Source organism: Erythrobacter ramosus (assembly GCF_009828055.1).
GTDB lineage: Bacteria > Pseudomonadota > Alphaproteobacteria > Sphingomonadales > Sphingomonadaceae > Erythrobacter > Erythrobacter ramosus.
Map to the genome: position 1 here is coordinate 532,518 of NZ_WTYB01000001.1, position 56,071 is coordinate 588,588.

Sequence of the window (56,071 nt, forward strand, 5' to 3'; positions counted from 1 at the left end):
ATCAGCGCCTTGGCCGCTTCCAAATCATCGAACGGCGCATACTTGAACCCTTCGAGCAACGGCGCAAAGCCGTGGTGCATCTTGGTCTGGTTCGATGCCGAGATGGTCGCCATCGTCCGACCGTGGAAGGCATTGTGGAAAGTGATGATCTCGAACCGGCTGGCGTCCCCCGCCTCGCCCGCGTTCTGGTGATAGGCGCGCGCGGCCTTGATCGCGCATTCGACCGCCTCGGCGCCCGAATTGGTGAAGAACACCGTGTCGCCGAAGGTCGTGTCGACCAGCATCTGCGCCAATCGCTCACCCTGCGGGCTGCCATAGAGGTTCGACACGTGCATCAGCGTTGCCGCCTGTTGCTGGATAGCGCCGATCAGCCCTTCATGCGAATGGCCGAGCAGGTTCACCGCGATGCCGCTGGCGAAATCGAGATAGCGGGTGCCGTCCTCGTCGATGAGATGGCAGTGCTCGCCGCGCACCGGCCGGACACCGCAACGCGGATAGACGGGCATGAGCGGGGTAATCGACATGGGCTTTGTCCTGAATTGTGAGAATCGGGGGGACTTGAAACGCAAATGGCGGCCCTGAACCAGAGCCGCCATCTACAATCCGGTAATCTTCCGCTGACCCTGCGTCAAACCGCGGGGGGCGGTTTCGGCCGAGGTCAGCCTTCGATCGGTGCCAGATTGACGGCGGAGTGTTTTCCGCGTCGATCGACTTCGAGATCGAATTCGTAGCGTTCGCCTTCGTTCAAGGCCGACAGGCCCGAACGCTCGACCGCGCTGATATGGACGAAGGCATCGGGCTGTCCGTCATCACGGACGAGGAAGCCGAAGCCCTTCATCGCATTGAAGAACTTGACCGTGCCCTTGGCCCGCTCGCCCGTCAGCTCGCGAGTCGGAGCAGCGGGCTTGGCCGCCACTGCGATCACATCGCCGACAACCTGAAGATCCTGCGCCGACACCTTGCCGCCGCGATCCACGAGATTGTACTGGAGTTCCTGACCTTCAGCGAGACCTTCAAGACCAGCACGCTCAACGGCGCTGATGTGAACAAACACATCTTCGCCGCCGCCGTCTTGCTGGATGAAGCCAAAGCCCTTCTGTGTGTTGAAGAACTTCACAGTGCCCTTGCCGGTGCCAACGATCTGGGCAGGCATGCGCGGCGCGCCGCTGAACCCACCGCCGCCGCCGCCGCCGCCGCCAGGACCACGCGGGCCGCCGCTGAAGCCGCCACCGCCGCTGCGTGGGGCACCGCCACCACCGCCGCCGCCGCCGCCGTAGCGATCACCGCCGCCGCCGCCGCCAAACCGGTCGCCACCGCCACCGAAGCGATCCCCGCCGCCGCCGAATTCACGCGGAGGCGAGAAACCATCATTCCCACCGCCAAACGGATCGAAGCCATCTTCGCCGAAACCGTCGCGCTTATCGCGTCCGCGCCGGCGTCCCCTATCGTAACCCATAGATCAGTACGTACCTTAACCACACTGCCCGGCCTCAATCGCGCCGATGTCGTGGACAGTGAGCCGCACCGGAGCCAGACGCGCCGAGCTTGTGGTCCGGCGCGCACGTGTGAAACTCATAGCGCACAAAAGCTTGCTTTGCGAACGATTTTACCTGGGTGCCCGTCCGGCGTGCTACCGCCGCGCGGGGGTGCTTGTGCGCTGCATTCGCTTTGGGCATGAAAGGCGGCAACAACACTGGACTAGGCACTGGGGAAAGCAGGACTTATCATGAGCGATTTTCGCCAACTGACCGAAAATGTGTTGGTGAGCCCGCAACTTGCGCTGGAGGATATCGCGGCGGCGGCGGCGCTGGGCGTGGCCCTGATCGTCAATAATCGCCCCGATGGCGAGGAACCTTCGGCACCGCAAGGGGACGAGATCGCGGCGGCAGCAGCGGCGGCGGGAATGAATTACGTCGCCATCCCGGTCGGCCACGCCGGCTTCAGCGAACCGCAGGTCAACGCCATGATCGACGCACTAGAGCAGGCCGAGGGCCCGATTCTCGCCTATTGCCGTTCGGGCACCCGCTCGACCTTGTTGTGGGCGCTGGCCGCCGCCAAGCAGGGGGTCAAGCCGGATGACATCGCGCGCACCGCAGCGCGGGCGGGCTATGACGTCAGCCCGATTCGCGCGATGATCGACATGCTCGCCGCGCGCTGAGGCGCCCGACATGAACGTGCCGCCATTGCTGGTCCAGACCATGGGGTCGCTGGCCGCCATCCTTGCGCTGGCGGGTTTGGCGTGGTGGCTGAAGCTGGGCGGTTCGCCGAAGCTCGCCAGTGATGATGATGTGCGGCGCGCGGCTGGCGAAGTGGAGGACGGGTTCGATCCCATCGCCATCGCCCGCGACACTGAGGGCGGAGCGGCGATCGCCCGCGACGCGCAGGGGCGGATCATGGTAATCAAGCGGCACGGCAACCGCTTTGCCGGTCGGGTGCTCGATGCCGACGCAAATGCGACGCTCAACATTGATCTGGGCGAGGCTGTGCTGGTGGTGCGGACCGGTCAGACCTTGTTCGGCGATATCTACCTTGCGGTTGACGATCCGAAGGCTTGGGTCGCAACCATCAATGGGGTAAGCAGGCCGCAGGATGCCTGAATTCAACCCCACCCAATACGCCGTGCCGCTGTTCGTGGTGGCGGTGCTGGCCGAGATGATCTGGGCCAAACTGCGCGCGCCGGAAGCCTATGAGCCGAAGGACACGCTGGTCAGTCTGTCGTTTGGTCTGGGCTCGACCGTTGCAGGGGCGCTCTTGGGTGGCTTCGCCATCACCTTGATGCTGCTTGCCTATGATTGGCGGGTGGTGGATTTCGGACCGGAGTGGTGGACGGTATGGTGGGCGTGGCCGCTGTGCTTCGTGCTCGACGACCTAAAATATTATTGGGTCCACCGCGCCGGACACCGCATCCGCTGGATGTGGGCGTCCCATGTGAACCACCATTCGAGCCAGCATTACAACCTTTCCACCGCGCTGCGGCAGAGCTGGACCGGGGCCTTCACTTTCGGAGTGTTGTTCGGCATTCCCTTGGTGTTACTGGGCTTTCATCCCGTGATGATCGCGATCTGCGGCGGGTTTAATCTCATCTACCAGTTCTGGATCCACACCGAGGCGATCAAGCGGATGCCCGCGTGGTTTGAAGCGGTGATGAACACCCCCAGCCACCACCGCGTCCACCACGCCACCAACCCGCGCTATCTCGACACGAATTACGCGGGCGTGTTCATCATCTGGGACAAGCTGTTCGGCACCTTCACCCCCGAGGTCGATGACGAGCCGATCCGCTATGGCATCGTCAAGCAATTGGGCAGTTTCAATCTGTTGTGGTCGGTGTTCCACGAATGGATCGGGATGATCGCCGACATCTGGCATGCGCCATGGAAGCATAAGCTCAGCTATCTGCTGCGCGAGCCCGGCTGGAGCCATGATTGCAGCCGCGAAACCTCCGACATGATCCGGGCAAAGTGGCAGGTCCGCACAGGCATCGAGGTTGCGCCCGCTGCAACTTCAGTGGCGGATCGAAACCCGATTGCAGGCAGCCAAGAAGCTGCCTAATCTCCCGCGCCAAAGGGAGAGATCATGGAAAGTTTCGACTACATCGTCATCGGCGGTGGCAGTGCCGGTAGCGCTGTCGCAGGGCGGCTCGCAGTGGATGGCACGCGCCGGGTGTGCCTGCTGGAAGCGGGCGGGCGCAACGACAATGTCTGGATCAAGACACCGGGCTTCATGCCCTTCATCCCCGAAAAGTCGAATTACCGCTACGAAACCGTCCCGCAAAAAGGGCTGAACGGACGCACCGGATACCAGCCACGCGGACGCGGGCTCGGCGGCTCCTCGGCAATCAACGCGATGGTCTATATCCGCGGCAACCGCTGGGATTACGACAACTGGGCTGCGATGGGCTGCACCGGCTGGGCCTATGACGACGTGCTCCCCTACTTCAAGCGCGCCGAGGCGAACGAGCGCGGGGGCGACGATTTCCACGGCGCAGGCGGGCCCTTGTTCGTGTCCGATCAAACTGCGGCCAACCCCTCCTCCTACGCCTTTGTCGAAGCGGCCGCCGCGCTCCAGCTACGCACCAACGGCGATTTCAACGGCGAACGGCAGGAGGGCTTTGGCCTTTATCAGGTCACACAGCGCAAGGGCGAACGCTGGTCAGCGGCCCGCGCCTATGTCGAGCCGATCCGCGATGCCGGCAACTTCGCAGTGCGCACCGATACGCTGGTCGAGAAGCTGGTGATCGAGGGCGGGCGCGTGACCGGGGTGCAGATCCGTCGCGGGGGCCAGTCCGAAACCCTGCTCGCCCGGCGCGGTGTTGTGCTGAGCGCTGGCGCATTCAACTCTCCGCAAATCCTGATGCTGTCGGGGATCGGCCCGGCCGATCACCTAAAGGCGCACGGGATCGACGTGGTGCTGGATCGCCCGGCGGTCGGCGGCAACTTGCAGGATCATATCGACTACGTCTCCGGCTGGGAGACGGAGAGCGACATTCCGATCGGCAGCACACTCAAAGGCACGCTCAAGATGGCGGCGGCCATGGTCGAGCATCGCCGCAAGCGTACGGGCGTGATGACCACGCCCTATGCCGAGGCGGGCGGGTTCTGGAGCGTCATGCCGGATGCGCCTGCGCCCGACGTGCAGTGGCACTTTGTCCCTGCCGTGCTGGAGGATCATGGGCGTGAAAAGGTGAAGGCGCATGGCTTCTCGCTCCACGCCTGCGTGCTGCGGCCTGAAAGCCGGGGGACGGTGCGGCTGGGCAGTGGAGACGCGGCCGCTGCGCCGGTGATCGATCCCAACTTCCTCGCCGATGATCGCGACATGGCGGTGCTACGCGCCGGTGTGCGCCTGTCGCACCGCATTGCCGAAGCCCCGCCGATGCAGGCGTTCGGCCCCAAGGACCGCCACCCGGTCGACCTCCACGATGACGCCGCGCTGGACGCGTTGATCCGCAACCGCTCGGATTCGGTCTATCACCCCGTCGGCACCTGCCGGATGGGCAATGACCCGGACGCCGTGGTCGATCCGACGCTGAAGCTGAACGGGCTGGAGGGTCTGTGGGTGGCCGATGCGAGCATCATGCCCAAGCTCGTCAGCGGCAACACCAACGCGCCGAGCATTATGATCGGTGAGCGTTGCGCTGACTTCGTGATAGTGGCGGAAAGAGGGTAAAAACTGTTCGCACTAGGTGAACTTCTTATTGCCCATCCGGCCCTGATAGTGGATTGTTGAGTGGTGGGGCGACGTCGCCAAATCAGACGTATGAATAGTCTGTAGGCCTGGCAGCAGCGCGACGTGCCCCCGTTCAAACTAGGTTTGGACCCCAATCGAACCACGAGATGATGAGTCAGTCGGGGACTCCCGTCAACGGGCGTTTAAGCACTTAGTTGCCATGACGGGTCGGTTTCAGGCCCTTGTAAGACCTGCGTCACCATCGCGACGCGTGGGCCAAGCTTGAGTAGCGCAGCCCGCAAGCCCCAAATTGAATCTGTGAAGAAATATATGGTGATTGAGTCATTCGAATCACCGCAAGAGTCTTTTGCACGCCAACGGGCTCGCTTGTTGTGCAAAGAATCGAATCGCCAGTCTTCGCGTCAAATGAAAATCAAACAAAAAAAGGCCGGAGAGCTTGCGCTACTCCGGCCGTGTTCAGTTTGTTCGTTCGCAGGAGGAACATGGTGAGGCGGGGGGAGAGGAGAGGGAGAGAGAGGTCTCCCCCCGCCAAGCTTGGTGGGTGCGCGCTTAGTTGTAGGCGCGCTCCCCGTGTTCGGAGATGTCGAGGCCGTTGGTTTCGGCTTCGGCGTCGGGGCGCAGGCCCAGAGTGTACTTGAGGATCAGGAACAGCACGGCCGAAACTACGCCGGTCCACACGACCGTGGTGCCCACCGCCCAGCACTGGGTGATGACTTGGCCGACCATGTCGAACTCGCCAGCGACAGCCACCGGAGCGGTGTAGTCGATCCAGCCCTGACCGCCGAGCGCGGGGTCAGCGACAATGCCGGTGCCGATCGCGCCGACAATCCCGCCGACGGCATGGATGCCGAAGACATCGAGGCTATCGTCGTAGTTCAGCTTGTTCTTCACCGTGGTGACGAAGAAGTAGCAGATCACCGAAGCCACAGCGCCGAGGATGATCGCCGTGCCGGGGTGGGCAAAGCCTGCCGCCGGAGTGATCGCCACAAGGCCAGCCACCACACCCGAGACCGCGCCGAGCAGCGAGGGCTTCTTGTGGGTGATCTGTTCGATGATCGCCCAGGCCGCACCGGCTGCCGCCGTGGCAACGAAGGTGTTGATGAAGGCGAGGGCAGCGAAGGCGTTGGATTCGAGCGCCGAGCCAGCGTTGAACCCGAACCAGCCGATCCACAGCAGGCTGGCGCCGATCATGGTCATCACCAGGTTGTGCGGGGGCATGGGCTCCTTCTTGTAGCCGATGCGCGGGCCGATGATGAGGCAGCCGATCAGGCCTGCAATCCCGGCGTTGATGTGCACCACAGTGCCACCAGCGAAGTCGAGCGCGCCCCAGCCCCACAGCAGACCCATGTCAGTCGGCGCAGTGTGCAGGAAGTCCGGACCGGCCCAGTACCACACCATGTGTGCGATCGGGAAATAGGCGAGCGTCATCCAGGCGACCACGAAGATGATCAGCGATGTGAACTTCACACGTTCCGCAAAGGCACCGACGATCAGCGCCGGCGTGATGCAGGCGAAGGTCATCTGGAACATCACAAAGACGAGTTCGGGCAGGTAGACCCCGTTGGAGAAGGTCGCAGCAAGCGAGGTGACGCTGACGCCCTTGAGGAACGCCTTGTCGAGGCCGCCGAACAGCGCCGGGAAGGGCGAGCCGGTCGAGGTGAAGGCCATCGAATAGCCCCAGCCGAACCACACCAGCGCAGCCACGCAGACAATGGTGAGCACCTGCATCAGCACGCTCAGCATGTTCTTGGCGCGCACCAGGCCGCCATAGAACAGCGCGAGCGCAGGCACGCTCATCATCAATACGAGCGCGGTCGAGACCATCATCCAGGCGACATCGCCCTTGTTGACCATCTCGGCGGTGGGGGTGAAGACGGCAGGCGCGGCTTCGGCGGCGGCAGCGGCCGCATCGGCCACAGGTGCAGCAAAGGCCGGCGCGGAGAGCATAATGGCCCCGGTTGCCAGCGCCGCAGTTGTCGAGAGAATACGCTTCATTGCATGGCCCCTTTAAAGCGCGGTTTCGCCGGACTCGCCGGTGCGGATGCGGGTGGCGGAGGCGAGATCCAGAACGAAGATCTTGCCGTCGCCGATCGCGCCCGTGTTGGCGGTCTGCTGGATGGTTTCGACCACCTGCGCTGCGATTTCGTCGCTGGCAGCGATCTCGAGCTTCACCTTGGGAAGCATGTTGGTGGAGTATTCGGCACCGCGGTAGATTTCGGTCTGACCCTTTTGCCGACCGAAGCCCTTGACCTCGGTGACGGTCATCCCGGCAATGCCGATGCCGCTCAGCGCTTCACGAACAGTGTCGAGCTTGAACGGTTTGATAATGGCGATGATGAACTTCATCTGTGGCCCCTGTTGCACCGGATTGGTCCGGCCGCGGGATACACAGCAACAAGCGTGCCACATTTGTGTAACGGGGCTGACGCAACGGAATCAGCGCATTTCTTCGCACTTGCACAAGAATGTGTGCCCAACAATTAGGCAAGTGATTAACGATTGTGCAAGATTTGCGCTGAGGCGCGCCGCTACTTAGCTTTCGTCGCCCGCGATATAGCGGTCGGTCGCGCGGGTCGGCAGGCCGTCGATGCTGCGAGTGCGTTGCGCCATCTTGGCTTCCCACGCCTCAGGATCGGACTGGCGATGCGCCTTCTTCAGCGTATCGCGCTCGCTCTCCAGTGTCATGAACGGCACGCCCCAACCGCACGACGACTGTACGCTTTCGACCGCGATATCGAAGATCTGCCGCGTGCCGGGCATCAGAGTAAACTGCGCGGCCAGCCCCGCCCACTCGACATCCTGCGGCAACACCGCCCGTCCGCGTCCGTAAATGCGCATGATCAGTGCAGGCTGCTGGAAATTGCAGAACATCAGCGTGATCCGCCCCTGATCGGCCTGCTCGGCGGCAAGATGCGCGTGAGTCTCGTTACCCGAACCGCCGAGGTCAAGATAGGCGACGCGCGTGGGCGACAGCACGCGGAACGCATCATAGCCCTTGGGGCTGAGGTTGATCCGCCCCTCCGCCGCCGCGCTCGCAACAAAAAATACCGGCTGGGCGGCGATCATGGCGATGTGCTTCTCGTTCAATGCCTCGAAGAAATCCGCCATCGCTGCCTCCGTGTGCTCAGAGAAAATCGCGCAGGGTGGCGATGAAGCGGTCGAACTGGTCGTGGTGGAGCCAGTGGCCGGCCTTCTCGAACTCGATCACGCTGGCGGTTTTGAAGTGGGCGATGCGCCCGTCCTTCTCCGGGTTCGATGCCCAGCTATCCGCGCCATATAACAGCAGCGTCGGGCAAGTGATCGCGCCCCACAGTGCCTCGATGAATTCATCGCCGATGTCCTCGACCGGCCAGACGTTGAGGTGCGGGTCGAACTTCCAGCTATAGGTGCCATCCTCGTTGCGGTTGACGCCGTGGACGGTCAGATGGCGCGCCTGTTCCTCGGTGAGGTAGGCGTTCTCCTCGATCATCCGCGCAAAGGCGGCCTCGATGCTCTCGTATTTGCGTGGGCTACGCCCGGCAGCCTTGCGCTTCTTCTCGATAAATTCGGCAAGGCGTTCGGGGTAAGGCACCGCGCGCTGCTTGGCGCGCCCTTCGGGCGAGGGGCCGAGGCCTTCGATCGCGACCAGCTTGGTAACCATGTCAGGGAACGCGCCTGCATAGCGCAGCGAAACATTGCCGCCCATCGAATGCGCCACCATCCGCACCGGGCCAACGCCAAGCTGATGGATCAGCTGGGCAAGATCATAGACCATGTCGCCAGCGGAATAGACTCCGTCCGAGACCCAGTCGCTATCGCCATGGCCGCGGTGATCCATCGCGATGACGTGGTAATCCGCACTCAATGCCTCGGCGGTCCAATCCCACGACCGCGCATGATCGCGCCCGCCATGCACCAGCACCAGCGGCGGCTTACCACGCCCGCCCCAATCGAGGTAATTCAGGCGAAGGCGCTGGGAGATGAAGGTCTGCGAAGTCGGGCCGGCGGTGTGCATAAGCTTGCCATGCCGCGAACCTCGGCTTGCCGCAAGACTACCGTTCCTTCGTGGCCGAGAAGGTCAGCTGCGGGTTCTTTTCGACCTGATAGCTGACATCCCACGGGCTCTTGGCCATGAACACATAATCGCCGTCACGGTCACGGGCGAGGTTGGCGCGGTTAAAGCTAGCGAATTCCTCGAGCGTCTTCTCGTCGCCCTTGATCCAGCGCGCGGTGGCGAAGGGGGAGGGTTCAAGCACGGCTTCGACCTTGTATTCCGCCTCCAGCCGCGAAATCAGCACTTCGAGCTGAAGCTGCCCGACCACCCCGACGATGTGGGCCGAGCCTATGTCCGGATAGAACACCTGGATCACGCCTTCTTCGCTGAGGTCGTCGAGCGCCTTGCGCAGTTGCTTGGTCTTAGTTGGATCGCGCAACTGCACGCGGCGCAGGATTTCCGGCGCGAAGTTGGGCAGGCCGGTGAAGCGCACCTGATTGCGTTCGGACAGCGTATCGCCCACGCGCAAGGTGCCGTGATTGGGGATGCCGATAATGTCGCCCGCTTCCGCAGTGTCGGCGAGCTCGCGGTCTTGCGCGAAGAACAGGATCGGCGAATGCACCGCGATCGGCTTGCCGAGGCCGCTCGGTATCAACTTCATCCCGCGTTTGAAGGTGCCCGAGACCTGCCGCATGAAAGCGATGCGGTCGCGGTGGTTGGGGTCCATATTGGCCTGCACCTTGAAGATGAAGCCGGTCACTTCATCACGGTCCGGGCTGATCTGCTCCTCGCCCGCAGGCTGGGGCCGGGGCGGCGGGGCATAGCGGGAGATCGCGTCGATCAGTTCGATAACGCCGAAATTCTTGAGCGCCGATCCGAAATAGACCGGCGTCAGATCGCCGTGGCGAAAGGCTTCGAGGTCGAACTCAGGATAACCGCCGCGCGCCAGCTCGATCTCGTCGGCGAAGCGTTCGGGAATCGCGGCGGTGTCGCGCGTGCCAAGGTATTCGCGGCTCGGTCCTTCGGGGCGGCCGATTGTGCCGGTCGCGAAATCGAGCAGACCCTCAAACTCGCCGCCCATGCCGATCGGCCACATCTGCGGGCTGACGTCGAGCGCCAGCATGTCGGCGACCTCGTCCAACGTCTCGAACGGATCGCGGCCCTCGCGGTCGACCTTGTTGACGAAGGTGATGATGGGCACGCTCCGCAGGCGACATACTTCGAACAGCTTGCGGGTCTGCGGCTCGATCCCCTTGGCCGCGTCGATCACCATGACGGCGGAATCCACCGCCGTCAGCGTGCGATAGGTGTCCTCGCTGAAATCCTCGTGCCCCGGGGTGTCGAGCAGGTTGAAGACGATCCCGTCCTTCTGGAAGGTCATCACCGAGGACGTCACCGAGATGCCGCGTTGCTGCTCGATCTTCATCCAGTCCGACCGCGCCCGCCGCGCCTGCCCGCGCGCCTTGACCTCGCCCGCCAAATGGATCGCGCCGCCTTGCAGCAGCAGCTTCTCGGTGAGCGTGGTCTTCCCCGCGTCAGGGTGCGAGATGATCGCGAAGGTGCGGCGATTGGAGGTCATTGCGGGTCGCGTGCGACGCGGAAGCCCGCGAAGTCCTGGTTGACCGGCATCAGCTCGATCCGGTTGATGTTGAGATGCGGCGGCAGGGTCGCAATCCACAGGATCGTGTCGGCGATGTCCTGCCCGGTCATCGGGTTGACCCCGCGATAGAGATCGTCCGAGGCCTGCTGGCTGCCGGTGCGGACCACGGTGAATTCGGTTTCGACCATGCCAGGCTCGATGCTGGTGACGCGCACGCCGGTGCCGTGCAGGTCGGCGCGCAGGGCGAGCGTGAAGTGATTGGCGAAGGCCTTGGAACCGGCATAGACGTTGCCGCCGGGATAGAGATAGCTTCCCGCGACCGAGCCAATGGCAATGATCGCGCCGCGCCGTTCGATCAGCAGCGGCAGCAGCTTGCGCGTCAGCACCACCATCGCGGTGATGTTGGTATCGATCATCGTGTGCCAATCATCGAGATCGGCGTTCTGCGCGGGCGAGAGGCCTTTGGCGAGGCCCGCGTTGTTCACCAGCAGATCAACGTCGCTAAACCCCTCAGGTAGCGCGGCGAGCGCGCCATCAAGCGCGCCGGTGTCGCGGACGTCGAAGCAGGCGGCGTGAACCTTGTCCGCGCCCAGTTCTGCGACCAGCGCATCCAGCCGCTCCTGCCGCCGTCCGGTGGCGACGCAGCGCCAGCCGTTCGCCACCAGAGTGCGCACAGTGGCAAGTCCAATTCCGGCGGTGGCGCCGGTGACAAAGGCCGTTTTCATCCGCGTAGCTCCGCGCCAAGCTTGGCGGCAGCGGCCACGACCTTTTCGGTGATCGCCTTAAGGTCGGCGTCCTTGAAGCTGGTTTCGCCCGGCTGGAGCGTCACTTCGACCGCAATGGACTTGTGGCCTTCCGGCACGCCCTGCCCCGCGAAGACGTCGAAGACGCGCACACCGTTGATCGCGGTCTTGTCAGCACCCTGCACTGCGCGGACGAGATCGCCCGCTGCCAGCGTGGCCGGGACGAGGAATGCGAAGTCGCGGGTCACGGCTTGCAGCGCGGGCGGCGTGAAGCCGGGGCGAGCAAAGGCCGCGCCCTTCTTGGCGGGGATCGCGTCAAGGAACAGCTCAACCGCCGCAATCGGCCCGTCGACATCGAAGGCCTTCAAGGTCGCCGGATGCACCATGCCGAAGCGGGCCAGCACCGTCTTGGGGCCGAGGCGCAGGGTGGCCGACTGGCCGGGGTGGAACTGCGCCCCCGCCTCGCCCATCACCATCAGATTGCCGACCGGTGCGCCCGCCGCTTCGAGCAGCTGGAGCGCGAGCGCCTTGGCGTCAAAGGCGTCGAAGGGCTTGGCCTTGCCGCTCTGCCACCCGCGCGGGGTCTTCTCGCCCGCCAGCACGATGCCGAGCGTCGGCTTCTCGTCGCTGAGACCATTGCCGCTGCGGAAATAGCGCCGCCCGATCTCGAACAGGCGCGAACTGGCAGCACCGCGATCGGCGTTGCGCTTGGCCGCCATAAGCAGTCCCGGCAGCAGCGAGGGGCGCATCGCCTTCATGTCTTCGCTGATCGGATTGGCGAGCACCCAGAGCGGCTGGTCGGATGCGAAGTGCTCCGCGGCCCAGGTCGGGAGGAAGCTCCACGTCACCGCCTCGTTGAGCCCGCTCGCGGCAGCGGCACGGCGCAGACCGCGCTCGAGCTTCTGCTGCGGCGTGGCGGTCGGGCGGGCGACACCTTCCATGCGGGGGAGCGCGACGCTCGCGACCTTGTCGAGACCGTGGATGCGCACGACTTCCTCGACGAGGTCGGCGGGGCCTTCGATGTCGTTGCGGCGCAGCGGGCAGGTCACCTGCCAATCGCCGCTGACTGCGAAGCCGAGGCTTTCGAGGATGCGCTTCTGCTCGGCCTCGGGAACGTCCACACCGCCGAGGCGGGTGGTCAGGCCCGGATCGAAGGCGATGACCTTGGCGGTGCTCGGCGGCGAACCGGCGCGCACGACCTCACTGGGCGTACCGCCTGCCATTTCCACGATCAGCCCGGTCAGCAGATCGAGGCCAGCGTCCAGAAACTCCGGATCGACCCCGCGCTCGAAGCGGGTGCGGGCGTCGGAGGACAGGCCCAGCTTGCGCCCGGTCGCGCCGATGCGCGCAGGGTCGAAATAGGCGATTTCCAGCAGCACGTCGGCGGTGCTCTCGCTGACGCCCGAATGCTCGCCGCCCATGATTCCGGCGATGTCGTGGACCTGTACGTCGTCCGCGATCACGGTCATCTCGGCTTCGAGCGTATAAGTCTTCTCGTTGAGCGCCAACACATTCTCGCCATCCTTCGCGCGCCGCGCCACCACCGCGCCCGAGAGCGTGGCGAGGTCATAGGCGTGGGCCGGACGCCCGTAGCCGAGCATCAGGTAGTTGGTGAGATCGACCAGCAGCGAGATCGGCCGCTGGCCTGCGCTCTTGAGCCGCGCCTGAAGCCACTCGGGCGAGGGGCCGTTTGTCACGCCCTTCACCACGCGGCCATAGAACGCCGGGCAGCCTTCGGAATCGTCGGTGCGGATTTCGACCGGGCACGCGCCGCTCGCCGCGAAGGCGGGCATTGCGATCGGCTTCAGCGTCCCCAGCCCCTTAGCCGCCAGATCGCGAGCGATGCCGTATACGCCCATGCAATCCGGCCGGTTGGGAGTCACCGCCACCTCGATCACCGGATCGGCGCCGTGGTAGTCGGCGAAGCTCGTCCCCACCGGCGCATCATCGGGCAGTTCGATGATCCCGTCGTGATCCTCGCCCAGTTCCAGCTCGCGCACCGAGCACATCATGCCGTTGCTCTCGACGCCGCGGATGGCGCTCTTGCGCAGCACCATGCCGTTGGCGGGCACAACCGCGCCGGGTAGCCCCAGCACGCCCTTCATGCCCGCGCGGGCATTGGGCGCGCCGCACACGACCTGCAGCGGATCGCCCTCGCCCGTGTCGACGGTCAGCACTTGCAGCTTGTCGGCGTCGGGGTGACGCGCGGCGGTCAGCACGTGCGCGATGCGGAAACCGGCGAGCTTCTCGGCCGGGTCTTCCACGCCCTCGACCTCAAGGCCGATGGCATTCAGCGCATCGCAGATTTCCGCGACAGTGGCGGTGGTCTCGAGGTAATCCTTGAGCCAGGTCAGCGAGAACTTCATGCGCGTGCTCCCACGCCGGCAGACAGGGTCGGCTGGTCGAAGGGCGAGAAGCCGTAATGCGCCAGCCAGCGCGGGTCGCCATCAAAGAAGGCGCGCAGGTCGTTCATCCCGTATTTGAGCATCGCAATCCGGTCGATCCCGAGGCCGAAGGCGAAGCCCTGCCACTCTGCCGGATCAAGCCCGGCAAACGCCAGCACGCGGGCGTTGACCATCCCGCTGCCGCCGATTTCCATCCACGCATGGCCCGGCGCATCGCCGTGCCCGCCGACGACGCGACGGCCACCCTCGTTCGAATAGCCGACATCGACTTCGACGCTGGGTTCGGTGAAAGGGAAGTAGCTCGGGCGCAGGCGCAGGGTGATATCCTCACGCTCAAAGAACGCCTTGAAGAAGGTTTCCAGCGTCCATTTGAGGTGGCCGAGGTGGATGTCCTTGTCGATGACGAGGCCTTCGACCTGATGGAACATCGGCGTGTGCGTCGCGTCGCTGTCCGAGCGGTAGACGCGGCCGGGCGCGATGATGCGGATCGGCGCGCCCTGATCGAGCATCGAGCGGATCTGGACGGGCGAGGTGTGGGTACGCAGCAGCACGTCCTTCCCCTCGACGGTCTTGTCCGGGAAGTAGAACGTGTCGTGCATCGCCCGAGCGGGGTGCGTCTCATCCATGTTGAGCGCGGTGAAATTGTGCCAGTCGTCCTCGATCTCCGGCCCCGTCGCCACGGCGAAGCCCAAGTCGGCGAAGATCTCTGCCAGCTCGTCCATCACTTGGCTGACCGGGTGCACCGATCCCTTGGATGCTGCCTGGGCAGGCAGCGTCAGGTCGATCGTCTCGCGCGCCAGGGCCGCTTCCAGCTCGGCGGCTTCCAGCGCGGCTTTCTTGGCATCAAGCGCCTCAGCAATTGCTGCGCGGGCGGACTGGATCGCGGGCGCGGCGGCGGTGCGTTCTTCGGGGCTCATCCCGCCCAGCGTCTTCAAGGCAAGGCTCACCCAGCCCTTCTTGCCGAGCGTTTCGAGCCGCTGCGCTTCGAGCGCGTCGAGGGTGGCTGACGCCACAATCGCGGCCAGCGCAGCCTCTGTCTGGGATGGTATGTCGGTCATGGCCTCGGGTCATCTGCACGCAGGAAACTTGCCGCAGCCCGCTAGCGGCAAATCGCCCGTATTGCAAAGCGCCTGTCTGTTCATCGAGGTGCAGGACAATTTCGGCCCCACCGTTTGGGCCTCGGTCGAGGACCTGCGCTAAATCACCGCGGCGCAGGCGGGTCCAAGGTCTGCGCCGCACTGCCCCTCGCCCGCGCGCGCGCCTCCATGAACGAGGTCAGGATTGGGTGATCCAGCGCCGCATATTCGCTCGGGTTCATGGTCATGAATTCATGGAACTCGCGCGTGAATTGCGCCTGATCGTGGTAATGCGCGTCCATCGCCTCGGTCCAGGGACGGCCGCGATGGAGCATGAAGGTCGCCAGGCTGCGCATGAACCGCTGGCGGCGCATCAAGAGTTTGGGCGCAAAGCCGAAATAGCGCGTGCACACCCGTTCGAGCGTACGGATGCTCATCGCGCAGGCCTCGGCGAGATCGTGGACCGAAGCGTGATCGCCGTTCACCAGCGCGGCGTGGACACGGGCGATGCGCGCCTCCTCCCGATTGGGCCGCATCGCGCGCTCCATCGCCGTGACCAGCGCTTGGAACTGCTCGTCAAGGGTGGCTTCGGGATCGCACAACACATCGGTCATTGCGCCGAAGTGGGCAAAGGCCGGGTGTGCCGTCCCGTCGCAGATCACGTTGGCGCAATCGCTCGCATCGGCATCGAAGAACCGCGACCAGCCCAGCGGGAGGAAGCCCACGCCCCACATCCGCACCGGCCCGAGCGTGAAGCGGCACGGCAAGGTGCTCGGTCCGGTGCCGACGAACGGCACGCCGCTGACCTTGTTAGCGGCAATCGCAGCCTCGGGCGCAGTGCCGCAGAAAAAGCGGATATTGGCCCATTCGGGCTGGAGATAGTCGGTCACCACCGCGCCGATTTCGGGCAGATCGAGCGTCAGGTGATAAAAGGTCGTAAAGCACCCTGCGAACTGCGCCGGCGGTTCGCGGAATTCGGCTATCAGCCGTTGGCCCACCGGCGGCGTATGCCCGCCCGCGGCTTGCTTGTATCCTCCATTCCCCACCGGGTCAGATAGCCGCAGGTGACGCGGTCTTACAAGGCCGATGGCGGATTCATACAATCCACGGTCGCACACCGCGCAACAGAAAGGGGCGGATTCCGCAAAGGAATCCGCCCCTGATCTGGTGTTCAGGCCAAAACCGCGAGGCGCTTACGCCGGAAGAGCAGCCTTCGCCTGAGCGATAACGGCCTTGAAAGCGCCGCCTTCGTTCATCGCGAGATCGGCCATCGCCTTGCGGTCGAGTTCGATGCCCGCCAGCTTGATGCCGTGCATGAACTGGGAATAGGTCAGGCCTTCCATGCGGACGGCCGCGTTGATGCGCTGGATCCACAGGGCGCGGAACGTGCGCTTCTTAACCTTGCGGTCGCGGTAAGCGTACTGGCCGGCCTTTTCGACCGCCTGACGGGCGACGCGAATGGTGTTCTTGCGGCGACCACGATAGCCCTTGGCCTGTTCGAGAATCCGCTTGTGCTTGGCGCGGGTGGTAACACCGCGTTTGATGCGAGTCATATCAGTATATCCTTATTGTGAAGACGCGTGGGCCAAAGCCCGCTCGCATCAATCCAGCCCGTAGGGCGCCCACTTCTTGATCGTCGGCGTATCATGCGACGACAGGACCGAGGTGCCGCGGTTGGTGCGGATATACTTCGCGTTGTGGCTGATCAGACGGTGACGCTTGCCAGCGACGCCGTGCTTGACCTTGCCGGTGGCGGTGATTTTGAAGCGCTTCTTCACACCGCTCTTGGTCTTCAGCTTGGGCATTTTCATCTCCTAGTAGAGACACGTCGGAACCGGCCATGGCAGCCCTTGTCGCCAGGCTGGCTGATTGATTCGTGTCAGTGAAGTGCGCGCGCTTAGGCGGGGAGGCCGCGAAAGGCAAGAGGGATGGGGGCAGGCACAGCGGTCCGCCCCCTCTCAACTGCGACCAGGCAGCAAGCTGCCGTCGGTAAATCCCCCGGGCGGCCTACCCGCCTTTGCGGCTGGCCTCGGCGGCTTCGATTGCGCCCTTGTCCCATGTCACGCGGGTCTGGGTTTGCGGATTGAAGCGGTTGTCTTCGTACTTCGCGGCCTCGGCAGCGGCGATTTCCGCTTCGGTGAGGTGCTCGCTCGGCTTCAGGGTGAAGACGTCGATCCCGCGGGTGATCTCGGTGCCGTAGATGTGGCCCTTGTACCAGTAGACCGACCAGTAACCGCCCAGCACCATCTGCTTCATGTCGATCGGACCGCGGTCGAAATAGGCGATTTCCTTAGGCGTGGCGCTGTCAGTGAAGTCCATGATGCTGAGGCCGCCCTGATACCAAGCCTGCACGAACAGATCGCGGCCCGGCACCGGAACGATCGAGCCGTTATGCGCGACGCAGTTTTCCTTGTCGGTCTGGGGGGCGGGCATCTTGTAGTGGGCGCGGAACACCAGCTTGCGGTCGACGATGTCGTAGATCGCGTTGGCGCCCCAGGTCTTGGGATCGGACGCCTTGCAGCGCGGACGCCCGCCGCCGCCCCATTCGTCGGTGAAGATCACCTTGGTGCCATCATTGTTAAAGGTGGCCGAGTGCCAATAGGCAAAGGTGGTGTCGGTCACCGCGTCGATCCGCTTGGGGTTGAGCGGGTCGGCAATATCAAACAGCAGGCCGTTGCCCGAGCACGCGCCCGCCGCCATCTTCAGCGCCGGGAAGACGGTGATGTCGTGGCACTGATCGGTCGGGGCGGTGCGCTGAGTGCCGTCGCCATGGTCGCCGCCGGTCCACAGGCCCGCGATCGAGCCGGTTTTCTCATCCGCGAAGACGCGCGGGCTCTTGACGATGCGCGCCTTGGAAGGGTCCGCCAGCGGGATCTCGATCACGTCGATCGAGAACAGCGCCGTGCGGGTGTCGCCGGGGATTTCGCCGATGCAGCCAGCCAGTTCCTCGGTCTCGCGGATGCCGGCGGTGCCCGAGTTATAGACCACGATCCGGGTCGAATCGGCGCTGACGATCGAGTGGGTGTGGCTGCCGCGGCAGGTTTGCACCCCGCCGACCTGCACCGGACGAGCAAGATCGGAGATGTCAAAGATGCGGAGGCCGCGGAAGCGTTCCTCGTTGACCTTGCCCGGCGCGCCTTCCAGCCCGCAATCCACGCGCCCGCGGGTCTGCTCGACGCTCATCACAAGGATGTTGCCGACCACCGAGACATCGCCCTGCCCGCCGGGGCAGACGACGCTGCTCATCAGGTTGGGCAGGCCGTCGGCGCCGAGCTTGTAGATGTTGAAGCCGTGATACGAGCCCGCCACCATCACATCGTCGAAGAAAGCGATGTCGGTGTTGGCGAAATCGAGCAGCGGGGAACGCTCGGCGAATTCGGTGAGGTCTTCCTCCTGGCGCGCCGGCGTGGCGGCGGCGGGATCAGCAGCGGCGACGGCAGGTGCAGGCGCGGCTTCGGGCTTGGCTTCCTCCTTCGCCTCGTCCTTGTCCTTCTTGGGCGGCACCGGCGGGCGCAGATCGGCCGGGTTGGCGGGGTTGAAGAACCCGGCGGGCTTGGGCAGGGTCGCCACCTTGGTGAGGTTCAGGATCGCCTCGCCCGCATTGTCGAACCCGGCGGCAAGGCCCGAGCGCGGATCGCCCGACAGGCCGGCCAGCAGCTTGTCCATCCGCTTGATCTCGGTGGCTTGCTCGCTGTCGATATCGCCGACGAACTGGTAGAGCACGGGGTCAGCGGCAGTGCCGTCTTCGTCGAGCAGCTTTTCGACCATGTCCACTGCGCCTTCATGATGCGCGATCATCAGGGTCAGGAACTGGCGGTCGAAATCAACCCCCTTGGCCGCAGCCAGCGCCTTGATCTGATCGGCTGAAGCCATGCCCTTCATCATGTGGTGCATATGTTCGCCGTGACCCTTCATCATCGGGTCTTCCACCGGCTCGCCCCGCTCGCTCAGCCAGGCCTTCATGAAGGCAATTTCGTCCGCCTGGCTCGATTCGATTCGGCCCGCGATCGAGAGCAGGTCAGCGGTGTTGGTGCGATCCTTTACCAGAACCGCCATCTCGACGGCCTGCTGATGGTGGACAATCATGTGCTGCATGAAGGCGACATCGGAAGCGGTGTAGCTCGCCTGTGCCAGCTTGGTCGCCTGATCGGCGGTCAGCGTCTTGCTGGCCTGTCCAGGCGCGCCCGGTTGGACGATCTGCACGGTCTGGGCATAGGCGACGCCCGAGGTGGACAGCAGCAAAGCGGCAAAGGCAGCGCGCGCGGCGCTGCGGTGAGCGGTGTCAGTCATGATTGTCCCCTTGGAGAAGTGCTTGACCCGCAGACTGCCGCCTTGGCGGGCGCAGTCAAGCCCATGTGACACTGCGCAAGATGGCTTTCGACGAACTCCCAACCCCAGTCGAGCAGTCGCATGACGTCACAGCGGGCGGCTCTGTCGCGTGCGTCGCACCTTTCGTCGCATGCGCCCAGATGAGCGCTTGCCGCGGCGAATCGGGCGTGGATAAGTGCAGCATTAAGCCCCAAGAAACCCTGTTGGAGTAGCTTGTCCTCATGACACGCCCCCGCTTTTTCGCTGCTTTCACCGGCCTTGCCGCCTCGCTTGCGGCGATTGCGAGCCCTGCTGCGGCAGGCCCGGAGGATCTTGAGGACACCTTCGCGGCGACCTTCGGCACCGAAGCGCGCCAGCCTCCAAGTTTCGAAGCGCTCTATGCCGGCAACTGGCAGCAGCGCATCGCCGAACTCGCCGATCCGGCACAGGGCCGCATCGGCGTTGCTGCTGTTGACCTGGCCACCGGCGAAGAGGTGATGGTGCTGGGCGACCAACTGTTCCCCATGGCCTCGACCAGCAAGGTCGCGATTGCGGCCACCTTCCTCGAAATGGTCGAAAAGGGGCGTTACACCCTGACCTCCGAATTTCCGCTGATGATGCCGGTCGCCTCGGCCAAGTATTCCTCGACCAAAGCGCCGGTGCGCGCGGGCCAGTACATGCCCGCGATCGACCTTATCGAGATCATGATCACCCGCTCGTCCAACCCGGCGACCGATGCGTTGCTGGCGGCGGTGGGCGGCCCGGCCGTGGTGAATGACTGGATCCGGCGGCAGGGGATCACCAACTTCTCTATCAACCGCGACATCGCCACGCTGGTGCGCGATGACGGCGAGTACAACCCCGCCGTTCACATCGACACCCGCGACGCCGCGACACCGCGCGCGATGGTGCGGCTGCTCTCCGGGCTATATCGCGGCGATTTCCTTTCCGATCAAAGCCGTCAGGTACTGCTCGCTGCGATGAGCCGCACCGTCACTGGCAAGCGCCGCATTCCGGCGCATATCCCGCTCGAAGCGCGGGTGAGCCATAAGACCGGATCGCTCAACAACACTTCAAGCGATATCGGCATCATCGAATGCCCCGATGGCCGCACGATTGCCGTGGCGATCTATGTCACCGGACAAGGTACCAAGCAGGCCCGCGAAGAACGCATCGCCGCAATTGCGCGCGCGCTGTATGATGGCTTCGCCGTCCGCGCGCAGGCCAACCCGACCCAGAATTGGGCGAACGCGCCTTACGCCACCGGCGGCTGAGCCTTCGCCGATACGGCACAGAGCAAAAAGGGGCGGCGCCGGGTGGCACCGCCCCTTTTTTCGTAGCCCGCGCCGCCTAGGCTTCGCTGGGCCGCCGAACGATTACTCGGCGGCGTCTTCGGCTTCGGCAGCGATGTTCGCGGCAGCTTCACCGATTTCGTCGGTGGTCTTCACGGCTTCGTCAGCCGCTTCGTCGGCCGCGGCATTGATGTCTTCAGCCGTCGCGTCAGCAGCGGTGGTCACGTCGGTGGCAACCTCATCGCCAGCGGCTTCGGCATCGGCGGCCATCGCGTCGACGGCTTCATCGGTTTCGGTTTCGGTGGATTCGCTGCAAGCGGCCAGGCCGAGGGCCGAAGTAGCGATGGCGGCAGCGAGGATGATCTTGCGCATGGTTTGAATTCCTTATCTCTGCGATTGCGACGCGATGCTGGGCAATGCGCGCCGAAACCGGCTTCTCTCTCGTCCGGTTCAAGGAAGAAGATAGGGCGGGAAACCCGGCTCGACAAGGTGGAATAAGGCAGCCCGCCCCAATTCCGCCGCATTCTTGCCACAATTGAGATGGCATCGGCCTTTCCCAGACCCCTACCCGCGAAGCACGGCGGGTGCTAGCAGGCGGCATGGCCGAAAAGCACCACCTCTATCTCGTCGATGGCTCGTCCTATATCTTCCGGGCCTATCACCGGTTGCCGCCGCTGACGAACCCGGAAGGCACGCCGGTCGGCGCAGTCTATGGCTACACCACGATGCTGTGGAAGCTGGCCGCTGATCTCGACGCGGCGGAAGGGCCGACGCACCTTGCCGTGATCTTGGATGCGAGCGGGGTTAGCTTCCGCAACGATCTCTATGAACATTACAAGGCCCACCGCCCCGAGCCGCCCGAGGACCTCGTCCCGCAGTTCCCCCTGATCCGCGACGCCACCCGCGCCTTCAGCTTGCCCTGCATCGAAGTGCCGGGGCTCGAGGCGGACGATCTGATCGCCACCTATGCCCGCCGCGCACAGGAACGCGGCTGGGATGTCACCATCGTCAGTTCCGACAAGGACCTGATGCAGCTGATCGGCGAGGTCGCCACCGAATTTGGCCCTGCCAAGATCGACATGCTCGACACCATGAAGAATCAGCGCATCTGGCTGGAAGAGGTCGAGGAAAAGTTCGGAGTCGGCCCAGAACTGGTCGGCGATGTGCTGGCTTTGATGGGCGATGCGGTCGACAATGTGCCGGGGATCTACGGGATCGGCCCGAAGACCGCTTCGAAGCTGATCGCCGAGCATGGCTCGCTAACAGCGGCGCTCGATTCGGCGCCCGACATGAAACCCTCCAAGCTCAAGGAACGCCTGATTGAAGGTCGTGCCGATGCGGAACTCAGCAAGGTGCTGGTGACGCTGAAAGAGGATTGCGACCTGCCGCAGCCGCTCGACGAAATGGTGCTGGGGCCGGTGCCGCCGGAACCGCTGGCGGCGTTCCTCCAAAAGCACGGCTTTACCTCGCTGCTGCGGCGGCTGGATGCCGGCGCGGGCAGCCCGTCGCGCACCACCGATCTGAACCCGCCGAAGCCGACGACCGCGGGCGCGAACGGGAGCGGGGACGGCAGCCGGCAGCCCTTGCCTGAAATGGCCCCGATCGATCACAGCGCCTATGAAACGGTGCAGACGCTCGAACGGCTGGAAGCCTGGGTGGCGCGCGCCACCGCCGCGCGGCTGGTGGCGGTCGATACCGAGACCACATCGCTCGATCCGATGCGCGCGGAACTGGTCGGCGTCAGCCTCGCGCTTGGTCCGAATGATGCGTGCTACATCCCGCTTGCGCACGGTGGCACGGATATGTTCGCGCAAAAGCCCGAGCAGGTGCCTCTGGCCGCGGCCCTCGCCGCGCTGAAACCGCTGCTGGAGGATGAGGCCGTCCTCAAGGTGTTCCAGAACGGCAAGTATGACCTTAACATTCTCGCGCGGGTGGGCATCAATGTTTCCCCCATCGACGACACGATGGTGATCAGCTTCGCGCTCGATGCCGGGCGCGGTGAGGAAGGCATGGGCGGCGGCCATGGGATGGATGAATTGTCCCAGCGCCACCTCGGCCACACCCCGATCCCTTTCAAAGAGCTATGCGGCACCGGCAAAAAGGCGATCCTGTTCGGCGAAGTCCCCTTGGACCGCGCCACCGCTTACGCCGCCGAAGATGCCGACGTCACCCTGCGGCTTTACCGCCACCTGAAACCGCGCCTTGCGGTGGAGGGCGGAAGCCGGGTGTATGAACGCGTCGACCGCCCGCTGATCCCAGTGGTCGCCGCGATGGAGCGGGAAGGCATCCGGGTCGACCGCGCACGGCTCGCTAAGCTGTCGGAGGAATTCGCGATCGAAATCGGCCGGCTGGAAGGTGAGATTCACGCACTGGCGGGTCAGGAATTCACCGTCGGCAGCCCCAAGCAACTGGGCGATATCCTGTTCGACAAGCTCGGCTTCAAGGGCGGCAAGAAAGGCAAGAGTGGGCAATATTCGACCGACGTTTCCGTGCTGGAGAAGCTCGCGGTCGAAGGCGCGCCGATTGCTCGCAAGGTGCTGGAATGGCGCCAGCTGGCGAAGCTGAAGTCGACCTATACCGATGCCTTGCAGGAGGCGATCAATCCGGCAACGGGGCGGGTGCACACCAGCTACAGCCTTGTCGGCGCGCAGACCGGGCGATTGTCCTCGACCGATCCGAACTTGCAGAACATCCCGATCCGCACCGCCATTGGTCGGCAGATCCGGGAGGCCTTCGTGCCCGAGCCCGGCAATGTGCTGCTGGCGGCGGATTACTCGCAGATCGAGCTGCGGCTCGCCGCGCATATGGCCGGGGTGGACAGCCTGAAGGACGCCTTTGCCCAAGGCGAGGACATCCACGCCCGCACCGCGCGCGAAATGTTCGGCGAAGTCACGCGCGACACCCGAGCGCGGGCGAAAACCATCAATTTCGCGATCCTTTACGGCATCAGCCGCTGGGGCTTGGCGGGCCGCCTAGAGGTGCCGCCGGAAGAGGCGCAGGCGATGATCGATACCTATTTCCAGCGCTTCCCCGGCATCCAGCGTTACATCCACGAAACGCTCGAAAGCGTGCGGGCCAAGGGCTATTCGGAGACGCTGTTCGGCCGCAAGACGTGGTTCCCGCGGATCAACTCCAAGAACCAGGCCGAGCGGCAGGGGTCAGAGCGCGCGGCGATCAACGCGCCGATTCAGGGCACCAGCGCCGATATCATCAAGCGGGCGATGGCGCGGATGCTCCCGGCGCTGGCTGACGCCGGATTGCATGACGTGCGCATGCTGCTGCAGGTTCATGACGAACTGGTGTTCGAATTGCCCGAGGGCCGGGTGGAGGCTGCGACGACCATTATCCGGCAGGTGATGGCGGACGCGGCACTGCCCGCAGTGGAGCTGACGGTGCCGCTCGGGGTCGATATCGGCACCGGCCTGTCATGGGATGCGGCGCATTAGGCTGGATTGGTGCAGCCATCAAAGTTGACAAAGTTGACAGGGTGTCAAGCGTGAATTCACGACTTATCATTTTGAATTGATTGCATTTTCTTCCCGAAATCGAAGTTGACACTTGGCATGATGCGGGGGGGGGAGTGGCACCCACCGGCGGTGCAGCCTCCGCCCCGCGTGCGGCTGGGATCGACGATGGCAAAGAGCGACCGGCTCTCCCCCTAAGCCGCGCGCGCCATGTAGGAAACACGGCGCGCGCCGGTCAATCGTGCTTCTTATCCCGCGTCGGGGTTAGCGTCTCCGGCGGGAAGAAGCCGATCGGCTGCACGGCGGCGGCGCGTTTTTTCAGCTCGCCGCGCATCTTCTTGTATTCATCCTCCATCTCGACCGTGACCGTGGCGCGTGAATCTAGCAGCGCGGCCTCGAAGTCCTGCGCCGCAACTTCGGTGACATCTCCGCCCAGGCGTCGCAGCGCGGAAAGGCCCGCGCGGCGCACCAGATCTTCGAGATCCGCGCCGGTGAAGCGCTCGGTCTTGCCTGATAGCAACGCCAGATCGACGTCCTTGGCGAGCGGCATCTTGGCGGTGTGAATGCCGAGAATATGCTCGCGCCCCGCCTTGTCCGGGGTGCCGACATAGACCAGCTCGTCGAAGCGGCCGGGCCGCAGCAACGCCGGATCGACCAGCGTCGGCCGGTTGGTCGCGCCGATCACGACCACCGATTGCAGCTCCTCCAGCCCGTCCATTTCGGCGAGGATGGTGTTGACCACTCGGCCCGTCACCTGCGGTTCGCCCTGGCCTGAGCCACGTGCGGGAACCAGCGAATCAATCTCGTCGATGAACACCACGCAGGGGGCCACCGCGCGGGCGCGGGCGAAGAGGCGGGCGATCTGCTGTTCGCTCTCACCGTACCACTTGGAGAGCAGGTCGCTCGACTTCATCGAGATGAAGTTCGCCTCAGCCTCCTTGGCGACGGCCTTGGCCAGCAAGGTCTTGCCGGTGCCGGGCGGGCCGTAGAGCAGGAACCCCTTGGCCGGGCGGATGCCAAGCCGCCGGAACGCCTCGGGGTTCTTAAGCGGGAGCTCGATCCCTTCGCGCAGCTTGTCGGTCGCCTCGCTCGCGCCGCCAATATCGTCCCAGCCGACATTGGGCACCTGCACCATCACCTCGCGCATCGCCGAAGGCTGAACCCGCTTCAACGCGCTGAGGAAGTCGTCGCGCGACACGCACAGGTCTTCGAGCACTTCGGGCGGGATTGTCCGCTCATCAAGATTGAGCCGCGGCATGATCCGGCGCACGGATTCGATCGCGGCCTCACGCGCCAGCGCGGCGATATCCGCGCCGACAAAGCCGTGGGTCACACGGGCAAGCTCATCGAGATCAACCGCGCCTTCCAGCGGCATTCCGCGGGTGTGGATGCCGAAAATCTGCCGCCGCCCGCGCTGGTCAGGCACGCCGATCACGATTTCACGGTCGAACCGGCCCGGACGGCGCAGCGCCTCGTCGATCGCGTCAGGGCGATTGGTGGCGGCGATCACCACCAGATTGGCGCGCTTCTCCAGCCCGTCCATCAGGGTGAGCAGCTGCGCGACCAGTCGCTTCTCCGCCTCGCCCGGCACCTGCGTGCGTTTGGGAGCGATGGAATCGATCTCGTCGATGAAGATGATCGCAGGCGCAGCGCGGCTGGCCTCCTCAAACACTTCGCGCAGGCGCTTTTCCGATTCGCCATAGCCCGAGCCCATGATTTCCGGGCCGTTGATGGTGAAGAACTCGGCGTCGCTTTCATTCGCAACGGCTTGCGCGAGCCGGGTCTTACCGGTGCCCGGCGGGCCGTGGAGCAGTACGCCCTTGGGCGGTTCGACGCCGAGGCGGATGAACAGTTCGGGATAGCGCAGCGGCAGTTCGACCATTTCGCGCAAGGCCCGGATGGTCTCCTCCATCCCGCCGACATCGTCATAGTTCACGACCGCGCGGCCATGGCTCGGATCTTCGAACTCGGCGCGCAGTTCGACCTCGGTATTCTCGTCGATATGGACGATGCCCTTGGGGCTGGTCGAGGCTACGGTGAGGCGGATCTGGGTCAAGGCATAGGCGGGCGCGCGCAACAATTGCCGCACGTCGGCGGGCATGTTCTGCACCGGCTGCTGCCCGGTGGTGGCAACCAGATCGCCCGCCATCAGCGGACGGCGGAAGAAGTTGCGCTTCAACGCCTGCGTCGGCCCGTGCAGCCGCATTTCGCGCTGGGCCGGGGCGAACACTACGCGGGTAGCTGGGCGTGATTCGCCGCGCACGATCTCGACATGCTCACCCGATCCGCCCTGCGCATTGCCGCGCTGCAAACCGTCAAGCCGCACCACATCCAGCGCGTCGTCCTCCGGATAGGCTGCCATCGCGATCGCGGCGGTGGTGCGCCTACCGCGGATTTCGACCACATCGCCCTCGGTAATCCCGAGCTTCTGGAAGGCCGAACGCGGCATCCGCGCGATCCCGGCTCCCGATTCTTCCTGGCGCGCTGGGGCAACCTGTAACCGCACGCTGCGGGTGGGTGTGGCGATTTCGGCGTCAGCCATGGGGCGTTCCTGTGCATGCGAAGGGATTCATTTGCGAGACCGATAGCTAGGAACGGCGGCAATCGAATGCAATCGGAGGGTTGGCCGACAGGGGCGGACGTAGGGCAGGCGGCTTCAGGCCAGCGCGCGGCGAGGCATCGCGAGCGGACAAGAAAAAAGCCCGGCGCGCCCTCGCCTGCGATCTTGTGCCGGGCAAGAAAAAAGCCCGGCACTAGGTGCCGGGCTTGAAAAGTTTGGGAGAGGATGCCTGAAAGGCAGGTTCTAAATGGCGCATCCGGCTCCATTGTGCAAGTGCGAAAGAAGCGTTTTTTATTGCAAAGAACGCAAATAACTCCCGAGAATGTGCCGGTTCGTGCGCAATCTTGCAAATTTCTGCCCAAAGTGGCGGCAGTCGCTCAAAAATTGGGCAGATTTCTGGAGTGTGACGGTATTGCGACGCAACATGAACCGCGATTCGACTTCACCCCTCAGGTGGGCGTGACAGCAGCCCGGTAACGCTCTAGTCACGGCCTCGATCCCGAGCGGAGGGATTGACCTTGCCCACGACTACAAAAGGCAGACAGGCCCGATGACCAAGCTCTATCCCGACGCCGCCAGCGCGCTCGCCGGCGTGCTGCGCGATGATATGCTGATTGCCGCAGGAGGCTTCGGCCTGTGCGGACTGCCCGAGCGGCTGCTGGATGCGATCCGCGATTCGGGCGTTAAGGGCCTCACCTTCGCCAGCAACAATGCCGGGATCGACAACGAAGGCATCGGAAAGCTGCTGCGCACGCGGCAGGTCAAGAAGATGATCAGCTCCTATGTCGGCGAGAACAAGGAGTTCGAACGACAATATCTCGCAGGCGAACTTGAGGTCGAGTTCTGCCCCCAAGGGACGCTCGCCGAACGGATGCGGGCGGGCGGCGCGGGCATCCCCGGCTTCTACACCCGTACCGGCGTCGGCACCGAAGTCGCACAGGGCAAGGAGCACAAAGACTTCACCGATCGTGACGGGGTGATGCAGACCTACATCCTCGAACACGGCATCTTCGCCGACCTCGCCATCGTCAAAGCGTGGAAGGCGGACGAGACCGGCAACCTCATCTTCCGCAAGACCGCGCGCAACTTCAACCTGCCCGCGGCGACCTGCGGCAAGATCTGCGTTGCCGAGGTCGAGGAAGTGGTGCCGGCAGGCGCGCTCGACCCCGATCAAATCCATCTGGCGGGCGTCTTCGTCAACCGGATTGTCTGCGGCGCGCCCTATGATAAGAAGATTGAGTTCCGCACCGTCCGGGAGAGGGAGGCGGCATAATGGACAAGAGGATTGTAGTCCTGCCGCTGGCGTTGTTGGCGGGGACAACATTGTCGGGCTGCGTCGCGGCGGCGATTCCGGCGCTGGCGGGGTCGGCGATGTTCGGCACGCGCGTGCTCGACAGGGATGGCAAGGTTGCGTCTGCGGTGGCCGCGGCACCCACGCCTGCTTCAGTGATCAAGCCTGTTCAGGTGCCGACGTTGCCGGTGATGACCGCGGATACGGTGACCCCCGCGCTGGCGCCCGTGCCAGTCGCAATCATACCCAAGGCTCCGCTTCCCGATCCGGCTCCCGCTTGGGTCATGCCGCCGGTGAGCGCCGCCGATCCCGATCCCGCCTGGCCCTTGACGTCCGGCCAATTAAGCTTCGCCCGCTTTGTGCGCTACGCCCAGACGTCGGCCATCGGAGCCAAGAGCGGCGCTGACCTGCCTTCGGCAATCCTCAGCGATCCGATCGCGCTTGATGGCAAGCGCCGCCGCTGCGCTGCGGACGAGCAGCAGATTGCGCTGATCGATCTCGATCCGGCGGGCGGCATCTTCGCCCCCTCAGCCACGCCCACGAAGCAGCCGGGCCTCGCGCTCGGTCTTGCAGTGCTGCGAGAAGCCGGGGTGGAAATTGCCTGGCTATCCGACCTTTCCGTTATCGAATCGGGCGCCGTACGCACAATGCTTGAACAGGCCGGGCTCGACCCGCGCGGAGAGGACATCATCTCGCTGCGCCGGAACGAAGCCGACACCAAGCAGCAACGCCGGGACAATCTTGCCGGTATCACCTGCATCATCGCCATCGCAGGGGACGAGCGTGCCGATTTCGACGACCGCTACAATTATCTGCGCAGCTCCGAATCAGGTGAAGATCTGGAGCCGATCATCGGCAACGGCTGGTTCCTGATCGAACAGCTGCCGGGCAAGTAAAGGCACAAGGACATGACCACGCTCCCCACCGGCTGGAACCGCGACCAGATGGCGGCCCGCGCCGCGCGCGAGCTGAAGGACGGCTATTACGTCAATCTCGGCATCGGCATTCCGACCTTGGTGGCCAACCACATCCCCGACGGGATGATGGTGACGTTGCAGAGCGAGAACGGGATGCTCGGCATCGGGCCCTTCCCCTATGACGATGAGGTCGATCCTGACCTCATCAACGCGGGCAAGCAGACTATCAGTGAGCTGCCGCACTCGGCCTATTTCGACAGCGCCACCAGCTTTGCGATGATCCGCGGCGGGCATATCGATCTCACCGTGCTGGGTGCGATGGAAGTCGCCGAGAACGGCGACATCGCCAACTGGATGATCCCGGGCAAGATGATCAAGGGCATGGGCGGCGCGATGGATCTGGTCGCGGGGGTCAAGAAGATCATCGTGGTGATGGACCACACGTCAAAGGACGGGACGCCCAAGTTCATTCCGGCCTGCACCCTGCCGCTGACCGGCGCAGGCGTGGTCGACATGGTGATCACCAATCTCGCGGTGTTCCAGCGCCCCGACCACAATTCGCCGTTCCGTCTGATCGAGATGGCGCCGGGCGTGACTGAGGCGGACATCGGCGCGACCACCACTGCGCATTACGTGGTCTGATGCGCCGTGGCATTGCGCTCGGGCTGTTCGCGCTGGTTCTCGTGATCGGCAGCATGCTCGCCTTCACCTCGCCCCCGCGGCTGCTTTCGCTCTATGACAGGGCGCGCGGCGGGACGGCGGGTGCGCAGCAGTTGGCCGAGGGCGTCGCTTTCGGCAGTCACGGGCAGACGCTCGATATCTGGGCGCCCGAAGGGGCTGGCGGCGCGGCGCGGCCGGTCGTGATCTTCTGGTACGGCGGCGGCTGGGCCAAGGGCGACCGCACCTCCTACGCCTTTGCCGGGAGAGCGCTGGCGCGGGCAGGGTTCCTGGTGGTGATCCCGGACTATCGCAAGGTGCCTCAGGTCCACTTCCCCGCCTTCCTTGATGACGGGGCCGAGGCGGTTGCGTGGGTCGAGGACAACATCGCGCAGTTCGGCGGCGATCCGAAACGCCTCGCCTTCATGGGCCACTCCGCCGGGGCTTACGAGGCGATCATGCTTGCGCTGGACAGCAAGCGGTTGGTGGCGGCTGGGGCCGTTCCGGCCAATGTGAAGGCGGCGGTCGGCCTGTCCGGGCCCTATGACTTCTATCCCTTCGACAGTCCGCGCTCGATCGCGGCGTTCAGTGAATGGCCGCAGCCCGAGGCGACGCAGCCGATCACTTTCGCTCGCGCCGATGCGCCGCCCTTGCTGCTGGTAACATCCGACGGTGACGAGACGGTCCGTCCCAGAAACGCCAACAACCTCGGGGCGAAGCTGCGCGAGTTGGGCGCGCAGGTGGAGGTCAAGAACTACGGCCCGCTCGATCACGAGGAGATCGTGATGGCGCTTTCGGTCCCGTTCCGCAGCAAGGGCCCGGTGCTGGCCGATAGCGTGGCCTTCCTCAAGGCACGGATGGCGGAATAGGCGATGTGGCTGGCCGAACCCCGCAACTCCAACGCGCCGCTCGCCGGCCTCAAGGTGGTGGAGCTCGCGCGGGTGCTGGCCGGGCCGTTCTGCGGACAGATCCTCGCCGACCTTGGCGCTGACGTCATCAAGGTCGAAAGCCCCGAGGGCGACGGCACGCGGCTGTGGGGGCCGCCGTGGGTGGAGCGCACCGACGCCGAGGGCCGCGTCCACCGCGAGGCCGCCTATTACCACGCCTGCAATCGCGGCAAGCGCTCGATCATCGCGGACTTCGGAGACGTCGATGACCTCGCGCGCGTGCGCGGCTTGTGCGCCGAAGCCGACGTGGTGATCGAGAACTTCAAGACCGGCAGCCTCGCCAAGTTCGAGCTCGACTACGCCAGCCTTGCCGCTGCCAATCCTGGCCTCGTCTATTGCTCGATAACCGGCTTTGGCCAGACCGGGCCGAGGGCGCATGAGGCTGGGTATGACTTCGTCGCCCAAGGCATGAGCGGGCTGATGTCGCTCACCGGCGAGCCGGAAGGGCATCCGGTCAAGATGGGCATTTCGATCAGCGACTTGGCGACCGGCGTCTGGGCTGCCAACGGCGTGCAGGCGGCGCTGTTGATGCGGGCGCGAACGGGCCCAATGCAGGGGAGGGGCCAGCAGGTCGATCTGAGCCTGCTCGATTGCTCGGTCGGGTTGCTCGCCAATCAGGCGACCTACCTGTTCACCACCGGCCACAACCCGCCCCGCATGGGCAATGCCCATGCGCAGGTTGCGCCTTACGGGGTGTTCGCGGTGAGTGACGGTCACGTGATCCTCGCCCCTGCCAATGACGGGCTGTTCCACAAGCTGATGGCGGTGCTGGAGCTGAGCCACCTTGTCACCGACCCGCGCTTTGCCGCCAATGGCGACCGGACGGCGAATGCCAAGGAGCTGGATGCCGAAATCGCGGCAGCGACGGCGGGTTGGACCAAGCAGGGCTTGCTCGATGCCTGCCATGCCGCGGGCGTGCCTGCCGGGCCGATCAACCGCTTGGACGAGGTCTTCGCCGATCCACAGATCGTCGCGCGCGGGATGCGGGTGGAGCTGGGCGGGATGGCAGGGGTGCGCAGTCCCTTCACCTTCTCGGACGCGGAACTCGCGCTCGACCGGCCCTCCCCGATCCACGGAGAGCACGGCTGACGGTGCCGCGCGGGGGCCGTGTTGGAGACACATGAGACACTGTCCAGAAGCAGAAAACCTGCCCCGCTAACCCCCTCGATTACGGACATGGGGGAAGGGCAGGCAAGACGTATCATCCGCACCAACCTGCCACCCGGCGCGGGCGTAGGAAAGCCGCGCAAACCGCCCCCTGAACGGATTGCACTTGCCTCCATCTCCGATTTCTGTATTTTCAGAAATCAAGAAAGGAGCTGCGAGTCGTGGCCGATCTGATGGACATTCCCGAGGCCCGCGCCTTCATCCTCCACTGGGGGGAGATGGGCAGCGCCTGGGGCGTGAACCGCTCGGTCGCGCAGATCCACGCGCTGCTCTATCTCAGCGACGGGCCGCTTCATGCCGAGGAAATCACCGAGGTGCTCGGCCTTGCCCGCTCCAATGTCTCGACCGGGCTGAAGGAGCTGCAATCCTACGGCATCGTTCGCCGCGTCCATATCGAGGGCGACCGGCGCGACCATTTCGTTGCTGAGACCGACCTGTGGGAGGTGCTGATGCGCCTTGCCGAGGAGCGCAAGAAGCGCGAGCTTGACCCGACCATCCGCCTGCTCGGCGAACTGTCCGACAGCATCAAGGCGCGCGGCGAAGTGCCGCCCCATGTGCGTGAGCGGATCGGGCGGATGCACGAATTCATCGGCACGCTGACCGGCTGGTATGCCGACGTGCGCCACCTGCCCAAGCCGACGCTGGTGCGGCTGATGAAGCTCGGCCGCGGCATCGCCCGCTTCCTGCCGGGTATGGGCGGCGGCGAGAAATCTTGATCTGAACCCCTGACGAAGGAGAACCCCCTCTAGGAGCACATCCACGTGAAGTAATTTCGGAACTTCCAGAAACAACAGGAGAAGAAGATGTACGATATCTATGCCTATGTCGCCTACCTGATCGTCAGCATCGGCCTGACCATCTGGGTCGCTCAGACGCTTTCGAAAAACGGCCTCGTCTTCCTCGTCGAATGCTTCGGCCATGACCGGACGCTAGCGGAATCGACCAATCACCTGCTGGTGGTAGGCTTCTACCTCGTCAATCTCGGCTGGATCCTGCTGACCCTGCGCTTCGGCGCCTCGCCCGAAGATGCGGCGGATGTGATCCGCTTCCTCTCGACCAAGATCGGCATCGTGGTGGTGGCGCTCGGCTTCATGCACTTCTTCAACATGAACGCCATCGCCAAGTTCGGCCGCAAGGTCGGCACCTGGTTCCGCGAGGAACAATGGGCGGCCGCCGCACGGCCTGCTGGCCCCGAGGCCTGATCAACCCGCCAAGGGGGCGGCCTTCGCGCCGCCCCCTCCGCTTGCGAGGAGGCTGCCATGACCAACGCTTTGATCGCCTTCGCCCGCGCTGTCGGCTGGGGGACGCTGGCGGGCGCCACGCCCTATATGGCGCTGCTGATTATCCCGATGTCGCTTGCTACATTGATGGCCGGTTATGGCAGCATTGGCGAGATTGCCAGTCTTCTGGCCTACCCGCTGATGTTGTCCGGGTCGATGGTATTGGGCGCGGCGCTGCTATGCGGCCTACCGCTGACCGCGCTGCTGTCCGTCATGGATCGAGAGAATAGCTTGGCCTATGCTGTGACAGGGCTGGCCCTTGGCGCTCTTGTGCCGCCCGCCATCATCTGGCTTCTGGCTGGCGAGGTCATGTTCGGGGAAAGCCTTTTTTTCGCCGCGCCCGGCGCCTTCGCGGGCCTCGTCACCGGCACCAGCTGGGGCCGCTGGCGCGAGGCGCCGCGCGAGGCGCAGGACGCCCTTTAGGACAAGGCCCCTGCGCCCGCGCGCCACAGCCGTTCGAACGGACCTTGGCCAATGCGGGCCACCCACCACGGCGACCACGCCAGCATCGCCGCCACCGGCACCAGCCCGAGCGCGAGGGATTGCCAGCGGGTGACCTCGCCAAACAGCCCCAGCCCCCAGCTGGCGAAGATCGCGGACAGGATCACGCTGGTCATCAGATAATTCGTCAGCGACAATCGGCCCACCATCGCCAGCCTGCGGGTTAAACCGCTATCCTTGTTCAGAAACGCCATTGCCAGCGCGGCGTAACTCAGCGCCAGAGCCATGTCGAACGGGGCCGACAGCACCAGCGCCACCGGCCCGACCAGCGGCGCGGGAAAGCCGGTTCGCACCAGCCACACCGCCAGCAGCAACAGCCCCGGCAGCGCCACCAACGCCGATAGTCCTGCGATCCGTTGCAGCCGGAACGTCCGCCATTCGCCCTTCAGCATTCCGCCCCGCCAAAGTCCCATGCCGAGCGCGATGGCTGACAGGTTGAGCGGCAGCGACGCCGCGACCGCCTTCAGCTGCGCCGGAATGCCGAGGCTGCGACGCGCGATCCGCTCCGCCAGCCCCTCACGGCCCTGTTCGAGCAGCATCGCAATCGTCGGCGCATCGCGGCCGAACTGCCGCTCGGCCCACAGCAGCGCATCATGCCCGCCCTGCCCCACGTGATATGCCACCAAAGGGGCACCCAGCGCGACCAAGCCCAGGGCAACGTGAACCAAGAGCAAGCCAAGCGCGACGTTGATCAGCGCCCGCGCCGATAACCCCGCCAGCAGCGGCAGCGCCATTCCCGCCAGCGCATAGGCGCGCAAAACATCATTGCTGGCGAGCAGGGTCGCGTGCGCGAGACCAATCGCCAGCAGCACCGCTGTGCGCGCGTAATGCGCCCGCCACGGTGCAGCGCCGCTCCGCTCAATCAGGATCAAGCACCCAGCGCCGAATAGCATCGCGAACAGCGTGCGGAACTTGTCTTCGATAAAGACGAAGCTCCCCAGCCACACCCAGTAATCCAGCGGGCTCGTCGCGCCGTAGGACAGCGGATTGTAATAGGCTGGCCCCGGCAGCGCGAAGGCGTGGACATTCATGCCCACGATCCCAATCACAGCAAGTCCCCGCAGCGCATCAAGCGCGAGGATGCGGGGTGTGGGGGTGGGCGGCGTCATAAGCACCACTCTAACGCAAGTGCAGGAACATCTAACCTACTTCCGTTCGTCCTGAGCCTGTCGAAGGACTGTCCTTTCCTTCAGCGGCCTCGAGCAGCCGACAAAAGAAGAAAGCAGCCCTTCGACAGGCTCAGGGCGAACGGTGGAAGCGGCGAAAAATCAGCCCAGCGCTGCCTTCAGATCTGCAACCAGATCGAGCCGCTCCCACGGGAAGAAGTCGCCCTCTGCCGCGCGGCCGAAATGGCCATAGGCGGCGGTCGGCTGGTAGATCGGCTTGTTGAGGCCAAGGTGCGTGCGGATGCTGCGCGGGGTCAGGCCGCCGAGCTTGGCAATGCCGAGGATCGCCTGTTCGATTTTGTCGTCGCCCACCGTGCCGGTGTCATGCGTGTCGACATAGAGCGACAGCGGCTTCGACACGCCGATCGCATAGGCAATCTGGATGGTGCAGCGCGTGGCAAGACCTGCCGCCACCACGTTCTTGGCAAGATAGCGGGTGATGTAGGCCGCCGACCGGTCAACCTTGGTCGGGTCCTTGCCGCTGAAGGCACCGCCGCCATGCGGAGCCGCGCCGCCATAGGTGTCGACGATGATCTTGCGGCCGGTCAGCCCGGCGTCGCCATCCGGCCCGCCGATTTCGAACGTGCCGGTCGGGTTGATGAAGTATTCGGTCTCACGCAGGAGAACCGGCGGGATCACGTCGGCGATCACCTTCTTCACATAGGCTTCAAGCTCGGCCTGCTTGGCCGGATTGTTCTCGTCATAGCCCGGCTTGTGCTGGGTCGAGACGACGACGGCGGTCGCGGCCACCGGCAGCGAACCCTCGTATCGCAGCGTCACCTGGCTCTTGGCATCAGGCTCGAGGAAGGGTGCCGCGCCCGAGTGGCGATCAGCCGCCATGCGCTCGAGGATCTTGTGGCTGTAATAGAGCGTGGCGGGCATCAGACCGGGGGTTTCGTCGGTGGCATAACCGAACATGATCCCCTGATCACCCGCGCCTTCATCCTTGTTCTCGCCGGCGTCCACACCCTGCGCGATGTGCGCCGACTGGCCGTGCAGGCGGTTGATGAATTCGAACTTTTCCCAGTGGAAGCCGTCCTGCTCGTAACCGATGCGCTTCACGGTGGCGCGCACCGTGGCTTCGATTTCTTCCTGAGCGCCGGGCGCCCATTCATTGTTCTCGAACACGCCCTTGCAGCGGATTTCACCGGCGAGGACTACCAGCTGGGTGGTGGTCAGCGTTTCGCAGGCGATGCGCGCTTCGGGGTCTTTCGACAGGAACAGGTCGACGATCGCGTCCGAAATCTGGTCGGCAACCTTGTCGGGGTGGCCTTCGGACACGCTTTCCGAGGTGAAGAGATAGTCGTTGCGCATGAATACTCCGGGGGCTGGAGAGTGCGGATCAGGGTGGGCGCGAAGGTTGTCTTATAGAGATATAAGGAAACCTTTATGTCCCGCTTTCTTACTGACCGCCCTAGCCGCGCACGCGGGTGAGCGCAAGCACTCTCGGCAGTCCCAGGCCCAGTGCGATGAACAGCGCCGCCCAGGCAAGCGTCAGGGCGTGGCCCCACTGGCCGAACAGCGTCGGCGCGTTGGCCTTGGGGATGAAGCCTTCCAGCTTGTCGGCCTTGCCCGTGGCGATATGCCCGCGCACCACGCCGTCCGCGTCGATCACCGCGCTGATGCCGGTGGTGGTCGAGCGTAGCACCGGCAGGCCCTCCTCGGCCGCGCGCATCCGCGCCTGCGCGAGGTGCTGCGGCGGCCCCCACCAGCCGAACCAGCCGTCATTGGAAGGGTTGAAGATATAGTCCGGGCGATTCGCCTTGTCCGCCACCGCGCCCGAGAACACGATCTCGTAACAGATCATCACCCCCGCCTTGCCGTGCACACCCAGATCGAGCGTGCGCGGGCCGGGGCCGGGCAGGTAGTCGATGCTGCCAGCGACCAGTCGTGACAGGCCGAGCGGTTCAAGGATCGGCCGCAGCGGCAGATATTCGCCGTAAGGGACCAGATGCGCCTTGTCGTAACCGCCGACGATCTGCCCTTCACCGTTCAGCGCCATCACCGAATTGCGCGCGCTGACGGCGCCGGGGACGTTGCCGGGACGCGGCGCGATATTGAGGTTCACCACGCCGGTCAGCAGCGTCGATTGCGGGCCGATCACCGTGCCGATGCGCCGCCGCGCCAGCTTGGGATCACCGCCAGCGGTCATCTGGAGATAATAGCGGTCAGGATAGCCGTCCTCGAGATAGTCCGGCAGCGCGCTTTCCGGCCACAGCACCAGCCGCGATTGATCGCGCGACGGGGTGGTGAGGCGGGCGATGCGGACAAATTGCTCGTCGAACTTCGACCCGTCGTTGATTTCGGATTGCGGGATATAGGGCTGGACGAGGGTGTAGCGGACACCCTTTTTGGTCGGCTCGTCAGCGGGATGGGGCGCCAGCATCAGCCCCGTCAGCACCAGCACCAGACCTGCCGCATTGACCCACCGGCGTGCGGTGAGCACGGCCAGCAGCAAAGCCGCCGCCAGCACTGTGAGGCCGGACAGGGCATAGGTGCCCATGAACGGCAGCACCCTTGCAAGGCCCGGCGTATCCCACCCGCCCAACAGCATCAGCCCCACAGGCGGCCACGGATAGCCGGTGAACACCCAGCCGCGCAGCCATTCGGTGACGATCCACGCACCTGCCAGCACCAGCCCGAAGGCCCATAGCGGGCGCTTCTTCGCCAGCCCATGCGCGGCGAGCGCCGCCAGCGCGGGATACCATGCGAGGTAGATGCACAGCAGCGGCACCGCCAGCCAGCCGAGGAACTCGGGCATCTTGGCCTGATGGGTAAAGGCGGTCGCGATCCAGTTGTTGGCGAGCGTCAGATGCGCCCAGCCGAAACACCATCCGATCCACAACGCCGCGCGCTTGGTGGGCGCGGCGTGAACGAGCCACACGAACCCTGCCAGCGCGGCGAGGCCCAGCGGCCACAGATGCAGCGGCGGGTAGGCGCAGGCCCCGATCAGCCCGAAGGCAAGGGCGGCAAGCGCCGGACGGCGCTGCATCAGCGCCGCAACCGCAGCCAGCCGCTCCATCATCGCAGCCTATTCGACCGTTTCGAGCGCGCCGCCGGTTTCGCCCGAGCCGCCATCGTCCCCACGGATCGAGGGCGGGAGGATCGACGAATCGATCACAGCGCGATCATCATCAGCCACCTTGCGCGGGCGACGCGCACGGACGGGCTTTTCGGCGCGGGGTTCAACGGGCTTCTCGGCCCGCGGCGCTTCGGCCCGCTCAGGGCGGCTTTCGCTGCGTTCGGGGCGCTCGGTCCGTTCGGGACGGGCGGCACGCGGCGCGCGGTCGCTGCGGTCCTGACGGTTGTCGTCACGTCCACCTTCTCGGGCACCCTCTCTGGGCTTACGCGGCTGGCGACGCGCATTCGGCTGACGGTCGCCGCGATCATCATTGCGGTCATCGTTGCGCCCGTCATCGCGCCCGTTGTCGCGGTCATCGTTCAGGAAGCTCTCGCCTTCCTGACCGGGCTCGCCCTCGTCCATGTCAGAGCGGGGGGCATTGTCCAGCTGTTCGTAGCGCGAGCGGGTCGGCTGTTCGTTGCGACGGCCGGAGCCGAAATCGATATCGTCATCGCCGTATTCTTCGGCCTGATCGCGCTCGTCATTGCGGCGAGGGCCGCCGCGCTGCTCGTCCACGCGGGCCTTGTTGTCGGCGATCACGCGGAAATAGTGATCCGCGAACTGGAGATAGTACTCCATCTGCACGCGGTCGCCATTGTGGTGGGCGTCCTGCGCGAGCTTCTTGTACTTATCGAGCATCTGCGGGGCATTGCCGCGCGCCCGGCTGTCAATCCGGTTGAGCTGGGCACCATTGCCGCTCTGATTACGGTTACCGCGCCCACGACGACGGTTATTCCGGTTATTATTGTTGTTATTATTCAAGGAAGTAGTTCCTTATCAGTGACCCGGTGCAAAAAAATGCCTGCACGCGCGGTCAACAGACCCCTTGTCCCTGCGCCTTACGTCAGGCCCTGACATTGTGTCAGGCCGGGCGTGCTGCGCGCTCCGCGCTGCCGCAGTCGGGGACACGCCCTGACGGCCGAATCAGCTGAGTTTAGGAGCTTGGCTCAGCGATTTGCGCCCTTCGCAGATCATCTGGCCTCCCGGGGACGTAGCGATGCCGAAGCGGTTTGCCAAGCCCTGCCTTGCTTTTCTGTCAGATGAGAATCAGCGCACGGGGCCGGCCGGCAAGGTCGCGGCGCAGCGCCGTCGCAAAGCCCGATGCCGCCGCCAGCGCACCGACAGCCTCGGCCTGATTCGCCCCGATCTCGAGGATCGCGATGCCATCCGGGTTCAGCAGCGCGCGCAATTGCGGGATCAGGACGCGGTAATCGTCCAGCCCCTCCGGCCCGGCGAACAGCGCGCTGGCAGGCTCATGCTCGCGCACCTGCGGCTCAAGCTGCGCGTCCGCCTCGACATAGGGCGGGTTGCACAGGACGAGGTCGAAGGTGCCCAGATCGTCCGCCCAGCCGGGCGTGTGCCAGTTGCGATGATGCCATGTGCTGCAATGCGCCAGACCCAGCGCGGCAGCATTGCCTGTCGCCACTGCCAGCGCGTCTTCAGAGGCGTCAATGCCGACCCCCTCCCAGCCTTCGCGGTTCGCCAGCATAGCGAGCAGCAGCGCGCCTGAGCCTGTGCCAAGGTCCACCACCCGGCCCTGTTCGCCCCCGTGTTCGCAAACGTGTTCGAGCGCCGCTTCGATCAGCGTCTCACTGTCACCGCGCGGGATCAGCGTCGCGGGGGTGGCGGCCAGCGTGAGGCCGTAGAACTCGGCGGTGCCGGTGATGTAGGCGACCGGTTCGTGCCCCGCGCGGCGTTCGATCAGCGCCGCGAAGCCTTCCGGCGCGGGCTCACGCATGGCCCTAAGCAGCATATCCGAGCGGGTGAGGCCGAGCGCGTGGGCCATCAGCAATTCGGCATCGAGCCGGGCGGTATCGCTTATGGGGGCCAGGCGTGTCGCGGCGGTGCGGATGGCGTCGCCCACCACCACATCCGTTCGCCCTGAGCTTGTCGAAGGGACGTCCTTCACTTTGGCCTCGCACGCAAAAAAGAAGAGCGGTGCTTCGACAAGCTCAGCACGAACGGAGTCTATGCGAGGTTTGGGTCTATTCCGCCAGCGCCGCCAGGCGCTTGCCCTCATCCTCGGCGATTAGCGCGTCGATCATTTCGCCAAGCCCAGCCCCGGCGAGCACTTCCTCCAGCTTGTGCAGCGTCAGCCCGATGCGGTGATCGGTGACGCGGCCTTGGGGGAAGTTATAGGTGCGGATGCGCTCCGAGCGGTCGCCAGAACCGACCATCGCCTTGCGCGCTTCGGCCTCGGCGCCCTGGGTGGCTTCGCGCTGGGCATCGTAGAGCCGCGTGCGCAGCACCTGCATCGCCTTTTCCTTGTTCTTGTGCTGGCTCCGGCCGTCCTGACAGGTGACGACCGTGCCAGTCGGCAGGTGAGTGATGCGCACCGCCGAATCGGTGGTGTTGACGTGCTGACCGCCTGCACCTGACGCGCGGTAGACATCAATCTTGAGGTCTTTCTCCTCGATCGAGACATCCACCTCGTCCGGCTCGGGCAGCACCGCCACGGTCGCGGCCGAGGTGTGGATGCGCCCGCCGCTTTCGGTCACGGGGACGCGCTGGACGCGGTGGACGCCGCTTTCGAACTTCAGTTTGGCGAACACGCCGGTGCCGGTGACGTTGGCGATCACTTCCTTGAAGCCGCCGATATCCGAGGCATTGATGCTGACCGCTTCGACCTTCCACCCCTGTTCGGCGGCGTAGCGTTCGTACATCCGGTAGAGATCAGCCGCGAACAGCGCGGCTTCATCGCCCCCCGTCCCGGCGCGGATTTCGAGCATCGCGGGCTTGGCGTCGGCGCTGTCACGCGGCAGCAGCGCAATGGCGAGGCGGCGTTCCAGATCGGGCAGCGTGGCCTTGATCTGAGCGAGTTCCTCTTCGGCCATGGCCTTCATCTCAGGGTCGGCGAGCATTTCGGCCAGCCCCGCCATCTCCTCGCGCGCCGATTTCACCTCGGCGGCGATCTTGGCGACGGGTTCGAGTTCCGCATAGTCGCGTGAGGCGCGCACGAAGGCCTCACCTTCCAGCGTGCCCGAGGCCATGCGCGCTTCCAGCTCCGCAAAGCGGTGCGCGATCTGGTCAAGGCGTTCGGGGGGGATTTGCATTGCTGTTTTCTTACTCACCGTCCCGGCCACCGAGCCGGGACCCCGCTTCTATTGGAGCGGCGGAAAAAGGAAAGCGGGGCCCCGGGTCAAGCCCGGGGCGGGGGCTAATTCTGGTGGAGGACGCCAGACCCGTAGATCAAATCTGCAATCTTGTTGACGAGGTCTTCCTCGCTGCTTCGCACAGGTGCCGAATTGACGCCCTCACCACCGAGGCTGAGAATTGCACGGGGGTTGGCCTTAGATGCTTTGTCAAACCGCTTTCGAGGGGAACCCGAGGCGATCATTTCTGCGCTGTAGCCGTTGCTTCGCAGTGTCCTAAGGACGGCGAAGGCCTTTGTGAGAACTGCGTCGTCCTCGACAACGACGATCACATCAGCCTTGGCCTCCTCCCGCGCCCCCACCAACATCGCCAGCCGCTCGATCCCCGCAGCCCAGCCGACCGCAGGCGTGGCTGCGCCGCCGAGCGACTCCATCAGCCCGTCATAGCGCCCGCCCGCCAGAACCGTACTCTGGCTCCCCAAAGCCGCAGCCGATACGCCGCCCTCGTCGGGAATAAATTCGAACGCAGTGTGGCGGTAGTAATCAAGCCCGCGCACAAGGCCTTCCGCGCGCACCCACTTCACGCCCGCCGCATCCAGCCCGCTGGTCACGGCAGCAAAAAACGCGCTCGCCTCTTCCGACAAAAAGGCGTCGATCTTCGGCGCATCGGGCAGGAACGCCTTGTCGCGGGGGTCCTTGGAATCGAGGATTCGCAGCGGGTTCTTCTCCAGCCGCTCCTGCGATTCCTCGGACAGCTGATCCTTCACCGCGCGGAAATAGTCGATCAACGCCGCCCGCCATGCCTCGCGACTTGCACCATCACCCAAAGTGTTGAGGTGCAGCGTCACATCATGGATCCCCAGCTCCTTCAACAGCTGATCCGCCATCGCCAGCAGCTCGACATCGGCCTGCGGCTCGGCAGCGCCGATCACCTCGGCGTCGATCTGGTGGAACTGGCGGTAGCGGCCTTTCTGCGGGCGCTCGTAACGGAACAGCGGGCCGTGGGTCGCCACCTTCAGGGGCGCATATTGCTGCCAGCCGTTTGTCAGGAAAGCGCGCGCGATGCCGGCGGTGAATTCAGGGCGCAGGGTCAGCGATTCGCCGCCGCGGTCGTCGAAGGAATACATCTCTTTCGATACAACATCGGTCGTCTCGCCCAGCGAGCGGGCGAAGACCTCGGTCTTTTCGAACACCGGCATTTCCACCCGCCGGAACCGATACAGCCGCCGCACGCGCTCGAACGTCTCGACCACGAAGGCGAAAGCCTCGGCATCGGCGCCGAAGATGTCCTGGGTACCTCTGATGGCGTTGGGGGTTTTGGCGGAGGTTTTTGTGCTCATAGGGCTGCGCGATTAGGCTTACGCAGGCTCTTTCGCAATCCTGCGGCACGCATTAAAGGCCCGCGCGTTACCTCTCTCATTCGCAAGCCAAAAAGAGACCTGCCATGCGCATCGACAAGATCCCCACCGGCGTCAATCCGCCCGACGATCTCAACGTCATCATCGAAGTGCCCACCGGCGGCGAGCCGGTGAAGTATGAATTCGACAAGGAAAGCGGCGCGCTGTTCGTTGACCGCATCCTGCACACGCCGATGCGCTATCCGGCGAATTACGGCTTCGTGCCGCACACGCTCAGTCCTGATGGCGATCCGCTGGATGCGCTGGTGATCTCGCGCTCGCCCTTCATTCCCGGCTGCGTGGTGCGCGCGCGGCCCATCGGGGTGCTCAACCTCGAAGACGAGCAGGGCGGCGATGAAAAGCTGATCTGCGTGCCGGTTAAGGAGACCTTCCCCTATTACGCCGACGTGGTCGAAACGAGCGATCTGCCCTCGATCATCTTCCAGCAGATCGAGCACTTCTTCACCCACTACAAGGATCTGGAAGCCGAAAAGTGGGTGCGCGTGGGCAAGTGGGGCGACGCCGCCGAAGCGCGTCAGATCACCATTGAGGCGATCGAGCGATATAACGCTGGAAAGTAAGGGATATTTCTCCCCGTCCCGGGTCAAGCCCGGGGCGGGGGGTGCGAAGTCTTGCTTAAATCACACTCAACACGGCCTTGAACATCAGCGTCAGACCGAAAGGCAGGCCAATCGCCAGCGCCCACAGCGTCATCACGTCGCGCTTGAAGGCCGGGGCGTAGGATCGGTCGACCGCTTCGGCATCGCTCAGCACCGACCAACGCTTTTCGAACCAGCGGCACACCGGGATGATCCCGGCCACCAGCACGACCAGCGCCATATAGGGCAGCAGGCTCGACGTGCCCTCTGCCAGCGCCTTGACCGTCACGAAGATTTGCAGCGCGGTGTAGACCAGCAGGCCGTAGGCGACATGGTCGCTCATCGCCTTGCGCCAGTCTCGCGCCCGAGTGGCAGACAGTGCCTGGCTTTTGCCCCGCTCATTGGATTTCATCATGCTGGCCGCTCCCCAACGGTCTGTTGTGAAGCTGGCAGTATCGCAAAGCTTCTCCAAGGTTGCAAGAAGGCGCGGAAATCCGCCATTTTGTTGCGCCAAACGCACAGAACGAGGCACAAGCTGCTCAAATGACGGGGGCTTTGTCTGACGTTGTGCCAGTAACTGGTCGATACGTCAGCACTAAGCAAAAATCCTGCCAAACGCCTTGCGCCCCTTTTCTGCGGCTCGAAGGCTGCTAAAGCTCGCAGACACATGACCACGACCCTTTCCGATCCGCCCAGCGAGGCAGCGCCGGTTCAGCCGCTCGGCAGCGGGCTTGAAGTGATCTCGATCGCCAAGAGCTATGACAAGCGCGCGGTGCTGACCGATATTTCGTTCAGCGTCGCCAAGGGCGAAGTGTTCGGCCTGCTCGGCCCCAATGGCGCGGGCAAGACCACCTGCTTCTATTCGATCATGGGGTTGGTGAAGCCAGATTCGGGTCGCATCCTGATGGACGGCGAGGATGTGACCAAGCTGCCGATGTATCGCCGCGCGATCCTCGGTCTGGGCTATCTGCCGCAGGAAACCAGCATCTTTCGCGGGATGACCGTGGAGCAGAACATCGCCTGTGTGCTCGAACTGGGTGAGCCTGATGCCGCCACCCGCGCCAGCGAGCTTGAGCGGTTGCTCGACGAATTCGGCCTTGCGCGCCTGCGCCAGTCGCCCGCGATGGCGCTGTCGGGCGGGGAGCGGCGGCGCTGCGAGATCGCCCGCGCACTAGCGGCCAAGCCTTCGATCATGCTGCTGGACGAGCCCTTTGCCGGGATCGATCCGCTCTCGATCAACGATATCCGCGATCTGATCCGCGATCTCAAAGCGCGCGGCATCGGGGTGCTGATCACCGATCACAACGTGCGCGAGACGCTCGATATCGTCGACCGTGCTTGCATCATCTACGGCGGGCAGGTGCTGTTCGCCGGTTCCCCGCAGGAACTGGTCGCCGACGAGAACGTAAGGCGGCTCTATCTCGGCGAGAGCTTCACGCTCTAGCGCTGATTGGCATGGCATTAGGTCCCCGCCTTGACCTGAGGCAATCGCAATCGCTGGTCATGACGCCGCAGTTGCAGCAGGCGATCAAGCTGCTGGCGGCCTCGAACCTCGAAATCGAAAGCTTCATTGCCGAGGCGCTGGAGGCCAATCCGCTGCTCGACACCGGCGGGCCTGCGGATGTGGGCGAGCCGGAACGAATCGAACTCGCGGCCCCGCCGGGTGAGGATGCGCCTGCCGATGAATTGATGCTGCGCGGCGGGGGTGAAAGCGACGCGCCGCTCGACCTGTCCTCGGTGGATCGTGACTGGGACACCGGCGACGGGGAGGCACGCAATGCCCGCGATGCCGAATGGGGCGCCGCAGCCAGCGGATCTGGCGGCGACTTCGATGACGCGCCCGACTGGGAGCAGCTGCGCGCCGCCGAAATCACGCTGTCCGAACATCTCGAAGGCCAGATCGGCGCGCTCACCAGCGATCCGCGCACCGGGTTCATCGCGCGCCACATCATCGGGCTGCTCGATGATGCGGGCTACCTCGGCACGCCGATCGATGAAGTCGCCGATGATCTGGGCGTGGGGCTGTTTGAGGCCGAAGCGGCGCTGACGCTGGTGCAATCGCTCGACCCAACTGGCGTCGGCGCGCGCAATCTCGCCGAATGCATCGCGATCCAAGCGCGCGAGGCGGATCGTTATGATCCCTGCATGGCGGCGCTGATCAGCAATCTCGATCTGGTCGCACGCGGCGAAGTCGAGCGGCTAAAGCGCCTGTGCCGCGTGGATGACGAGGATTTCGCTGACATGCTGCGCGAATTGCGCAGCTACAACCCGCGCCCCGGTCTTGCTTTCATGCCGTCTGACAGCAGCTCTGTGGTGCCCGACATCCTCATCACCGCCAATGCTGCCGGCGGGTGGGACATTGCCTTGAACGAGGACACCCTGCCCAAGCTGATCGTCAACCGCGGCTACTTCGTGGAATTGAACGCCGGGGCTACATCCAAGGAATCGCAGGGCTGGCTCAAGGAAAAGCTCGCCGACGCGCACTGGCTGATTCGCGCGCTCGATCAGCGGCAGAAGACGATCCTGAAAACCGCTGCGGAAATCGTGAAGCAGCAGGACGGGTTCTTCCGCCGGGGTGTGTCCGAGCTGCGCCCGCTCACCTTGCGCGAAGTGGCCGAGAAGATCGAAATGCACGAAAGCACGGTCAGCCGCGTCACCAGCAACAAGTACCTCGCCTGCGCGCGCGGGACGTTTGAACTGAAGTATTTCTTCACCAGCGGGGTCGCCTCAGCCGACGGCGAAGGCGCGTCATCCGCCGCGATCAAGTCCCGCATCAAGGCGCTGATCGACGCAGAGACCGCGAAGAATATCCTGTCTGACCAACAGCTTGCCGAAATGCTCCAGAAAGAAGGCTTCGACCTCGCCCGGCGCACCGTGGCGAAATACCGCGAAGCGATCGGGCTGGGCTCCAGCGCCGAGCGGCGGCGGGCCAAGAAGCTGGCGGGCGCATCTTAGGATTTTCCCGCAATGGGCGGCCCATCCGTAAAGGTCTAACCCTGCGCGATAATTCGCTGCTGCGGGGGTGTGACTCGAAAGACTCACTTCAAAACGTTAACGCGCTAAACTTCTTATTAACCTTTTTTGGTGAGAAGTGGCGTGGTTAACAGACGGCAACCTCTCCTAAGCAGGGGTTACCAGGGGACAGACAGGGGACTAAGATGCGCGTTCTGCTGATCGAAGACGAACCGACCACTGCCAAGGCTATTGAGCTGATGCTCACCACCGAAGGCTTCAATGTCTATTCGACCGACCTCGGTGAGGAAGGTTTGGATCTGGGCAAGCTGTATGATTACGACATCATCCTGCTCGACCTGAACCTGCCTGACATGCATGGCTATGACGTGCTCAAGAAGCTGCGTGTCGCCAAGGTGCAGACCCCGGTGCTGATCCTTTCGGGCATCAGCGAGATGGATTCGAAGATCCGCAGCTTCGGCTTCGGCGCTGACGATTACGTCACCAAGCCGTTCCACCGCGAAGAACTGGTCGCCCGCATTTATGCCGTGGTGCGCCGTTCGAAGGGCCATTCGCAGTCGGTCATCCGCACCGGCAAGCTGGCCGTGAACCTCGACGCCAAGACGGTCGAAGTCGATGGCGCCCGCGTGCACCTCACCGGCAAGGAATATGCGATGCTCGAGCTCCTCAGCTTGCGCAAGGGCACCACGCTGACCAAGGAAATGTTCCTCAACCACCTCTATGGCGGGATGGACGAGCCGGAACTCAAGATCATCGACGTGTTCATCTGCAAGCTGCGCAAGAAGCTGTCGCTGGCCTGCGGGGGCGAGAACTACATCGAGACCGTGTGGGGCCGCGGCTACGTGCTGCGCGACGACGAAGCGGTGGTCGAAGCGGCTTAATCGTTTGCGAGCGCCCCTCCGGGCGCTCGTCCTCGGCGAGCTTCCGTCGCTGCGCGACGGATCGCCTGCGGGGCGGCCGCGTGGCCTTGCGGCCCCTTGGGCCGGAATTGCTCTATTACATCAAAACGCCCGGGGTTCTCGCCCCGGGCGTTCGCGTTTCAGCCGATGCGGTTGAAGACGATGGCCTTGGGCTCGGGCATCTCGCCGTTCGCCCAGACGATCGTTTCGGTCATCGAGCTGCCGTCCTTCGCCACGGTGTAGACGCGGGTCGAGACGCGCTGGCCTTCCTTGGCGAGCGTCATCACCAGCGTATCGGGCTCAGGCTGGCGCAGCGCGACCGAATCGATTTCCGCCATCGAGCCGCCCACTGGCACTGCCACCCCATCGAGCGCCGCAGTCGATTCGGCTTTGATTTTCGCGCCGTCGCGGTTCTCGACCCACACCAGTGTATGCAACCGCCCGTCGACTTGCGGCGTGAAGGTGATCGTCACCGCGAGAGGACGCTCGTTCTCGGGGAGTCGCGCCACATCGAGCGACCAGCGCCCGGCCAGCGGTGTGGCAGCGGCCTGCGCGGTTTCGGCAGCCTCGGGCATGGTAATGGTGCCTGCAACCAGTGCGAGGCCCAGAGCAGCTGCGGGGAGCATGAAAGCCATGGCAATCTTTCCTTTCGTCCATTCGAACCCCTTCGAACGGGGCACGAGAGGATGCTCGGCCAAAGGTGCGCCGGGCGACAGATCGCTTTTTCTGTCCCAGATTTTTTGTGCCGCGAGCCGGCGGGCGAGCTCCCTGCTGCTTCCCACCCCGGTCTTGCGCCGCGCCTCGCGCAGCCGCTCGTTGATCGAGGCTTCCGAACGATCCAGCCGGGCAGCAATCGACTTCACCGTGTGCCCTGCCGCCAGCAGGCGCAGGACTTCAAGCTCCTTGTCGGAAAGCGCCTCGGCACAAATTGGGGACGGGGTCGTCATCGGCTCTGATCACCACAGCGCGCTACCTTGCGTCCAGCACGATTTTCTTGTGCCGCGCCGGGCTGCGTGCCAAGCGCCCGCCCCATGACAGCGTTCAAGGAAGGCGATCCGACCACCATCGCGCGGCTTTATGGCCGCTCAGTCGGGAAGAAGTTGCGCAAGTATCAGCAGGGGTTGGTCGATACCCTCCTGCCGCAGATTTCTGTGCCTGCCGAAGGCCCGGTGACGAGCGAGATCCTGTTCGGCGATTCGCGCCCACTGCATTTCGAGATCGGCTTCGGCGGGGGCGAGCATCTCGCCTATCGCGCCGATCTGCTGCCAGATCACGGCTTCATCGGCGCGGAGCCCTTCGTCAACGGTGTAGCGCAGGCACTCACACATGTCGCCGACCAGCGGCTTGCCAATATCCGGCTGCATCATGGCGACGCATTGGAGGTGCTCCAGCGCATCCCCGATGGCTCGCTGACGATGGCCTATCTGCTGCATCCCGACCCCTGGCCCAAGGCGCGCCATGCCAAGCGGCGGATGGTCAACGACGGCCCGATCAAGCTGCTCGCCGCCAAGCTGAAACCCGGCGGCGAGTTCCGGTTCGGCACGGACCACGCGGTGTACCTGCGCTACGCGCTGATGGTGATGCAGCGCCACGCGGATCTGTTCGAATGGGTGGTCGAGAAACCCGCCGACTGGCAGGTGCGCCCGTCCGGCTGGCCCGAGACCCGCTACGAACACAAGGCCCGCACGGTCTATGGGCATGAGGTCTGGTACTTTCGATACCGGCGGAAGTGACCTCGCTCGGCGACCGGATTGTCACCGCGATCTGGTATCTCGCAAGTGGCGCACTGTGGGTCACGGCGGCGAAGTACGATGCCTTTGGCGACAATTGGCTGATCGCGGCGCTGGTGATTGCCGCGCTGCAATCGTGATCATGGCGTTTGCGCGGACGCTAGGCGCCCCGCCGCACCCGCCACCACGGCATCAGCGCGAACGCCACCTGCCCTGCGAGCCCGAGCAGCGCGTGCGGTTGCCTCAACCCCGCGAGCCACTGCGCCGGAGTCTGGCCCGAAAGCACCCCAGCCAGCGCGCACTCCGCCGCCATCAGGATCGCGAAGGCGAGCAGACCAAGGGTCAACGCCTCGCGCCGGGTGGCTATGGCGAAGCGGCGCAAAATCCACCCAGATGCAAGCCAGCTCGCCGTGAGGATGATCGGCAGTTCCAATAGGGTCGCGGGCATCAGCCCCACCATCGGGATCACCCACAGCACCCGCACCGTGCCGAGCACGAAGCCCAGCGCAAACACGATGGCCCAATAGGTTACCGCTGCCGTTCCCACCCGCATGGCCCTGCCCACAGTCTAGTCTCCTGTCTCGCCCTGCCGCAGCAAGCCTGCGGCTCGTCCGATCCGGGTGCCTTACCACACCCATGACAGAACATCGCGGAACGGTTGGGGCCACAGCGACATGGGGGTGCAATCATTCACCGGAGACGACCAACATGACCATCACGACGCTCAAGGATCTCTACGTCGATCAGTTGCAGGACCTCTACAGCGCCAATCGCCAGGCCATCCAGGTCACGCGCGAGCTGAAGGAAGCGGCCAGCTCAGCCCAGCTGCGCAAGGCGCTTACCGCGGGCGTGGACGGGATCGAGGAGGGTATGGATCACCTCAAGACCCTGATCGAAAACCACGATGCCAACCCGCGCGGCGAACATTGCAAGGGCATGGAAGGCCTCGCCGCCGAAGCGCGCGCGCATGGGGTCGAAGCGGATTTCTCGGACGAGGACGTCCGCGATGCTTCGATCATCGCGCAGTACCAGCGCATGACCCACTACGGCATCTCGGGCTATGGCACGGCAGCGGCATTCGCGCGGCGGCTCGGGTTGGAGAATGATGCCAGCGTTCTGGCGCAATGTCTCGAAGACACCCGCAGCGGCGACACACACATGACGCAAATCGCGTCGGGCGAGGTCAATCCCGCCGCCGCCGAAGCGTAAGAGTGGCAGGAGCCCGGCGTGATCCGCCGGGCTCCGCTATCTCACCCCACGATGCCCGCGCCCGCCAGCACGGCAAGGGTCAGCACATCGGGCACGCTGGCGGTCATCGGCACGATCTGCACCGGCTTTTCCATCCCGATCAGCATCGGGCCAATGGTGGCATTGCTGCCCAATTCGCGCAGCAGCTTGGCCGACAGGTTTGCCGATTGCAGCCCCGGCATGATCAGGACGTTCGCCGGGCCAGACAGGCGGCTGAACGGGTACAGCGCCATCACCTTGGGATTGAGCGCGGCGTCAGGCGCCATTTCGCCTTCATATTCGAAGCCCGGATCCTCCTGATCGAGAATCGCCACCGCCTCGCGGATCGAGGTCAGCCACTGGCCCGAGGGGTTACCGAAGGTCGAATAGCTGAGGAACGCGACGCGCGGTTCGTGACCCATGCGCCGGGCGACTGCTGCGGTTTCCTTAGCGATATGGGCGAGTTCTGCGGAATTGGGCCGCTCGTTGATCGTTGTATCGGCGAGGAAAGTCGTGTGGTTCTTGCCGATCATCATGTGGATGCCGAACGGCAGCGCGCCCTGTTTGTGATCGAGCACCAGGTTCACCTCGCGCACGGTCTGCGCGAAGGTGCGGGTCATGCCGGTGATGATCCCGTCGCCGTGGCCGAGCGCGACCAGCAGCGACGCAAAGACGTTGCGGTCCTGATTGACCATGCGCCGCACATCGCGCTCGGTATAGCCGCGCCGCTGGAGCCGCTTGTACAGGTAATCGACCATCGCGGGTACGTGCTCGCTATCGGCCGAGTTCTGGATTTCAAAGCTGCCCGGATCGCCAACCGAAAGCTGATGCAGCTTGTCGAGCACCGCCTTGGTGCGGCCCACCAGGATCGGCGTGCCATAACCGAAATCGCGGAACTGGATCGCGGCGCGCAGCACCACTTCTTCTTCCGCTTCGGCAAAGACCATCCGCTTGGGGTTCGCCTTGGCGACTTCATAGACGCCGCTCAGCACTGAAGTGGTGGGGTTAAGGCGGCTGCGCAGCTGGATGCGATAAGCCTCGAAATCCTCGATCCGGGCCTGCGCTACGCCCGAATCCATCGCTGCCTTGGCGACGGCGGAGGACACCACCTCGATCAGTCGCGGATCGAACGGGGCGGGAATGATGTAATCGGTGCCGAACTTGTGGTTCTTGCCATAGGCGCTCGCCACTTCTTCGGGCACCTGACGGCGCGCGAGTTCGGCGATGGCGTGGGCGGCGGCGACCTTCATTTCTTCATTGATCGTGGTCGCCTGCACATCCAGCGCGCCGCGGAAGATGAAGGGGAAGCCCAGCACATTGTTGACCTGATTGGGGAAGTCGCTGCGCCCGGTGGCGATGATCGCGTCAGGGCGGACGGCCTTGGCTTCGTCCGGCATGATTTCCGGGACGGGGTTGGCCATTGCGAAGATGATCGGCTTGTCCGCCATCTTGCGCACCCATTCGGGCTTCAGCGCACCGGCAGCCGACAGGCCGAGGAAGATGTCCGCGCCCACCAGCGCTTCTTCAAGGCTGGTCGCGGTGGTGGCGACTGCATGGGCGCTCTTCCATTGGTCCACGCCTTCGCGGCCCGGCGTGATCGGGCCGGAACGGTCGCACATGATCACGTTTTCGTGGCGCACACCCATTGCCTTGATCAGCGCGGTGCAGGCAATCGCCGCTGCACCCGCGCCGTTGACCACAACCTTCACGTCCTTGAAGTCGCGTCCGGTGATGTGGCAGGCATTCAGCAGGCCGGCGGCGGTGATGATCGCGGTGCCGTGCTGATCATCATGCATCACCGGGATATTCATGCGTTCACGCAGAGCCGCCTCGATGATGAAGCATTCCGGCGCCTTGATGTCCTCAAGATTGATCCCGCCGAAGGTCGGTTCCATCAGCGCAACCGCGTTGATGAAGGCCTCGGGGTCTTCGGTGGCGAGTTCGATGTCGATGGAATCGACGTCGGCGAACCGCTTGAACAGCACCGCCTTGCCTTCCATCACCGGCTTCGATGCCAGCGCGCCCAAGTTGCCCAGCCCGAGGATCGCGGTGCCATTGCTGATCACGGCGACCAGATTGCCCTTAACGGTGTAACGCGCGGCGAGCGAGGGATCGGCGGCGATGGCTTCCACCGGCACGGCGACGCCCGGCGAATAGGCCAGGCTAAGGTCACGCTGCGAGGTCATCGGCTTCGTGGCGACGATCTCGAGCTTACCGGGGCGGATCGTCTCGTGATAGAACAGCGCCTCGCGCGCGGTGAAGCCGCCCTTGTTCGGTGTGGCGTTCTCATCGGCCATGATGCCTGATCCCTCTGCTTGTCCGAATGGAAAATCGCGTTCCGCTTAGCCTCACCAAGGCGGTTGCGATAGGCCGGAAATGGCGCGGCGCGGGGGAAAGCCGTAGCGGCGGACATTTCCGAATCGCAGGCGATGGGGCAATGCCGGAATGATGGCCGCCCTTCCCGATTCCAAACCCACGCCGATGATGGCGCAATACCTCGCGCTGCGCGAGGAAGCGGGCGATGCGCTGCTGTTCTACCGGATGGGCGATTTCTTCGAACTGTTCTTCGAAGACGCGCGCACGGCGGCGCAAATTCTTGACATCGCGCTGACCACGCGCGGCGAACATGGCGGCGCGCCGATCCCGATGTGCGGGGTGCCGGTGCATTCGGCGGAAGGCTACCTTGCGCGCTTGATCAAGGCGGGCTGCCGGGTCGCAATTGCCGAGCAGGTCGAAACGCCCGACGAGGCCAAGGCACGGGCCAAACGTGAAGGCACCCCGTCCTCCAAGGTCCTGGTGGGCCGCGCGATTGTGCGGCTGGTGACGGCGGGGACGCTGACCGAGGAAGCCTTGCTCGAACCGCGCCGTGCGAACGTGCTGGCAGCGCTGGCGGAATTGCGCGGGACGGTGGGAATTGCTGCGGTGGATGTTTCCACGGGCGCGATGGTGCTGGAGGAATGCGCTGCCGATCAGCTTGGCGCGGCGCTGGCGCGGCTGTCCCCGAGCGAAGTCGTGGTGCCGGAAGACTGGCCACACGGCCCGGAGGAGGCGATCTCCCGCCCGCGCAACTCTTTCGCCAGCGATGCCGGGGCCGAACGACTGAAGGCGGTGCATGGCGTGGCGACGCTCGATGCGTTCGGTGATTTCTCCCGCGCGATGCTGGGCGCGGCGGGCGGGTTGATCGCCTATCTCGACCATGTCGGGCGCGGCAAGCTGCCGCTGCTGCTGCCCCCGGTGGCGCGCGCTGCCGAGGCGGGCATGGCGATGGATGCCGCCACGCGGGCGAGCCTCGAAATCCTTGAAAGCACCAACGGGGGTTCGCGCGCCGGCAGCCTGATCGGCGCGGTGGATCGCTGCGTGACCGGGGCAGGCTCGCGGCTACTGGCCGAGGATCTTTCTGCGCCCCTGCTCGATGTCGCGCAGATTGAAGCGCGACTTGGACTGGTGCAGTTCTGGCGCGACCGGCCGATTGAACGCGCGCAATTGCGTGAGGCTTTGCGCGCCATCCCTGATCTCGGCCGCGCGCTCGGGCGGGTGGTGGCGGGGCGCGGCTCTCCGCGCGATCTCGGCCAGTTGCGCGATGGTCTGTCCGAGGCGATGCGGCTGCACCATTGGTTGAGCGGTGCGCCGGATCGGCCTGCGCTGCTCGATGCCGTTCTGGCGAAACTCACCGGCCACGGCGCGCTGACCGATTGGCTGTCGCGCGCGCTGGTGCCCTCGCCCCCAACCGAGCGCGGAAGCGGCGGCTTTATCGCTGACGGGTACGACGCCGCGCTCGACGAATTGCGCGCCACCTCCGGCGATGCGCGCCGCGCGATTGCGGCGATGGAAGCGCGCTATCGCGACGAAACCGGCATCGCAACGCTCAAGATCCGCCACAATGGCGTGCTGGGCTATTTCATCGAAGTGGGCGCGCGCTATGCCGATGCGCTGATGGCGCCCGACAGCGGCTTCATCCACCGTCAGACGATGGCAGGCGCGGTGCGGTTCAACTCGCTGAAGCTGCACGAGGAAGCCGCCCGTATCGCTCAGGCCGGGGGACATGCGCTGGCGGCGGAGGAAGCGCATTTCGAGGAGCTGGTCGCCGAAGTCGTCACCGCGCGCCACGCCATTGCAGCCACCGCCGCCGCGCTCGCCCGGATCGATGTCGCCGCCGGCAATGCCGAGCGCGCCAGCGAAGCCGACTGGTGTCGCCCCGAGATTGCCGAGGACGCAGGCCTCGCCATCACCGCCGGGCGGCATCCGGTGGTCGAAGCGGCACTCGCCAAAGCGGGGGAGCGGTTTGTGGCGAATGACTGCCAGCTTGCCGACACCAATCGCCTGTGGCTGATTGGCGGGCCGAACATGGGCGGCAAGTCCACCTTCCTGCGCCAGAACGCGCTGATCGTTCTGTTGGCGCAAGCGGGGTGCTTTGTGCCGGCCACCGCCGCGCGGATCGGGCTGGTCGACCGGTTGTTCAGCCGGGTGGGCGCGGCCGATAACCTCGCACGGGGCCGTTCCACCTTCATGGTCGAAATGGTCGAGACCGCCGCCATTCTGGCGCAGGCCACCTCCCGCAGCTTCGTGATCCTCGACGAAGTGGGGCGCGGCACATCGACCTATGATGGCTTGGCGCTCGCCTGGGCGGTGGCCGAGGCGGTGCATTCCAAGATCCGCTGCCGTTGCCTGTTCGCGACCCATTACCACGAACTCGCGCGCCTCGCCGAAACCTGCGAGGCGCTGAGCCTCCACCATGTCCGCGCGCGCGAATGGCAGGGCGATCTGGTGCTGCTGCACGAACTGGCCGACGGCCCGGCGGACCGCTCCTATGGCCTCGCGGTCGCGCGGCTTGCGGGCGTGCCGGCTCCGGTGGTCGCCCGCGCCAAGGCGGTGCTCGAAAAGCTTGAGGCGACCCGCACCGCGACCGGCGGAATTGCCGCAGGGCTCGGCGATCTGCCGCTCTTCGCCGCGCTGGCTGCTGAACCGGCACCCGCCTCACCCGAACAACAACTCGCCGAAGCCCTGCGCGACGCCGATCTCGACGCCCTCACCCCGCGCGAGGCGCTCGACCTGCTTTACGAGTGGAAGCGGGCACTGCCCAAAACCAAGCACTGAGCGCCAGGGCGCAGGACAAGCGCAGCGTCAGGGCTGGCCGGTTTCGTGCAAAGCGTCAGGACCGGCGTCGTCATCCTCATCCTCGTCAACCGCGTCCTTGCCGCTGTCGCGATAGCGGGTGGGCTCATCGTCATGTTCCGGCTCGCCCGCGAAGGCCGAATTGTCGATCGTGCCGGTCTCTTCCATGTGGCGCATGATATCAATCAGATCGGCCTCATCCCCGTCGTCATCGTCCAGACCGGTCGCAGGCGGTTTGCGGCTTTCGGTTCCCCCGGCGCGGCCTGACACGGGATCAAGCGCATCGGCGGCGACATCCTGCGCCTGTTCACCGCGCTCGTCCTGTTCGGAATTGCGGGTTTCATGCGCCAGCCCTTCCGGGTGGCCATCGTCAGGTGAGGGAGCGGGAGCGGGGGTCTTGCGGTCGGACATGGTTCTTCTCCTTGCCCAAGCATAAGCCTGCAAACCGGCCAGATGTTGCACACCGGGCGGCAGTCCGGTTGTCCAGCGGGACGGGGCACTTTGCACGAAGTTTTAACCGCGCCTGCGCTAGGCACGAGCCATGTACAAGTCGGTGTTCCAGAACAGCAAAGCCGCGCTCGCTTTTGCCGGGCTGACCGTGTTCAGCGCGGTATCCATCGTCGGCACTTCGGACGACAACGGGATCGTCGGCAAGGCTGTCGACATCATCGGCGCCCAGCGCGCGAGCATCGCCAGCGATGCGCAGGCCTTTGCCGAGGGGCAAAGCCAAGGCGACAAGCCGGGCCAGGCCGATGCATTCTTGGGGAGAAAAGGCTCGGTCTTCGGGGAATATGGGGCCGATGGCAAAGCCGTCGCAAAAGGCACCGGCGGAGCGGCGAACACAGGCGGCAATCCGATGACCGCGCCGCTATCGCCAACCGCAATGGTCGATCACCGCGGACCCATAGCCACAAGCGAGCCGTTCATTTCCGACCGCGAAATGACGATTGAGCCCGAGTAACCCTTCAGCGGGTCGGAACCGGAACCTCGCCCGTGTAATCATAGAACCCGCGCCCGGTCTTGCGGCCTAGCCAACCGGCCTCGACATATTTCACCAGCAGCGGGGCCGCCCGATACTTGCTGTCGCGGGTGGTAGTGTAGAGCACGTTGATAATGTCGAGACAGGTGTCGAGCCCGACGAAGTCCGCCAGTTGCAGCGGCCCCATCGGGTGGTTGAGGCCAAGGCGGCAGCCCTTGTCGATATCCTCGATCCCCGCCGTCGACTGGCCGAGCACGAAGACCGCCTCGTTGATCATCGGCAGCAGGATGCGGTTGACGACAAAGCCGGGTTCGTCCTGGCTCAGCACCACTTCTTTGCCCAGACCGCGCGCAAAGGCGGTGACGCGGTCGGTTGTGTCCTGCGCAGTCGCGAGGCCGGGGATGACTT

At 64.6% G+C, this 56,071-nt stretch carries 52 protein-coding genes (2 of these 52 only partly in view); 23 read left to right on the forward strand and 29 right to left on the reverse strand.

Annotated features, from left to right (window positions below):
* Together GRI59_RS02755 and GRI59_RS15900 are read right to left on the reverse strand one after the other, a co-directional pair.
* Positions 1-524, reverse strand: the 5' portion of a protein-coding gene (locus GRI59_RS02755) for an aspartate aminotransferase family protein (RefSeq protein ID WP_160759662.1). 676 nt of this gene lie to the left of the window's left edge; the window shows 524 of its 1,200 coding nt (coding positions 1-524); the start codon lies at positions 522-524; the stop codon falls past the left edge of the window.
* 134 nt (positions 525-658) lie between these two features.
* On the reverse strand, positions 659-1,456 hold the full coding sequence (locus GRI59_RS15900) for a cold-shock protein (RefSeq protein ID WP_160759663.1): 798 nt from the start codon (positions 1,454-1,456) through the stop codon (positions 659-661).
* A 270-nt stretch (positions 1,457-1,726) separates the two neighbouring features.
* Between GRI59_RS15900 and GRI59_RS02765 the strand changes: the two genes are divergently transcribed.
* From GRI59_RS02765 to GRI59_RS02780, 4 genes are read left to right on the forward strand one after another with little or no spacing between them, the layout of a single operon-like run.
* Positions 1,727-2,158 (forward strand): protein tyrosine phosphatase family protein, encoded by a 432-nt coding sequence (locus GRI59_RS02765; protein WP_160759664.1) that lies wholly within the window; start codon positions 1,727-1,729, stop codon positions 2,156-2,158.
* A 10-nt stretch (positions 2,159-2,168) separates the two neighbouring features.
* The gene (locus GRI59_RS02770) at positions 2,169-2,597 is read left to right on the forward strand and encodes a hypothetical protein (protein WP_202390851.1); all 429 of its coding nucleotides are present in this window, start codon (positions 2,169-2,171) and stop codon (positions 2,595-2,597) included.
* Positions 2,590-3,552, forward strand: coding sequence for a sterol desaturase family protein (locus tag GRI59_RS02775; protein ID WP_160759665.1), 963 nt, complete (start codon positions 2,590-2,592; stop codon positions 3,550-3,552). The genes GRI59_RS02770 and GRI59_RS02775 overlap by 8 nt, the downstream gene beginning before the upstream one ends.
* Positions 3,553-3,576: 24 nt before the next feature.
* Positions 3,577-5,166 carry a GMC family oxidoreductase gene (locus GRI59_RS02780; RefSeq protein WP_160759666.1) on the forward strand — a complete coding sequence of 530 codons (1,590 nt, stop codon included), beginning with the start codon at positions 3,577-3,579 and terminating at the stop codon, positions 5,164-5,166.
* Positions 5,167-5,736: 570 nt separating this feature from the next.
* Here GRI59_RS02780 and GRI59_RS02785 read toward each other — a convergent pair.
* From GRI59_RS02785 to GRI59_RS02840, 12 genes are all read right to left on the reverse strand, one after another.
* Positions 5,737-7,182, reverse strand: coding sequence for an ammonium transporter (locus GRI59_RS02785; RefSeq protein WP_160759667.1), 1,446 nt, complete (start codon positions 7,180-7,182; stop codon positions 5,737-5,739).
* 12 nt (positions 7,183-7,194) lie between these two features.
* Positions 7,195-7,533 (reverse strand): P-II family nitrogen regulator, encoded by a 339-nt coding sequence (locus GRI59_RS02790; protein ID WP_066531788.1) that lies wholly within the window; start codon positions 7,531-7,533, stop codon positions 7,195-7,197.
* A gap of 186 nt (positions 7,534-7,719) precedes the next feature.
* Entirely contained in the window at positions 7,720-8,295 is a 576-nt protein-coding gene (locus GRI59_RS02795; RefSeq protein ID WP_160759668.1) for a pyridoxamine 5'-phosphate oxidase family protein, read from the reverse strand.
* Positions 8,296-8,311: 16 nt separating this feature from the next.
* Positions 8,312-9,181, reverse strand: coding sequence for an alpha/beta fold hydrolase (locus tag GRI59_RS02800; protein WP_160759669.1), 870 nt, complete (start codon positions 9,179-9,181; stop codon positions 8,312-8,314).
* A 37-nt stretch (positions 9,182-9,218) separates the two neighbouring features.
* Entirely contained in the window at positions 9,219-10,739 is a 1,521-nt protein-coding gene (locus GRI59_RS02805) for a peptide chain release factor 3 (protein ID WP_160759670.1), read from the reverse strand.
* Positions 10,736-11,485, reverse strand: coding sequence for an SDR family NAD(P)-dependent oxidoreductase (locus tag GRI59_RS02810; RefSeq protein ID WP_160759671.1), 750 nt, complete (start codon positions 11,483-11,485; stop codon positions 10,736-10,738). The genes GRI59_RS02805 and GRI59_RS02810 overlap by 4 nt, the downstream gene beginning before the upstream one ends.
* A complete protein-coding gene (gene pheT / locus GRI59_RS02815) occupies positions 11,482-13,869 on the reverse strand; it encodes a phenylalanine--tRNA ligase subunit beta (RefSeq protein WP_160759672.1) in 2,388 nt (795 codons plus the stop codon). The genes GRI59_RS02810 and pheT overlap by 4 nt, the downstream gene beginning before the upstream one ends.
* Complete coding sequence (gene pheS / locus GRI59_RS02820; RefSeq protein WP_160759673.1) at positions 13,866-14,966, reverse strand: phenylalanine--tRNA ligase subunit alpha; 1,101 nt, start codon at positions 14,964-14,966, stop codon at positions 13,866-13,868. The genes pheT and pheS overlap by 4 nt, the downstream gene beginning before the upstream one ends.
* A gap of 143 nt (positions 14,967-15,109) precedes the next feature.
* Positions 15,110-16,030, reverse strand: coding sequence for a helix-turn-helix domain-containing protein (locus tag GRI59_RS02825; protein WP_160759674.1), 921 nt, complete (start codon positions 16,028-16,030; stop codon positions 15,110-15,112).
* Positions 16,031-16,177: 147 nt separating this feature from the next.
* Positions 16,178-16,537, reverse strand: coding sequence for a 50S ribosomal protein L20 (gene rplT, locus GRI59_RS02830; RefSeq protein WP_160759675.1), 360 nt, complete (start codon positions 16,535-16,537; stop codon positions 16,178-16,180).
* A gap of 48 nt (positions 16,538-16,585) precedes the next feature.
* Positions 16,586-16,789, reverse strand: coding sequence for a 50S ribosomal protein L35 (gene rpmI, locus GRI59_RS02835; protein ID WP_160759676.1), 204 nt, complete (start codon positions 16,787-16,789; stop codon positions 16,586-16,588).
* A gap of 202 nt (positions 16,790-16,991) precedes the next feature.
* A complete protein-coding gene (locus tag GRI59_RS02840) occupies positions 16,992-19,274 on the reverse strand; it encodes a DUF305 domain-containing protein (protein WP_160759677.1) in 2,283 nt (760 codons plus the stop codon).
* Positions 19,275-19,534: 260 nt separating this feature from the next.
* On the opposite strand from GRI59_RS02840, the gene GRI59_RS02845 reads away from it, so the two are divergent.
* Positions 19,535-20,566: a serine hydrolase gene (locus GRI59_RS02845; protein WP_160759678.1), complete on the forward strand. Its 1,032-nt coding sequence runs from the start codon at positions 19,535-19,537 to the stop codon at positions 20,564-20,566.
* Between the two features lie 102 nt (positions 20,567-20,668).
* Here the strand turns inward: GRI59_RS02845 and GRI59_RS02850 are convergent, their stop codons facing one another.
* Entirely contained in the window at positions 20,669-20,956 is a 288-nt protein-coding gene (locus GRI59_RS02850; RefSeq protein WP_160759679.1) for a hypothetical protein, read from the reverse strand.
* A gap of 227 nt (positions 20,957-21,183) precedes the next feature.
* Here GRI59_RS02850 and polA point away from each other — a divergent pair, with 227 nt between their 5' ends.
* On the forward strand, positions 21,184-24,030 hold the full coding sequence (polA, locus tag GRI59_RS02855) for a DNA polymerase I (protein WP_160759680.1): 2,847 nt from the start codon (positions 21,184-21,186) through the stop codon (positions 24,028-24,030).
* Between the two features lie 253 nt (positions 24,031-24,283).
* Here the strand turns inward: polA and GRI59_RS02860 are convergent, their stop codons facing one another.
* On the reverse strand, positions 24,284-26,590 hold the full coding sequence (locus tag GRI59_RS02860) for a CDC48 family AAA ATPase (protein WP_160759681.1): 2,307 nt from the start codon (positions 26,588-26,590) through the stop codon (positions 24,284-24,286).
* A 568-nt stretch (positions 26,591-27,158) separates the two neighbouring features.
* On the opposite strand from GRI59_RS02860, the gene GRI59_RS02865 reads away from it, so the two are divergent.
* The 8 genes from GRI59_RS02865 (at position 27,159) to GRI59_RS02900 (ending at position 33,290) form a co-directional block, all read left to right on the forward strand.
* Positions 27,159-27,881 carry a CoA transferase subunit A gene (locus GRI59_RS02865; RefSeq protein WP_160759682.1) on the forward strand — a complete coding sequence of 241 codons (723 nt, stop codon included), beginning with the start codon at positions 27,159-27,161 and terminating at the stop codon, positions 27,879-27,881.
* Positions 27,881-28,795: a hypothetical protein gene (locus GRI59_RS02870; RefSeq protein WP_160759683.1), complete on the forward strand. Its 915-nt coding sequence runs from the start codon at positions 27,881-27,883 to the stop codon at positions 28,793-28,795. The genes GRI59_RS02865 and GRI59_RS02870 overlap by 1 nt, the downstream gene beginning before the upstream one ends.
* 12 nt (positions 28,796-28,807) lie before the next feature.
* Positions 28,808-29,458: a 3-oxoacid CoA-transferase subunit B gene (locus GRI59_RS02875; RefSeq protein ID WP_160759684.1), complete on the forward strand. Its 651-nt coding sequence runs from the start codon at positions 28,808-28,810 to the stop codon at positions 29,456-29,458.
* Entirely contained in the window at positions 29,458-30,342 is an 885-nt protein-coding gene (locus tag GRI59_RS02880; protein ID WP_160759685.1) for an alpha/beta hydrolase, read from the forward strand. Before GRI59_RS02875 ends, GRI59_RS02880 begins: the two co-directional genes overlap by 1 nt.
* A gap of 3 nt (positions 30,343-30,345) precedes the next feature.
* Entirely contained in the window at positions 30,346-31,509 is a 1,164-nt protein-coding gene (locus GRI59_RS02885; RefSeq protein ID WP_160759686.1) for a CaiB/BaiF CoA transferase family protein, read from the forward strand.
* A gap of 239 nt (positions 31,510-31,748) precedes the next feature.
* Positions 31,749-32,303, forward strand: a complete 555-nt coding sequence (locus GRI59_RS02890) for a GbsR/MarR family transcriptional regulator (protein ID WP_337190220.1) — start codon at positions 31,749-31,751, stop codon at positions 32,301-32,303.
* A gap of 87 nt (positions 32,304-32,390) precedes the next feature.
* Entirely contained in the window at positions 32,391-32,789 is a 399-nt protein-coding gene (locus GRI59_RS02895; RefSeq protein ID WP_160759687.1) for a hypothetical protein, read from the forward strand.
* A gap of 57 nt (positions 32,790-32,846) precedes the next feature.
* Positions 32,847-33,290, forward strand: coding sequence for a hypothetical protein (locus tag GRI59_RS02900; protein WP_160759688.1), 444 nt, complete (start codon positions 32,847-32,849; stop codon positions 33,288-33,290).
* Here GRI59_RS02900 and GRI59_RS02905 read toward each other — a convergent pair.
* The 7 genes from GRI59_RS02905 to hisS all read right to left on the reverse strand — a co-directional run bounded on the left by GRI59_RS02905 (position 33,287) and on the right by hisS (position 42,087).
* Positions 33,287-34,477: a DUF418 domain-containing protein gene (locus GRI59_RS02905; protein WP_160759689.1), complete on the reverse strand. Its 1,191-nt coding sequence runs from the start codon at positions 34,475-34,477 to the stop codon at positions 33,287-33,289. The genes GRI59_RS02900 and GRI59_RS02905 overlap by 4 nt on opposite strands.
* Positions 34,478-34,636: 159 nt before the next feature.
* Complete coding sequence (gene metK, locus GRI59_RS02910) at positions 34,637-35,848, reverse strand: methionine adenosyltransferase (protein WP_160759690.1); 1,212 nt, start codon at positions 35,846-35,848, stop codon at positions 34,637-34,639.
* 100 nt (positions 35,849-35,948) lie between these two features.
* Complete coding sequence (gene lnt / locus GRI59_RS02915; RefSeq protein WP_160759691.1) at positions 35,949-37,559, reverse strand: apolipoprotein N-acyltransferase; 1,611 nt, start codon at positions 37,557-37,559, stop codon at positions 35,949-35,951.
* 6 nt (positions 37,560-37,565) lie between these two features.
* Entirely contained in the window at positions 37,566-38,417 is an 852-nt protein-coding gene (locus tag GRI59_RS02920) for a DUF4167 domain-containing protein (protein ID WP_160759692.1), read from the reverse strand.
* Between the two features lie 274 nt (positions 38,418-38,691).
* Entirely contained in the window at positions 38,692-39,525 is an 834-nt protein-coding gene (gene prmC, locus GRI59_RS02925; RefSeq protein WP_160759693.1) for a peptide chain release factor N(5)-glutamine methyltransferase, read from the reverse strand.
* 115 nt (positions 39,526-39,640) lie between these two features.
* Positions 39,641-40,708 carry a peptide chain release factor 1 gene (prfA, locus tag GRI59_RS02930; protein WP_160759694.1) on the reverse strand — a complete coding sequence of 356 codons (1,068 nt, stop codon included), beginning with the start codon at positions 40,706-40,708 and terminating at the stop codon, positions 39,641-39,643.
* A gap of 104 nt (positions 40,709-40,812) precedes the next feature.
* Complete coding sequence (hisS, locus tag GRI59_RS02935) at positions 40,813-42,087, reverse strand: histidine--tRNA ligase (RefSeq protein WP_160759695.1); 1,275 nt, start codon at positions 42,085-42,087, stop codon at positions 40,813-40,815.
* Between the two features lie 104 nt (positions 42,088-42,191).
* On the opposite strand from hisS, the gene ppa reads away from it, so the two are divergent.
* Entirely contained in the window at positions 42,192-42,725 is a 534-nt protein-coding gene (gene ppa / locus GRI59_RS02940) for an inorganic diphosphatase (protein WP_160759696.1), read from the forward strand.
* Between the two features lie 55 nt (positions 42,726-42,780).
* On the opposite strand, the gene GRI59_RS02945 is transcribed toward ppa, so the two are convergent.
* Positions 42,781-43,158 (reverse strand): hypothetical protein, encoded by a 378-nt coding sequence (locus tag GRI59_RS02945; protein WP_160759697.1) that lies wholly within the window; start codon positions 43,156-43,158, stop codon positions 42,781-42,783.
* Positions 43,159-43,410: 252 nt separating this feature from the next.
* On the opposite strand from GRI59_RS02945, the gene lptB reads away from it, so the two are divergent.
* From lptB to ctrA, 3 genes are all read left to right on the forward strand, one after another.
* A complete protein-coding gene (gene lptB / locus GRI59_RS02950; RefSeq protein ID WP_160759698.1) occupies positions 43,411-44,187 on the forward strand; it encodes an LPS export ABC transporter ATP-binding protein in 777 nt (258 codons plus the stop codon).
* Positions 44,188-44,198: 11 nt separating this feature from the next.
* Positions 44,199-45,698, forward strand: a complete 1,500-nt coding sequence (gene rpoN, locus GRI59_RS02955; protein WP_160759699.1) for an RNA polymerase factor sigma-54 — start codon at positions 44,199-44,201, stop codon at positions 45,696-45,698.
* 203 nt (positions 45,699-45,901) lie between these two features.
* Positions 45,902-46,597 (forward strand): response regulator transcription factor CtrA, encoded by a 696-nt coding sequence (gene ctrA / locus GRI59_RS02960; protein WP_160759700.1) that lies wholly within the window; start codon positions 45,902-45,904, stop codon positions 46,595-46,597.
* A 158-nt stretch (positions 46,598-46,755) separates the two neighbouring features.
* Here the strand turns inward: ctrA and GRI59_RS02965 are convergent, their stop codons facing one another.
* Positions 46,756-47,562 carry a helix-turn-helix domain-containing protein gene (locus tag GRI59_RS02965; protein ID WP_160759701.1) on the reverse strand — a complete coding sequence of 269 codons (807 nt, stop codon included), beginning with the start codon at positions 47,560-47,562 and terminating at the stop codon, positions 46,756-46,758.
* A gap of 84 nt (positions 47,563-47,646) precedes the next feature.
* Between GRI59_RS02965 and trmB the strand changes: the two genes are divergently transcribed.
* Entirely contained in the window at positions 47,647-48,348 is a 702-nt protein-coding gene (gene trmB / locus GRI59_RS02970) for a tRNA (guanine(46)-N(7))-methyltransferase TrmB (RefSeq protein ID WP_160759702.1), read from the forward strand.
* Complete coding sequence (locus GRI59_RS02975) at positions 48,345-48,485, forward strand: hypothetical protein (protein ID WP_160759703.1); 141 nt, start codon at positions 48,345-48,347, stop codon at positions 48,483-48,485. Before trmB ends, GRI59_RS02975 begins: the two co-directional genes overlap by 4 nt.
* Before the next feature lie 20 nt (positions 48,486-48,505).
* Here the strand turns inward: GRI59_RS02975 and GRI59_RS02980 are convergent, their stop codons facing one another.
* Complete coding sequence (locus tag GRI59_RS02980) at positions 48,506-48,910, reverse strand: hypothetical protein (RefSeq protein ID WP_160759704.1); 405 nt, start codon at positions 48,908-48,910, stop codon at positions 48,506-48,508.
* 143 nt (positions 48,911-49,053) lie between these two features.
* Here GRI59_RS02980 and GRI59_RS02985 point away from each other — a divergent pair, with 143 nt between their 5' ends.
* Positions 49,054-49,554 carry a YciE/YciF ferroxidase family protein gene (locus tag GRI59_RS02985; RefSeq protein WP_160759705.1) on the forward strand — a complete coding sequence of 167 codons (501 nt, stop codon included), beginning with the start codon at positions 49,054-49,056 and terminating at the stop codon, positions 49,552-49,554.
* Positions 49,555-49,595: 41 nt separating this feature from the next.
* Here the strand turns inward: GRI59_RS02985 and GRI59_RS02990 are convergent, their stop codons facing one another.
* Positions 49,596-51,869, reverse strand: a complete 2,274-nt coding sequence (locus tag GRI59_RS02990) for an NADP-dependent malic enzyme (protein ID WP_160759706.1) — start codon at positions 51,867-51,869, stop codon at positions 49,596-49,598.
* Between the two features lie 151 nt (positions 51,870-52,020).
* Between GRI59_RS02990 and mutS the strand changes: the two genes are divergently transcribed.
* Entirely contained in the window at positions 52,021-54,666 is a 2,646-nt protein-coding gene (gene mutS / locus GRI59_RS02995; protein ID WP_419866790.1) for a DNA mismatch repair protein MutS, read from the forward strand.
* Positions 54,667-54,693: 27 nt separating this feature from the next.
* Here the strand turns inward: mutS and GRI59_RS15595 are convergent, their stop codons facing one another.
* Complete coding sequence (locus GRI59_RS15595) at positions 54,694-55,095, reverse strand: hypothetical protein (RefSeq protein WP_183363530.1); 402 nt, start codon at positions 55,093-55,095, stop codon at positions 54,694-54,696.
* 130 nt (positions 55,096-55,225) lie between these two features.
* Here GRI59_RS15595 and GRI59_RS03005 point away from each other — a divergent pair, with 130 nt between their 5' ends.
* Complete coding sequence (locus GRI59_RS03005) at positions 55,226-55,645, forward strand: hypothetical protein (RefSeq protein WP_160759707.1); 420 nt, start codon at positions 55,226-55,228, stop codon at positions 55,643-55,645.
* 4 nt (positions 55,646-55,649) lie between these two features.
* Here GRI59_RS03005 and GRI59_RS03010 read toward each other — a convergent pair whose 3' ends face one another.
* Positions 55,650-56,071, reverse strand: partial view of a 3-hydroxyacyl-CoA dehydrogenase NAD-binding domain-containing protein gene (locus tag GRI59_RS03010; protein WP_160759708.1) — the end only. Its footprint extends 448 nt past the window's final position; only the last 422 of its 870 coding nucleotides appear in the window; the start codon falls outside the window, past its right edge; it ends in the stop codon at positions 55,650-55,652.

Bases quoted from the DNA above. Each gene is read 5' to 3' on its own strand.
- rplT (WP_160759675.1), bottom strand. From the start codon at position 16,537: ATGACTCGCATCAAACGCGGTGTTACCACCCGCGCCAAGCACAAGCGG.
- pheS (WP_160759673.1), bottom strand. From the start codon at position 14,966: ATGACCGACATACCATCCCAGACAGAGGCTGCGCTGGCCGCGATTGTG.
- lptB (WP_160759698.1), top strand. From the start codon at position 43,411: ATGACCACGACCCTTTCCGATCCGCCCAGCGAGGCAGCGCCGGTTCAG.
- GRI59_RS02905 (WP_160759689.1), bottom strand. From the start codon at position 34,477: ATGACGCCGCCCACCCCCACACCCCGCATCCTCGCGCTTGATGCGCTG.
- mutS (WP_419866790.1), top strand. From the start codon at position 52,021: ATGGCCGCCCTTCCCGATTCCAAACCCACGCCGATGATGGCGCAATAC.
- GRI59_RS02900 (WP_160759688.1), top strand. From the start codon at position 32,847: ATGACCAACGCTTTGATCGCCTTCGCCCGCGCTGTCGGCTGGGGGACG.
- GRI59_RS02780 (WP_160759666.1), top strand. From the start codon at position 3,577: ATGGAAAGTTTCGACTACATCGTCATCGGCGGTGGCAGTGCCGGTAGC.
- GRI59_RS02880 (WP_160759685.1), top strand. From the start codon at position 29,458: ATGCGCCGTGGCATTGCGCTCGGGCTGTTCGCGCTGGTTCTCGTGATC.
- GRI59_RS02865 (WP_160759682.1), top strand. From the start codon at position 27,159: ATGACCAAGCTCTATCCCGACGCCGCCAGCGCGCTCGCCGGCGTGCTG.
- pheT (WP_160759672.1), bottom strand. From the start codon at position 13,869: ATGAAGTTCTCGCTGACCTGGCTCAAGGATTACCTCGAGACCACCGCC.
- GRI59_RS02860 (WP_160759681.1), bottom strand. From the start codon at position 26,590: ATGGCTGACGCCGAAATCGCCACACCCACCCGCAGCGTGCGGTTACAG.
- GRI59_RS15900 (WP_160759663.1), bottom strand. From the start codon at position 1,456: ATGGGTTACGATAGGGGACGCCGGCGCGGACGCGATAAGCGCGACGGT.
- GRI59_RS02965 (WP_160759701.1), bottom strand. From the start codon at position 47,562: ATGACGACCCCGTCCCCAATTTGTGCCGAGGCGCTTTCCGACAAGGAG.
- ppa (WP_160759696.1), top strand. From the start codon at position 42,192: ATGCGCATCGACAAGATCCCCACCGGCGTCAATCCGCCCGACGATCTC.
- ctrA (WP_160759700.1), top strand. From the start codon at position 45,902: ATGCGCGTTCTGCTGATCGAAGACGAACCGACCACTGCCAAGGCTATT.
- GRI59_RS02870 (WP_160759683.1), top strand. From the start codon at position 27,881: ATGGACAAGAGGATTGTAGTCCTGCCGCTGGCGTTGTTGGCGGGGACA.
- GRI59_RS02875 (WP_160759684.1), top strand. From the start codon at position 28,808: ATGACCACGCTCCCCACCGGCTGGAACCGCGACCAGATGGCGGCCCGC.
- GRI59_RS02885 (WP_160759686.1), top strand. From the start codon at position 30,346: ATGTGGCTGGCCGAACCCCGCAACTCCAACGCGCCGCTCGCCGGCCTC.
- GRI59_RS02845 (WP_160759678.1), top strand. From the start codon at position 19,535: ATGACACGCCCCCGCTTTTTCGCTGCTTTCACCGGCCTTGCCGCCTCG.
- GRI59_RS02850 (WP_160759679.1), bottom strand. From the start codon at position 20,956: ATGCGCAAGATCATCCTCGCTGCCGCCATCGCTACTTCGGCCCTCGGC.
- prfA (WP_160759694.1), bottom strand. From the start codon at position 40,708: ATGCAAATCCCCCCCGAACGCCTTGACCAGATCGCGCACCGCTTTGCG.
- GRI59_RS02895 (WP_160759687.1), top strand. From the start codon at position 32,391: ATGTACGATATCTATGCCTATGTCGCCTACCTGATCGTCAGCATCGGC.
- trmB (WP_160759702.1), top strand. From the start codon at position 47,647: ATGACAGCGTTCAAGGAAGGCGATCCGACCACCATCGCGCGGCTTTAT.
- GRI59_RS02775 (WP_160759665.1), top strand. From the start codon at position 2,590: ATGCCTGAATTCAACCCCACCCAATACGCCGTGCCGCTGTTCGTGGTG.
- GRI59_RS03005 (WP_160759707.1), top strand. From the start codon at position 55,226: ATGTACAAGTCGGTGTTCCAGAACAGCAAAGCCGCGCTCGCTTTTGCC.
- GRI59_RS02765 (WP_160759664.1), top strand. From the start codon at position 1,727: ATGAGCGATTTTCGCCAACTGACCGAAAATGTGTTGGTGAGCCCGCAA.
- GRI59_RS02810 (WP_160759671.1), bottom strand. From the start codon at position 11,485: ATGAAAACGGCCTTTGTCACCGGCGCCACCGCCGGAATTGGACTTGCC.
- GRI59_RS02795 (WP_160759668.1), bottom strand. From the start codon at position 8,295: ATGGCGGATTTCTTCGAGGCATTGAACGAGAAGCACATCGCCATGATC.
- rpmI (WP_160759676.1), bottom strand. From the start codon at position 16,789: ATGCCCAAGCTGAAGACCAAGAGCGGTGTGAAGAAGCGCTTCAAAATC.
- GRI59_RS02805 (WP_160759670.1), bottom strand. From the start codon at position 10,739: ATGACCTCCAATCGCCGCACCTTCGCGATCATCTCGCACCCTGACGCG.
- hisS (WP_160759695.1), bottom strand. From the start codon at position 42,087: ATGAGCACAAAAACCTCCGCCAAAACCCCCAACGCCATCAGAGGTACC.
- GRI59_RS02800 (WP_160759669.1), bottom strand. From the start codon at position 9,181: ATGCACACCGCCGGCCCGACTTCGCAGACCTTCATCTCCCAGCGCCTT.
- GRI59_RS02770 (WP_202390851.1), top strand. From the start codon at position 2,169: ATGAACGTGCCGCCATTGCTGGTCCAGACCATGGGGTCGCTGGCCGCC.
- GRI59_RS02785 (WP_160759667.1), bottom strand. From the start codon at position 7,182: ATGAAGCGTATTCTCTCGACAACTGCGGCGCTGGCAACCGGGGCCATT.
- rpoN (WP_160759699.1), top strand. From the start codon at position 44,199: ATGGCATTAGGTCCCCGCCTTGACCTGAGGCAATCGCAATCGCTGGTC.
- GRI59_RS02990 (WP_160759706.1), bottom strand. From the start codon at position 51,869: ATGGCCGATGAGAACGCCACACCGAACAAGGGCGGCTTCACCGCGCGC.
- GRI59_RS02985 (WP_160759705.1), top strand. From the start codon at position 49,054: ATGACCATCACGACGCTCAAGGATCTCTACGTCGATCAGTTGCAGGAC.
- GRI59_RS02945 (WP_160759697.1), bottom strand. From the start codon at position 43,158: ATGATGAAATCCAATGAGCGGGGCAAAAGCCAGGCACTGTCTGCCACT.
- GRI59_RS15595 (WP_183363530.1), bottom strand. From the start codon at position 55,095: ATGTCCGACCGCAAGACCCCCGCTCCCGCTCCCTCACCTGACGATGGC.
- lnt (WP_160759691.1), bottom strand. From the start codon at position 37,559: ATGATGGAGCGGCTGGCTGCGGTTGCGGCGCTGATGCAGCGCCGTCCG.
- polA (WP_160759680.1), top strand. From the start codon at position 21,184: ATGGCCGAAAAGCACCACCTCTATCTCGTCGATGGCTCGTCCTATATC.
- GRI59_RS02790 (WP_066531788.1), bottom strand. From the start codon at position 7,533: ATGAAGTTCATCATCGCCATTATCAAACCGTTCAAGCTCGACACTGTT.
- GRI59_RS02840 (WP_160759677.1), bottom strand. From the start codon at position 19,274: ATGACTGACACCGCTCACCGCAGCGCCGCGCGCGCTGCCTTTGCCGCT.
- metK (WP_160759690.1), bottom strand. From the start codon at position 35,848: ATGCGCAACGACTATCTCTTCACCTCGGAAAGCGTGTCCGAAGGCCAC.